The organism is Bradyrhizobium sp. HKCCYLS20291 (genome assembly GCF_051167715.1).
Lineage (GTDB): Bacteria > Pseudomonadota > Alphaproteobacteria > Rhizobiales > Xanthobacteraceae > Bradyrhizobium.
Window position 1 is genome coordinate 57050 of record NZ_JBNPTO010000020.1, and the last position, 54817, is coordinate 111866.

Sequence of the window (54817 nt, forward strand, 5' to 3'; positions counted from 1 at the left end):
GGTCCTGTGGCCGGCGCCGACCAAGTTTGACGACGGCGCGGGCGGCCACTCACTCGGCTATCACGATGCCGTCGTGCTGCCGCTGCGCATCGTCGCCAAGAGCGCCGACAAGCCGATGACGTTGCGCGCCGAGATCAGCTACGCGGTGTGCGAGAAGATCTGCATTCCGGTCGACGCCAAGGCCGAGCTCGCCTTCACCAGCGTCGCGAGCACCGAGGATTCGGCGCTGTCGGCCGCGCTCGACACCGTGCCGAAACCCGCCAATGTCGGCGATCCGAATGCCTTGACGATCCGTGACGTCAAGCGCGACGGCAAGAAGGACGTCATCGTCGACGTGGCAGCGCCGGGCACACGCGGGATCAACCTCTATGTCGAGGGGCCGACGCCGGACTGGGCGCTGCCGATTCCGACCCTGCGCGACAGCGGTATTCCGGGCATCATGCGCTTCGCTTTCGAGCTCGATGGCGTTCCGCCGGGCGTGAAGCCCGACGGCGCGGCGCTCAAATTCACGCTCGTCGCGCCCGACAAGGCCTACGAATTCAACGTGAACCTGCCCTGACGCTCCCGTCCCGCCCCAGCCGGTCCGATCCAACCCATTCTTAACGGTGGGTTGATAGGACAGAGGCATCGCCGCGCTCCACGCGGCCGTGGAGCTTGACCCGAGCCGTGGCTCTCATCGACGCCCGCAACGCACCCGCACCCACAGGCCTCGCAGCGCGGCTGATGACGCGTCTGCGCGCACTCGCCGGCAGCGGCGAGGCGTCGCTGACGCAGCGGCTGGCGGCGCTGATCTTCGTCATCCGCGTGCTCAGCGCCGGCCTCGCCTATTTCTCCCAGATCGTGCTCGCGCGCTGGATGGGCGGCTCGGATTACGGCGTCTACGTTTATGTGTGGACCTGGGTGCTGCTGCTCGGCAGCATGCTCGATTTCGGCATCGCCTCGTCGGCGCAGAAGATCATTCCGGATTATCGCACGGCGGGCCAGCACGCGCTGCTGCGCGGCTTCCTGTCCGGCGGCCGCTGGCTGACGCTTACGACCTCCACGCTCGCCGCTCTGCTGCTCGCCGGCCTGATCGCGCTGCTGTCAGCGTGGATCGATCCGAGCGAGCGGATGCCGCTCTACATCGGCTGTCTCACGCTGCCGGCCTTCGTGGTCGCCAACACCCAGGACGGCATCGCCCGCTCGCACGACTGGATGGCGCTGGGGCTGATGCCGCAATTCATCATCCGCCAGGGCCTGATCATCGGCTTCACCGCGGGCGCCTTCGTGCTCGGCCTGCAGCTCGGCGCCACCGCGGCGATGGCCGCCAGCGCCGCCGCCGTCTGGGTCGCGATGCTCGGCCAGATGCTGGTGCTCAACCGCCGGCTCGGCCGCCACGTCCCGGCCGGGCCGAAGCAGTACGATGTCAGCGGCTGGCTCGCGGTGTCGCTGCCGATCCTCTTGGTCGAGAGCTTCTATCTGCTGCTGTCCTACACCGACGTGCTGGTGCTGCAGCAGTTCCGTTCGTCCGAGGAGGTCGGCATCTACTTCGCGGTGGTGAAGACGCTCGCGCTGGTCTCGTTCATCCACTACGCGATGTCGGCGACCACAGCGCATCGCTTCGCCGAATATCACGCGCTCGGCGACAAGGCGCGGCTATCGGCCTATGTCGCGCACGCGATCAAATGGACGTTCTGGCCATCGCTCGCCGCGACCCTGGTGCTGCTCGCGCTCGGCAAGCCGCTGCTGTGGCTGTTCGGCGCGCAGTTCACCGCCGGCTACGACATCATGTTCGTCGCCGCGATCGGCCTCGTGGTGCGCGCGGCGATCGGGCCGGTCGAGCGGCTCCTGAACATGCTGGGTCAGCAGCGCGCCTGTGCCATGGCCTATGCGGCGGCGTTCGTCATGAACCTCGTATTGTGCATCCTGCTGGTGCCGCATTTCGGCGGCCATGGCGCCGCAGCCGCGACCTCGCTCTCGCTCGCCTTCGAGACGGTATTGTTGTTCCGCATCGTCAAGCAGCGGCTGGGATTGCACGTTCTTGCCTTCGGCAAGGCATCCTGAGGAACCGGTCTCGACGCATCTGTTGCGTCATCTTGTCAGCCGCTTGACGGAACTGAGAGCGCAGCTCTCAGCGCGCAGCGATCACGCAAGTGTTGGGTGCAACGCCTTGATATTGGCGCGATCCTCCCAGCACATGGTTTCCGACCGCGCGTTGGGGGAGATCGAGATGCCGAGACTGGGGCTCGCAGTGGTGCTCGCAGCACCGTTGTTGTTGGCCGGCTGCATGGAGGCGACGTTGTCGCCGACCACGGATGCCGCGCTGACCCCGCGCGACCGTCAGTTGCTGTCGCGTGCGCCCTATGCCGAGGCGCAGATCCCCGAGCAGTTCCAGCGCCACATCGTCGAGTACACGCGGCAGGAACAGCCGGGCACGATCGTCGTCGATACCGACGCGCGCTTCCTCTACTACGTGCTCCCGGATCGCAAGGCCGTTCGCTACGGCGTCGCCGTCGGCGAGGAGGCGCAGGCCTTTCACGGCATTGCGACGGTCGGCAAGATGGCGGAGTGGCCGGACTGGGTTCCGACCGCGGAGATCCAGGCCCGCCTCGGACCGTATCCGAAGCGCGTTGCCGGCGGCCCGGCCAATCCGCTCGGCGCCCGCGCGATCTATCTGTACGACGGCAACCGCGACTCGCTGTATCGCATTCACGGCACCAACCAGCCGGAATATATCGGCCAGGCGATCTCGTCCGGCTGCATCCGCATGACCAACCAGGATGTCGCCGACCTCTATGGCCGCGTCCAGCTCGGATCGACCGTGGTCGTGCTGCCGCCGGGCCAGAGCGTCGCAGCGACCAACACCAGCATCTTCGCCCGGCGCAGCTGAGCGCCGCGACGTTCTGCACGCCCGCCGCAACGTGCCCCGCTCAGGGCGCGGCGGCGACGCTCAGAAATTCAGGCGGCACCAGATCGGTCAGCCAGACGCCGTTGTCAGCAAGGTAAAATCGCAGGCCCGCGCGATGCATCGCGGCGGCATCGACGCGCAGGACGATGGGCTTGCCGTGGCGCTGCCCGACACTGACGGCTGTCGTCTCGTCCGAAGACAGATGCACCTGCTGGCGTGACTGCGGCTTCAGGCCCTCGGCCATGATGGCCGCGACGAACCGGGTCGCCGTGCCGTGAAACAGCACGGCAGGCGGTTCGCACGGGGTCAGGCCAAGCTCCACCCCTACGGAATGTCCCTGCGCCGCCCGGATGCGCGTTCCATCCTCCGAGATGGTGAAGCGCTTCTTGTCGCTGGTCGCAACGACATGCTCCAGATCGGCGCGGTTGAACGCCGTTCCCGCCGCGGCCGCGCGGGCGATGAGGGCATCGATGGCAGTCCAGCCCTGGGCGTCGAGCGTGAGGCCGATCTTGTCAGGCTGGTGCCGCAGCACCAGGCTCAAGAACTTGCTCAGTCGAACCGCGTCCGGCGCCATCGTCCGCTCCTAGCCATAGCGCAGCTTCAGGCCGAGGATTGCGGCCACCAGCGCCAGCGTGATGACGTTGGCGAGAACCAGCGGCAGGTCGCCGATCAGCGCGCCGTACAGCAGCCACATCGCATTGCCGGTGGTCAGCAGCACGAACATGCCAATCGAGATGTCGCCGGTCGAGCGCGACCGCCAGGCCTTGATGACCTGCGGCAGGAACGAGCACGTGGTGCAGATGGCGGCGGCGAGGCCGATGAGGGTGGTCAGCAAGATGAGGTCCGTGGACGTACGTTCGAAAGAAGCCCGCTTGTAGAACGATGCGCGCCGAAGCGAAACCCGCATCGGCGCAGAGCTCATTGACGTTTGGCGCACGCCCTCGCCTCACCCGGCGGTCATTCCCCGCGCAGGCGGGGAATCCAGTACGCCGCGGCGTCGCGGTCGATCACGGGTGCCGGCGGGTACTGGATGCCCGCCTGCGCGGGCATGACAACGGAGGCTCCCTCCTCCGTCATCGCGAGCGTAGCGAAGCGATCCAGGGGCCACACAGACAGTCTGCCGTCAGAGCCCCTGGATTGCTTCGGCGCAAGGGCGCCTTGCAATGACGCTGTGGCAGGCTTGTTCGCCTCACCACAACTGTCATCGCCCGGCTTGATATTTAGCCCGGAGACATAGCGGCACCTGTTCGGACCAATCCAGCCCATTGTGATGTGTATGTCTCCGAACACCTGTAAGGCATCTGTCCGGGCCATACATCGAGCCGGGCGATGACCACGGAAGGATCAAGCAGCCGTCCAGCCGCCGTCGATCGACAGATTGGTGCCGGTGATCTGCGCCGCCTCGTCGCTGCACAGGAATAGCGCCAGCGCCGCGACCTGGTCGACCGTCACGAACTCCTTGGTCGGCTGGGCCGCCAGCAGCACGTCGTTGATGACCTGCTCCTTGGTCAGGTTGCGCGCCTTCATCGTGTCCGGGATCTGCTTCTCGACCAGCGGCGTCCAAACGTAGCCCGGAGAAATGCAGTTGCAGGTGATCTTGAAGGTGGCGAGCTCCAGCGCGACGGTCTTGGTGAGGCCGGCGATGCCGTGCTTGGCCGACACATAGGCCGACTTGAACGGCGAGGCGACCAGCGAATGCGCGGACGCCGTATTGATGATGCGGCCCCAGCCGCGCTTCTTCATGCCGGGCACCGCGGCATGGATGCCGTAGAACGCCGAGGAGAGGTTGATCGCGATGATCTGCTCCCACTTCTCCGGCGGAAATTCCTCGACCGGCGAGACGAACTGGATGCCGGCATTGTTGACGAGGATGTCGACGCTGCCGAACGTGCTCTCGCCGAGCGCGATCATGCCGGCGATCTCGGCCGGCTTGCTCATGTCGGCCGGCGAATGCACCGCCTTGACCTTGAACTCGCTCTCGATGCCGGCGCGCTCCTTCTCGATATCGGCCGGCGCGCCGAAGCCGTTGAGCACGATGTTGGCGCCGGCGCTGGCGAAGCCGCGCGCAATGGCAAGCCCGATGCCGCTGGTCGAGCCGGTCACCACGGCGGTCTTGCCCTTCAGATTCGTCGTCATTGCTTCACTCCTTCTTGGCGGCAGCCAAGCTGCCGTCCTGCGTGAGATCGTAGGTGACCATGGTCTCGCCGGACTGCGGCCGCTCGAGCCAATCCTTGTGGCGCATCGACTGATGCACGTCGCGCACGCCCGCCTCCCAATGCTCGACCATCGCGACATGGGAGAAGTCGTAGTCCTTCGACGAGCTCTCGTAGCTCTTGCTGCGATAGATCAGATGCACCACCGTGACCGTGTTCTCCTGCGCCGCCTTGCACAGAATCTCGAGCGACGGATCGTTGCGCAGCTCGTCCGGCAGCCTGGCATAAAGCTCGCGCAGCGCCTTGCGGGTGTTGTGGATCATCCGGTTCTTGTCGGTGTTCATCCGCGTCCGGCTGGAATAGCGGATGTCCTTCTCGCGCTCGGCCGCCTCCAGCAAGGTGCGCGGCAGCTCGCCGCGGGCGGAGAACAGATCGACCTGGAAGATCAGGAGATCACGATCTGTCTCGGTGTCGAGCACGTAGTCGAGCGGCGTGTTGGAGGCGATGCCGCCATCCCAGTAATACTCGCCGTCGATCTCGACCGGTGGAAAGCCCGGCGGCAGCGCGCCCGAGGCCATGATATGCTCGGGCGTGAGGCGCTTGCCCTGTTTGTTGAATTCGACATTGTCGAAATAGGTGAAGTTGCCGGTGGTGACGCCGACGGCGCCAACCGACAGCCGCGTCTTGAGATCGTTGATGCGGTCGAAATCGACCAGCCGCTCCAGGGTGCGCTTGAGCGGCGCGGTGTCGTAATAGCTCACCGATTGCGCCGTGCCGGCCGGCCACAGCGGCGCCGGCGGAAACCGCGGCGTGAAGAAGCCGGGCACGCCGAAGGCGGCGATCAGTCCGGCGCTGACTTCGTTGAACGCCGAGCGATGATGGTCGCCGTTGAGCAGCGGCTTCCACGGCACCGGCGACGACACCATCTCCCAGAATTCCTTCAGACGGTCGATGCGCTTGTCCCGATCATTGCCGGCGATGATCGCGGCATTGATGGCGCCGATCGAAATACCGGCAATCCATTCCGGCTCGAAATCGAAGTGGCACAGCGCCTGATAGGCACCGGCCTGGTAGGAGCCGAGCGCACCGCCGCCCTGCAGGACCAGGACTCGTTGCGAACAGGTGGGGGTTGCAGGCTGCGGGGGAAATGAATGGTGTGTCATTGCGCCGGTCATTAGCAAAACAAGCGCCAACGTGGCGTCACTTCGCGGTGACGTCAATCCACCCCAAAGCATAGGGGTCCCGGCTCGGACGCACTTGGGCGCGGACTGCGCAAGCCCGCGGCAGAGCTGACTGTCAGGACGGCTTCTTGCTGTCCGGCGTCGCCAGGATCATGGTCCAGAACACCTTGTACTTGGTGTTCGGAGCATAGCTCGCCGCGATGCCTATTTTTGTGACACCGTTCTTGAGCATGTTGGCGCGATGCGGCGGCGAGTCGCGCCAGCCGGAGAAGGCCTCCGCCAGCGTGTGGTAGCCCGCAGACACGTTCTCGACTGCGACGGTCGCGTCATAGCCCGCACCATTCAGCCGCTTGGCCAGCGGCGCGCGGACGTCGTGATCGAGCTTGTTCTTGTCGGCCATCGCCTGCGACTGCGACTCCGCCAGCCGCATCAACTCCGGATCGACCTCGACCATCCCGAGCCCGTTGTTCTGGCGGTATTGCGAAATCATCGTCGCCGCAGCGGCAGCATCGAGCCTGGCGCCCGCAACCGCCATGTCGGCATACATGGTCGGCGCCTGCACCACCGGCGTCTCGGCCGCGCAGCCGGCGAGCAGGAGTGCCAAGGAGAACGCGAGTGCCCGATGCTTCAATGAACCAGTCCCTATGCGGATACGAGAAGCGGGTTGTTGCACATCAACCGTGGCTGAAAGGTGAATCGACGGTAAGTTCCATCGGCGCAATTTGAGCCGTTTCGGCCTTGTAACGGTTCGTCAACCATGGCAGCCGCGCGGTCAAGTCTGTTGGTGCCAAGGACGGTATTGGTGCCAAGGACGGTGCCACACCTTCGGTATCGTCCCGGCCTCCGCGCCGGGACCCATACGCCGCGGCTGTCGTGTTGAATGCGATGCCGCTCCGGCGTGCCTCCAACAGGCTGCACGGAGTATGGATCCCGGCGCGGAGGCCGGGACGACACCACCTTTTTGGCTCGCTGTCAGGGACTAATTATCCGTGATCAAAGCGTGAGCCCGCCCGCTCAGCCCGCAAAGATCCGATAGTGCCGCGGCTTCAGGCCGATGCGGTCGCCGATGCGGAGGTCGCGGTCGCGGGGGGCGTCGATCTCGATCGTCGAGCCTTCGGTCAGCGCGATCTCGGCGCGCTGCACCGGGCCAAAGCTGCGGACGTGAGTCACGGCGCCGTGCAGCGTGCCGCTGTCCGCGGGACCGATCAGCATGTCGTGACGGCGCACGAACAGGGTCGAAGCGCCAGCGGCCACGCCTTCCGCCGCAAGGTCCAGCGGGCGGCCGTTGAGATGCACGGCACCGCCGGTGATCTCCACCGGCAGCATGATCGACTCGCCGATGAAGCCGTGCACGAAGGCGGTCGCCGGACTGTCATAGACGTCGCTGGGCGAGCCGACCTGCTCGATGCGGCCCTTGTCCATGACGACGACGCGGTGCGCGACCTCGAGCGCCTCCTCCTGATCATGCGTGACGAAGATCGAGGTGACGTTGATCGAATGATGCAAGGTGCGCAGCCATTGCCGCAGCTCCTTGCGCACCTTGGCGTCGAGCGCGCCGAACGGCTCGTCGAGCAGCAGGATGCGCGGCTCGATGGCCAGCGCACGCGCCAGCGCGATCCGCTGGCGCTGGCCGCCGGAGAGCTGGCTCGGATAGCGGTCGGCGAGCCAGTCGAGCTGCACGAGGTCGAGCAGCTCCTTCACGCGCGCCCGGATCTGCGCCTCGCTCTTGCGGATGCTGCGCGGCTGCACGCGCAGGCCGAAGGCAACGTTCTCGAACACGCTCATGTGCCGGAACAGCGCGTAGTGCTGGAACACGAAGCCGACATGACGCTCGCGCGCGCCGCGGTCGAGCGCGTTCTCGCCGTCGAACAGGATCTCGCCGGCGTCGGGCCATTCCAGCCCGGCGATGATCCGCAGCAGCGTCGTCTTGCCGGAGCCGGAGGGTCCAAGCAGCGCCAGCAGCTCGCCATTGGCGACCTTGAGGTCGACGCCGTCGAGCGCCTTGAAGGAGCCGAAGGTCTTGACGACGCCTCTTGCTTCAATGGTCATGAGGCAGGTCCCCGTCGATGTTGCGTTCGAGAATGGTCTTGGCGATCAGCGTGATCAGCGCCAGCATCGCGAGCAGCGAGGCGATCGCGAACGAGGCCACCATCTGGTACTCGTTGTAGAGAATCTCGACCAGCAGCGGCATCGTGTTGGTCTCGCCGCGGATGTGGCCCGAGACCACCGAGACCGCGCCGAACTCGCCCATCGCACGCGCGTTGCAGAGCAGGACGCCGTACAGCACGCCCCATTTGATATTGGGAAGCGTGACGCGGAAGAAGGTCTGCAGGCCCGAGGCGCCGAGCGAGATCGCCGCCTCCTCCTCCTGCGTGCCCTGCTCCTGCATCAGCGGGATCAGCGCCCGTGCGACGAACGGGAAGGTCACGAAGATGGTGGCGAGCGCAATGCCCGGGAAGGCGAACAGGATCTGCAGATCGTGCTCTTGCAGCCAGGGCCCGAAGAAGCCCTGGGCGCCGAACAGCAGCACGAAGACGAGGCCCGAGATGACGGGGCTCACCGAGAACGGCAGATCGATCAGCGTGATCAGGACGGTCTTGCCGGGGAAGTCAAACTTCGTGATCGCCCAGGCGGCGACGAGGCCGAACACCAAATTGCTGCCGACCGAGACCGCCGCGACGCCGAGCGTGAGACGGATGGCGGACCACGCCTCGGGGTCGGCCAGGGCAGACAGATAGGCCATCACGCCCTTGCTGAACGCCTCGACGAACACGACGACGAGCGGCAACACGACGAAGATCGACAGGAAGGCGACCGCCAGCGTGATGATGGCGATGCGGACGACCGTCGGCTCGGCGCGCGGATCACGCCGGGCGGCACTTTCGGCCAGGCTGCGCGCCGAGGCGTCGGGCGTCCGTTGCAGGGTCATCTCGATGCTCATGTCGCGGCCTCAGGTGGACGCCTGGGACTGAGCCCAGCGCTGCAGGCGATTCACCGCGAAGATGATCACGAATGCCACCACAAGCATCACCACTGCAATGGCCGTGGCGTCGGCATAGCGGAACTCGGACAGGCGGATGACGATCAGGAGGGGGGCAATCTCGGACACGTTCGGGAGATTGCCGGCGATGAAGATCACCGAGCCGTACTCGCCGACGGCCCGGGCGAAGGCCAGCGCGAAGCCGGTCAGCAGCGCCGGGGTCAGGCTCGGGAGGATGACTTTGGTGACGATGTGCCAACGGCTGGCACCGAGGCTGGCCGCCGCCTCCTCGATCTCCGGATCGAGGTCGATCAGCACCGGCTGCACGGTCCGGACCACGAACGGGATGCCGATGAAGATCATCGCGATGAAAATGCCGAGCGGCGTGAACGCCACCTTGATCCCCATCGCCGCCAGCGGCGCGCCGAGCCAGCCCTTCTGCGCAAACAGCGCGGTCAGCGCCACGCCGGCCACCGCCGTCGGCAGCGCGAACGGCACGTCGACGATGGCATCGAACAGCCGGCGGCCCGGAAAGCGGTAGCGCACCAGCGCCCAGACCACGATGGTGCCCATCACCAGGTTGACGAGCGCCGCCGCAAACGACAGCCCGAACGAGATCTTCAGCGCGCTCAGGGTGCGCCGGCTCGTGACGATGTCCCAGAACTGCGCCAGGCTCAGGTCGGTCGAGCGGACGAACAGTCCAGCCAGGGGAATGAGCACGATCAGGGACAGCCAGGTCAGCGTCAGTCCCATGGTGAGACCGAAGCCCGGCAAGGTGCTGCGTCGGGGTGCAAGTACGCTCAAGAAGCCACCTGGCTCATTCCGATGTCCCTATCCGTGCCGGATCATCAGTTCTTGTAGATCTGATCGAAGATGCCGCCCTCGCCGAAGTGATCCTTCTGCGCCTTGGTCCAGCCGCCGAACACATCGTCGATCGTGAACAGATCGACCTTGGCGAACGCGTCGGCGTAGGTCTTGGCCACGTCGGGATCGCGCGGACGATAGAAGTTGCGTGCGGCGATTTCCTGGCCTTCCTTCGTATACCAGTACTTCAGATAGGCTTCGGCAGCCGCCTGCGTGCCCTTCTTGGCCACGACCTTGTCGACGACGGCAACTGGCGGTTCGGCCAGGATCGACAGCGACGGTGAGATGATCTCGAACTTTTCCTTACCGAATTCTTTCAACGCCAGGTAGGCCTCGTTCTCCCAGGCCAGCAGCACGTCGCCGACACCGCGCTCGACGAAGGTGACGGTGGCGCCGCGGGCGCCGGTATCGAGCACGGGAACGTGCTTATAGAGGTCGGCGACGAACTGCTTGGCCTTGTCGGCCGAGCCGGTCTTCTTCAGCGCATAGCCCCAGGCGGCCAGGTAGTTCCAGCGCGCGCCGCCGGACGTCTTCGGATTCGGGGTGATGACGTCGACGCCCGACTTGAGCAGATCGTCCCAGTCCTTGATGCCCTTGGGGTTGCCCTTGCGCACCAGGAACACGATCGTCGAGGTGTAGGGCGAGGCGTTCTGCGGCAAACGCTTCTGCCACTCCTTGTCGAGCAGGCCCCTGCCCGCGATGGCGTCGATGTCATAGGCCAGCGCCAGGGTCACGACGTCGGCCTGCAGGCCGTCCATCACGCTGCGCGCCTGCGCACCCGAGCCGCCATGCGACTGCTTGATCTCGACCGACTTGCCGGTCTCCTTCTGATAGTTCGCAGCAAACGCCTTGTTGAACTCGACATAAAGCTCGCGCGTCGGATCGTAGGACACGTTGAGCAGGTTCACGTCGGCAGCATAGGCTGCTCCCGCCCAGGCCAGACCAGCGACAACAGCCAGAACACGCCGCATCATCCAAGCTCTCCATTTCCTAGGGCCTGCGATGTTGCAGGCGCGTCCTGCAGATCGCCGGATGTGCACGTCGGAGTCAACGAAACCGGATTTTCTTGTTTGCGGCCCGGCATAGGCATTTTGCTACAAGGCATTCGGCATCGAGAGAGCTGTTCTTTGCCGCGACACAATGTCGTCATCGCGGCTCGAAGCAGCCAGCGGCGACGGTCCCAACTACACCGCCGAGGTCGCCACCGTGTGGATGCCGCATTCCGTCTTGTCACGACCGCGCCAGCGTCCGGCGCGCTCGCCTTCGCCCGTGTCCGAGCGGCTGGTGCAGGGCATGCAGCCGATCGAGCGGAAGCCGGAGGCGACCAGCGGGTGCTGCGGCAAATTGGCCGAGCGGTAGATCGCCGCAATGTCCTCGCGGGTGACGTTGGCGAACGGGTTGAACTTCACCCGCGCGCCATCCTGCTCGACGACGGGGATGGCCGCGCGCAGTCCGCCCTGGAAGCGCTTGCGGCCGTTGACCCAGGCCGCGAACGGCGACAGCGCGCGCGCCAGCGGCTCGACTTTCCGGATACGGCAGCAGGCGTCGGGATCGGAGAACCAGAGCTCGTTGTCGGCATCCTCGCGGGCCAGCGCTGACGCATCCGGCTTCATCGAGCGCACATCCTGCAGGCCGAGGATCTCGATCAGCTGGTCGCGATACGCCAGCGTCTCTGCAAACATGTGCCCGGTGTCGAGGAAGATCACCGGGATCGCCGGATCGACATCCGCCGTCACCTTCAACAGCGCCGCGGATTCCGTGCCGAACGAGGACACCACGGCGAGCCGCTCGCGGCCAATCGCCTGCAGCGCAGCGGCGATGACCTCCTGCGGCGTCGCGTTGCGCAACGCGGCGTCGAGCGCCGCGACCGGCGCCCCCGCAACCTCGCTCGATGCAGCCAAGGTGCTCACAGCCCGGCACTCTCCGAATGGCGCAGCTGCAGCCGCTGATGCAGCGCCGAGATGCGGCCGTCGCCGGCCGGCTGGTAGAACACCGAATAGCGCTTCACCGTCTCGCCGAAGGCTTCGGCATCGGCCTGCTTCTTGACGTCGAACGTATCGAAGCCGGCGCGCAGCATGAACACGAACTGGTCGCGCAGCACCTGCCCGGTGGCGCGCAGCTCGCCGCGGTAGCCGTAGCGCTCGCGCAGCAGGCGGGCCTGGGTGTAGGCGCGGCCGTCGCGGAAGCTCGGGAACACCAGCGCGACCAGCGCGATCCGGTCGAGATAGGGCACGAGATCGTCGACGTCGCGATTGTTCGGCCAGATCACGCCAAGCTTGCCGTTCGCGCGCCCGAGCAGCGCCTGCGGATCGGCAAGAAAGCGCGTCTCGGAGACGAGGATCGCGCCCTGCGCCGGCAGCTCGGCATCGTCGGTGACGCGGACGAACTCGTCCGCGATGATGTGTCCGCCCTTAACGAGTGGCATAAACCCGCTCCCTGAATGGTTCGACCCCGAGCCGCTTCACCGTGTCGACGAACAGCTCCGTGGGGCTCGCGCGTAGCGCAAGATAGGCTTCGACGATGTCCTCGACGACATCGGCAACTTCGGCATAGGGCACCGCGGGGCCGATCAGGGTGCCGAGCGCGGCGCCCTCGTCGGCGCGGCCGCCGATCGTGATCTGGTAGAATTCCTCGTTGTTCTTCTCGACGCCGAGGATCCCGATGTGGCCGACATGGTGATGGCCGCAGGCATTGATGCAGCCGGAGATGTTGATGTGCAGCCGGCCGATCAGGTTCGCCGTGTCGTGGTTGGCGAAGCGGCGCGTGATCTCCTGCGCGATCGGGATCGAGCGCGCATTGGCCAGCGAGCAATAGTCGAGGCCCGGGCAGGCGATGATGTCGGAGACGAGATTGACGTTGGGGACGGCAAGACCGACGTCCTCGAGCGCCTTCCACACCGCCGGCAGGTCGCGCTTGCGGACATGCGGCAGCGCCAGGTTCTGCTCATGGCCGACGCGGATTTCGCCAAACGAGTACTTGTCGGCGATGGCGGCGAGCGCATCCATCTGGTCGGCGGTCGCGTCGCCCGGCGGCTTGCCGATCGGCTTCAGCGACACCACGACGATCGCATAGCCCTGCGTCTTGTGGGCAAACACCGAGTTCTTGCGCCAGGCCTCGAACTTCGGATCGGCCGCGGCCTGCTTGAGCTCGTCCGGCATGTGCGGCAGCGTCTCGTACGCCGGATAGAAGAAGCGCGAACGGATGTCCTCGATGATCCCGTCGTCGATCTTAAGCACGCCGTCGCGGATCTGCTGCCACTCCTCCTCGACCTCAGCAGCGAACTTCTCGATGCCGAGCTCGTGGACCAGGATCTTGATGCGCGCCTTGTAGATGTTGTCGCGGCGGCCGTACTGGTTGTAGACGCGCAGGATCGCCTCGACATAGCTGAGGATGTCGTGGCCGTGGACGAACGGCTTGATGGTCTTGGCGATGAAGGGCGAGCGGCCCAGGCCGCCACCGACCAGCACCTCGAAGCCGGTCTCACCTTCCGCGTTCTTCAGCAGACGCAGGCCGATGTCGTGGATCTTGATCGCGGCGCGGTCATGCTCGGACGCCGTGATCGCGATCTTGAACTTGCGCGGCAGGAACGAGAATTCCGGATGCAGGGTGGTGAACTGGCGCAGCAGCTCGGCCCAGATGCGGGGATCCTCGACCTCGCCCGGCGCGACGCCGGCCCACTGGTCGGAGGTGACGTTGCGCATGTTGTTGCCGGAGGTCTGCATCGACTGGATGCCGACCTCGGCCAGATCGGCCATCGCATCCGGCAGCTCGGCGAGCTTGATCCAGTTGAACTGGATGTTCTGCCGGGTCGTGAAGTGACCATAGCCGCGGTCATAACGGCGCGCGACATGCGCGAGCCGGCGCAGCTGCTCGGAGGACAGCGTGCCGTAGGGAATCGCGATGCGGTACATGTAGGCGTGGAGCTGCAGATAGACGCCGTTCTGCAGCCGCAGCATCTTGAACTCGTCCTCGGTGAGCTCGCCCGAGAGGCGGCGCTTCACCTGGTCGCGGAACTCGGCGACGCGCTCGTTGACCAGCGTGCGGTCGATTTCATCGTAAGCGTACATGAGAGGGCCTTCAGGCTTGAGCCGGGAGCGCGATGGTGGCGCCCGTCAGCCGGATGTGTTCGCGCATGTTGCCGGGTTTGACCGCGCCGTCGGCGGCGACCTCGACCGGTGCGATATAGGGTCCGATGGCGCCGAGATCATCGGCCACCGCTTCCGTCAGCAGCGCGCGCGCCTCGTCGGCGGTGCGCACGATCGCGGCATCCGTCAGCGCGTCCGACCAGCTGTTGGCCTTGGTGCGGTAGATCACCGCGCCATCCCAGGTCCGGTTCGCGGTGATGATCGAGGGACCGGTGATCTTGATCTTCTGTTGCAGCGGGGAGGTCATTCAGACGGGTTCCAGGAGTTGAGCAATCACGCCACTGAGATTCTGCTGACGCCATGGCGCCGAATGCGCCACGACGTCACCGATGATGAGGATGGCCGGGCCGCCATCGATTTTCGCAACGAGGTCAGGCAGCTGATCGAGCGTGCCGACCGCCGCCTGCGCATCCGGCCGCGTCACGCGCGCAAACACGCCGACCGGCGTCTGCGGCGAGCGGCCGGCGGCAAGCAGGCCGGTCCGAACGGCGGGCGCTGCGGTCATGCCCATGTAGACGACAACGGTCATCTTGGTGTCGGTCAGAACAGACCAATCGACCGCCTCGGCGTCGCGCTCCTTGTGCGCGGTGAGGAAGGTGATGCGCAGTGCCTTGCTGCGGAAGGTCAGCGGCACCTCGAACTGCGCGGCGGCGCCGATGCCCGCGGTGATGCCGGGCACGATGGTGTAGGCCACGCCGGCCTTGCGCAGCGCGTCGACCTCTTCGCCGCCACGGCCGAACACGAAGGCGTCGCCGCCCTTGAGCCTGACAGCGCGCTTGCCTTCGCGCGCGGCGTCGATCAGCAGCTTGTTGACCGCATCCTGGCCGATGCCGGGCTTGCCGACGCGACGGCCGACCGGCACGCGCGAGGCATCGCGGCGGATGCGGTCGAGAATTTCCGGGGTCACCAGCTCGTCGTAGTACACGACGTCGGCGTCCTGCAGCGCGCGCAGGGCCTTGATGGTGAGAAGATCGGGATCGCCAGGGCCCGCACCGACAAGCGTGACGTGGCCCTCGCCGCGTCCGGCCTGATCCGCGCCCGCGAACGCGGTGGGATCGGCAATGCCGTGCAGCGCCGCCTCGGCCTCCTGCTTGCGGCCGGCGAGCACCAGCGCGCCGATCGGGCCGTCGACAATGCGCTCCCAGAAGCGGCGGCGCAGCGGCATCTCCGCGATACGTGGATTGATGATCTTGCGGAAATCGCCGATGAAGCCCGCGAGCTCGCCGATCCGCGCCGGCAGCAGCGCCTCGATGCGCTCGCGCACACGCCGCGCGACAACCGGCGACGAACCGCCGGTGCCGATCGCCACCACGACGTCGCCGCGATCGACGATCGCCGGAAAAATGAAGCTGGAATGCGCGAGGTCGTCCATCACATTGACCGGCAGACCGACTGACCGAGCCCGCGCCGACATCGCCACGCCGATGTCGCCGGCGCCTGCGCACAGCACCGCGATGACACCCGTGAGATCGGCGCTCAGCGGATCGCCCTCCGCCCGCTCGATCTGACCGTGATCATCGCGCAGCCCGCCGAGATCGAAATCGCCATCGGTCGCGTACCAGCGGATATCAGCGCCGGCCGACAGCAGCACCCGAAGCTTGGCGCGAACGAGCTCACCCGCGCCGATCAGCAGCACGGGACCGGTCTTCAGATCGAGAAACACCGGCAGATATTGCATTGCGTCCGTCGACTTCGATTCTTCGGGGTTGACTGGAATTATTTTCTATATAAGTGTCACGTCGCGGACGTAAAGAGAAAAATATTCCTTGGCTTCGCCATAGAATTTTCTCCCAAGCAGGCGATGGCTGATAGCATGCACATTCTCACAAACGACGTTTCCAGAGACCGGTTGCCCTCCTCCGAGATCGAGCAAGCATCATCCATGCCGCGCGTCCTCAATGCCGCGCCGACGATGGACCATCTCGATCAGCTGGAGGCGCAGAGCATTTACATTCTCCGCGAGGCCTTTGCACGGCTGAAGAAGCTGGCGCTGCTGTGGTCGCTGGGAAAAGACTCGAATGTGATGATCTGGCTGGCGCGCAAGGCCTTCTTCGGCCGCGTGCCGTTCCCGGCGATGCATGTCGATACCGCCAAGAAGTTTCCCGAGATGTACGCCTTCCGCGACACCTACGCGAAGGAATGGGGTCTCGATCTCCGCATCGAGCCGTGCCCGCCGATCGATGCCGTCGATCCGACCTTGCCGCCCGCCGCGCGCTCGGCTGCGCGCAAGACCGAGGGCCTGAAGATGGCGCTCGCCAAGCACGGCTTCGACGGCCTGATTGCCGGCATCCGCCGCGACGAGGAGGCGACGCGCGCCAAGGAGCGCGTGTTCTCGCCGCGCGGCGCCGAGGGCAACTGGGACGTCCGCGACCAGCCGCCGGAATTCTGGGATCACTTCAACGCCTCGCCGCCGCAGGGCGCGCATTTGCGCATCCACCCGATCCTGCATTGGACCGAGGCCGACATCTGGGCCTACACGGCGCGCGAGAACATTCCGATCATCCCGCTGTATCTGTCCAGGAACGGCAAGCGCTATCGCTCGCTGGGTGACCAGGACATCACCAACCCCGTGGCGTCCAACGCCTCCAACATCCCCGAGATTCTCGCCGAGCTCGAAAGCACCAAGGTGCCGGAGCGCGCGGGACGCGCGCTCGACCACGAGACCGAGGACGCCTTCGAGCGTCTCCGCGTCGCCGGCTATCTCTGAGCGGAGCCTGAGGTCATGAACATGAGAGTCCCGGCCGCCGCCCCCGCCACGCCGAACGGCACCACCCGCCCGCAGGTCCGCATCGTCATCGTCGGCCATGTCGACCACGGCAAGTCGACGCTGGTCGGCCGCCTGCTGCATGAGACCGGCAGCCTGCCCGAGGGCAAGCTCGAGATGCTGCAGGCCGTCTCGGCCCGCCGCGGCATGCCGTTCGAATGGTCGTTTCTGCTCGACGCGCTGCAGACCGAGCGCGACCAGGGCATCACCATCGACACCACCCAGATCCGCTTCCGCACCAATGCGCGCGAAGTCGTGCTGATCGATGCGCCCGGCCACGCCGAATTCCTGCGCAACATGATCACCGGCGCCTCGCAGGCCGACGGCGCAGTGCTGATCATCGACGCGCTCGAAGGCGTGCGCGACCAGACCCGCCGCCACGGCTATCTCTTGCATCTGCTCGGCGTTCGCCAAGTCGCCGTCGTCGTCAACAAGATGGACCGCGTCGATTTCGGCGAGGACCGCTTCAACGACATCAAGGCCGAGATCTCGGCGCATCTCCAAGGCCTCGGCGTCAAGCCGGTGGCCGTCATTCCGATCTCCGCGCGCGACGGCGACGGCGTGGCAGCACTCACCTCGCGCATCGGCTGGTACAACGGCCCGACCGTCGTCGAGGCGCTCGACGGCCTGGAGCCCGCCAAGCCGCTGTCGAGCCTGCCGCTGCGCCTGCCGGTGCAGGCGATCTACAAGTTCGACGACCGCCGCATCGTCGCCGGCCGCGTCGAGGCTGGTGAATTGCGCTCCGGCGACGAGATCGTGATCATGCCCTCCGGCAAGATCGCCAAGATCAAGACCGTCGAGGGCTGGCCGCAGACGCCAGTGACATCAGCGCAGGGCGCGGGACGCTCGGTCGGCATCACGCTCGACCGCGAGCTGTTCATCGAGCGCGGCGACGTCATCGCCCATGTCGGCCGCGAGCCTCAGGCGGCGCGCCGGCTGCATGCCCGCATCTTCTGGCTGCACGACCAGCCGCTCGCCAAGGGCGACAGCATCCTGGTGCGGCTCGGTACCCGCGAGGCGCGCGGCAGCGTGGTCGCGATCGAGAAGGCCGTCGATCCGGGTTCGCTGTCCAACGAGCAGAACGCGTCGATCGCGCGCAACCATGTTGGCGAGATCGAGATCGCGCTGACCCAGCCGGTCGCCGTCGATCCCTACACCGAAAACGCGCGCACCGGCCGCCTCGTCATCGAGGTGCAGGGCCGCATCGCCGGCGGTGGTCTGGTGCTGTCGATCGCAGCCGGCAAGCGTGCTCAGCCTGTCGACATCATGCCGGTCGAATCCGCGCTGCAGCCGCAGGAGCGCGCCGACCGCTATCGCCACAAGGGCGCTGTCGTGTGGATGACCGGCCTGCCCGGCGCCGGCAAGTCGACCCTGGCGCGGGCGCTGGAGCGGCGGCTGTTCAGCCGCGGCGGCGCGCCCGTGCTGCTCGACGGCGACACCGTGCGCGCCGGCCTCAACAAGGATCTGGGCTTCACGCCGGAGGATCGCGCCGAGAACATCCGCCGCCTCGCCGAGGTCGCAACGCATCTCGCCCGCAACGGCCATATTGCGATCGTGGCGGCCGTGTCACCCGCGCGCGAGGATCGTGCCGCCGCGCGGCGCGTCGCCGGCGATCTGTTCCGCGAGATCTACGTCGCCACCGCCGCCGAGATCTGCGAGAGCCGCGACCCCAAGGGCCACTACGCCAAGGCCCGCGCGGGAAACCTGCAGAACTTCACCGGCATCGGCACCGACTACGAGCCGCCGCTCGATGCGGAGCTGATCATCGACACCGCCACCCGCGGCATCGCCGACGCCACCGACGAGCTCGAGGCGCTGCTCTCGCGGACTGGCGTGCTGTTCGACGACATCGCCGATCTCGGCGCGAATATTTGATCTAGAACAGCGCTCGCCAGAAGTGGCGATTGCTTCTGGGGTGAGCTCTCGCGGACTCCACCGCTGTCATGCTCCGCGAAGGCGGAGCATCCAGTATTCCGCGGCAGAGGACTTTGAACCGAGATGTCACGGCGTACTGGATCGTCCGCCTTCGCGGACGATGACAGCGGAAGTCTACGTCTCCAGGTCAATGTGACCACGACCTGGAAACGCTCGCGCAGGACTTGGCTACTACGTCGGCGTCAGAGCGCGCCGACATACGCCGTGAGATCGTCGAGCTCGTCCTCGGTCGGCAGCCGCGATTCCAGCTTCTTGGCGTAGACTTCCCACATGATCTTGACCGCCTCGCGCAGCGAGCCCGTGCGGCCGTCGTGGAAATACGGCGCGGTGGACGAGACCGCGTGCAGGCTCGGCACCTTGAACTTGCCGCCGGTGCCGATGTCGTCCTTGCTCTTCTTGTCGAAGGTCGGCAGCTGGTGGCAGGTGCCGCAGCCGCCGTCATTGACATAGAGGTCGTAGCCGCGCTTGACGGCCGCGCTCGCATCGGCCCTCGGCGTGCCGTCTTCCTTGACCTGCCAGTTGGCCGGATAGTTCAGTGTGCGCACATAGGCGATCAGCGCCGCGAGCGTCTCCTTCGACGGCTCCGGCCCCTTCATGCGGTTGACGATGATGCCGCGAATGCTGTCCTCCAGCGTCGCCGCCTGGCCGGCCCAGCCGAACACCGAGCGCTCGGCGACGCCCCACAAGGTCGGCGTGTTGCGGCCGTTGGGATCGCCATCGGCAACGACGTCGAGACCGACATAGGTCTTGTTGTTGGTATGCCCGGTCGAGAAGTGGCAGGTGGCGCAGGACGCCTTGCCGCCCGCCGAAAGGTTGACGTCGTTGAACAGGTCCAGCCCCTTTGCGGCGAGGTCCGCTTCGGAAAGCTGCGCCGGTGCAGCGAGCGCCGCTCCGACCGTTACGGGCTGCGTCACTGCCACCGGCTGCGCCACCGTCAAAGGCTGCGTTACTGTCAAAGGCTGCGCCATCGGCGGCTCAGCCGCAACCACGGCGGGCGTGGTCTTCCGCTTGCGCGGCGCTACGGCCGCATGCCTGATCCTCACCCTGTGCGCGGAGGTCCTGATCCCGTGTGCGGAGGGCCTGTGCACGGAGCGTTTGTGCGTTACGGCGGCGACATGCACCGGCTTTGGCTTCAATGCCGCCGCGAGCCGCTGTAGCAGCGACGGCTGTTTTTCGGCCGCTTGGACATAGGGTGCTGCCGCGTGATCCGCCGCAAGTGCAGGCAGCGCGAGCAAGCTCAGGCACAGCACGACTGACTTGAGCCCCGTAAACGACATCGCCCGCCTCTTCGACATCTTATAGCTGCAAATCGTTATCGGTAGCCTTTACGTCCGAAGTGGGACTGTGCAGGGGCAATGAGTCGGCGCCGATGCGTCATATGCTGCCCATTCGGCCACGGCACCGCATAAGTGCCTTTCAGCAGGGGCGCGGCTAACACGCGCGTGCACACACACCCTTGCACAACCTGGCCCCGGCTGTGACAATCAGGACGGGATTGCTGGGGGGTGATGCCGATGGCTGCGAGACCGTGTCGAGTCTTGTTGATGACCGCGATGATACTGATCATCGGGACAGCAGCATCTGGTGCCCAATCATCAAAGACGCCTCCGGCGCCGATCGCCGAATTCGGCGCGCTGCCGGACGCCATGATCTTCTACGTCGCGCATGGTCCGCCGGAGTCCTGCGGTCCCGGCTGCGCCGACTGGATCGCCGCCGAGGGTGCGATCAAGTTCGATACGTTCAAGCGCCTGATCGCCATTCTCGATCGCCAGTCCGGCCGCAAGCTGCCGGTCGTGATCAATGCCAGCGGTGAAGCCAGCCTCAACGTCGCCGTGAGCATGGGCCGCATCCTGCGCGACCGCGGCCTGGATGCAAGCGCTGGACGCACACTGGTCGACGCCTGCCGCAACAAGCCGCAGGCCGACTGCCTGGCCCTGAAGCGCAGCGGCGGCGCGCTCGACGCCAGGCTCGATGCCACGCGGATGCCCTGCGACAATGCCTGCGTGCTGATGCTGGCCGGCGGCGTGCACCGCAGCCTGCCGCCGGATGCGTCTGTCGAACTGGTCGGCATGGAAATCCGCAACCGGCTCGCGCCGAACGTCTCCGCCGAACATCGCGCCGGACTGACCACGTACTACGGCGGCCAGGCCCGCCAGTACCTGCGTGAGATGGGCGTCGACCCCGCGATCCTCGACATCGTCGACCGCAACTGGGCCGACCACAAACGCCCCACCGACGTGCCGCCGTCCGCGTGGCTGAAGTTCGGGCTGGTGACGTCGGGGGCACTATGACAGTCGAGTGATCTGTCGCCACAGCAGCCGCGTGGTCCGGTGCATCCGAAGTCCGTGTATTCGTGCTATCATGCCCCGCTTGCTCAACTCGCATGCGGAGCGGCTCGATGTGGAAAGCGCTTTGGCGGACATGGACGATCGACAAGCCTGCCCTCCTGGGTGACTGGTTGTGGGACGTTCTTGTCGTCCAGTTCGCCACCTTGCTGGATCGGCTGACGTGGCGACGGGCCATCGCCTTCCTGCCGGTCATCATTCTAGGTCTGGCGTACTATCACAGCATCCCGATCCCGCCCGAACTGATGCTCGTCGGCGATATCCTGGCCTATATCGATGTCTTCTCGGTCGTGCTGCTGGTCGGACTCCTCAGCCGCGTCTCGACGATTGTGTTCGTCGTCAAGCAGGCCACAGCACGACTCGGGCGCGCGACGAACGGCCTCATCGCCGTGGCGAGACGCTTGGATGCTCGACATCGGCGCGCACGCGGCGCGAGCATCCGGAAGCGGGCAATCGAGGCATCCAACAAGGACAGCGACGGTCCAGCCATCGTGACCGGCTTGGCTTGGGCGTAGCTCCGTTGCCGAAGACGAAGCAAAGCTGCATTGCCGCTCGCGCGTGGCAGCGAGTCGAAACGGGCACCAGATGACACCGCCGATCTCAGACCCGCTCCATCAACGCGTTCTGCATTTCGTCGCAGCGCAGACCGGAGCGCACGTCGAACTCTCCGAACAGACCGACATCGCCCGCGACCTCGGCGTCGACGGCGTCGAGGCAGAGGAATTCATGATCGCATTTCAGCGCGCCTTCGAGGTCGACCTGTCCGGCTTCGCATTCGACCGACATTTCGGCCCGGAGGGCTTATCGTTGACCGGGCTCATCCTGACCGTTCTTCGTTTGCGCCCTTCGCCGCAGCCCTTGACGGTCGGAACGCTCGTCGACGCCGCGAGGCAGAAGCGCTGGCCGAACGGGACGACGGCTCCGTATCGCGACATCACGTAGGGTGGGCAAAGCGACGCCGAAGGCGGCGCCTGCCCACCGTTTCTTGCCGATTCTTGCCGAGCAAGCCTGCGGTGGGCACGCCGTTCCCGCGCGCTGCGCGGGCTCGGCTTTGCCCACCCTACGCTCTCCCATTGTCGATCATCTCTCTGGCGCGCTGTGCCGCGCGTTGGAGCTTGATGCGCTCCTTGCCTTGACCGATCTGGTTTCGATAGTCCGCGAAGCTCTGAATCGTTACCTCCGTCAGAACCATCGGCCGTCCCCCACGGAGCACATCGAAGCTTACGACGGTGTGGTCGTCGACGAGGATCGTGTAGACGTCTTCGCACTGCTCGGGGATCGAACTCAACACTTGATAGATCGATCCGCTCGGGCAGACGTTGTCGATCTGGCCCAAGAGCTCCGTACGATACGCATCTTCCGGCAGCAGAAGATCAACTTGATATCGGTCAGTCAGACGAGCCATCGATGTTCGCTCCGAATGCGATGTCAGGCGAGCAGCCTCTCATCGCGAGAGCCCATGGTAGGCACGCCGCTCGTTCGCGATTTGCCTCCATTTGGCTCACCCTGAGCACTGCCAGGTCTGTAGAACGACCGTGCTCAACCCAGGATCTTCAACCCATGCTTTTGCACGACGGTGAGCAACTTCAGCGCCATGCCGCTCGGCCGCTTGGCACCGCTCTCCCATTTCTCGACAGTGCTTTCGCTCGTATTGAGGTATCGGGCGAACACGGGCTGGCTGACCTTGTTGGCTTCGCGGATCTTCTTGATCTGAGAAGGCTTCATCTCGTCGGTGACGACCAAGTGCCGGGCATCGAAGTCTCTCATGGTCGCCTTGTCGAGCGCGCCAACCTTGTGCAGCATCGCTGCGGAGGAATGCAGCGCTTCCGAGAGATCGGATCTGAACCTATTTTTCTTCTTCACGGCAGATCTCCACCAAGTCCCCGTCTACTAGAAGCTCAGCGAGCTGTGCGTCATCCAAGGCGGCGTAGCTCTTGGCGAGCGTTCGGAAATCATCCAGCTCATCGTCCGCTATGTTCGCTCTGTCCTTCTTGGCAAAAAGGTACGCGTAGATCCAGCTGCGACCACTCTTTGCCAGGATGATGCTTCGGTACATGTTCTTGTTCAGACGCTTTTTGAAGACGCCTCCTCCGAGGTCGTCAGCCTGTCCTATCTTGACCTCCTGGATGGCCTCACAAAGCTCGGCATCCCTGATGCGCGCCTTGCGGGCTGCTTTCGAGAACCATGCCGTCTTGAAAACGCCCATCGTCCACCAACTCTAATGTAGCACCCAGTGCTACAAATTTCAATGCACAGCACAAATGCGAAAAAACAGAATTTTTGAACCGTATCAACCCGATTTGCCCTGTCCAGTCCCTGCTGAAAAAATTTTCCTCTTTCATTTTTTCCGAAATCATGCTTTTCTCTGCGCATCCCGTCCCACACGAGGGACAGTTCGCGACCGTCACGGACGTCGGGTGCGGGATGCGGTGGGCGTTTCGGGCTGCGGCGTGTTCAGTCATGTCGACGGACAGTCCCGGGGCGCACGGCCAAGCCGTGGGGTCCTGGCATCCCGACGCTGATGCCACGTCTGCGACAGTGCCAACGCGCTGCGTGGGCAACGGTGACCAGAAAGCCCGGCGCACCGGGGAGACCACGGAGCAACCGTAAAGCCATCGCGCAGGGGAGGCCGGATGTCCGGCTCGTACCTGTGGTGACTGCCGCCTGCATTTTTTTCTGCAGGCGGGCCATGGGTGCAGCCAGCACCCGGCCTTCCCTGCGCCTCTCGTGACCGAGGGGCGACAAAAGAACAAAGCTCGGACGCGAACAGGCGCCGCGAGATTATTTCCGCATGAGTGATGGCTCGATGAATTGGGCGCTGCATCCCCTCCCACTGCCGTCATCGCCCGGCTCGCCTTCTCCATGGAAGCTCCGGCGCCCCCTAAGCGTTCAACGTCGATGGAGCGGACAATCCTCCCGCGTGTTCGAGAAGGACGCTGGCCAAAGCAGCTCCGTGTACGTTGCAGGTCGCTCGAGCCAAGCTGCGCGCTGTCACCCTCCCCTGGAGGGGGAGGGTCGGCGCGCGTCGCGCCAGCGATGCGCGGCGGGGTGGGGTGGAGCCACGGGCGACGGCGCATGTGGAGAGATCACCCCACCCCGCCGCGCATCTCGCTTCGCTCGGTGCCCGGCGACCCTCCCCCTCCAGGGGAGGGTGGCACCGGGGCGAGACGAGGGGGCGCGATCAGGCTTTCCCGTCTTTTTCGGGCCGCATCCCCGGGTCCCAGTACCCTGCCCCCGACCAACTGCGATACCCCTCCCCCCTTCCTTGGCTCCCGCTTTGGCGCTAAATGCACTGCACAAGCTGCCCCGGAGGCGGCTATTTCAGCCTGCCCGGATCCCGCGCAACGTCGCCCTTTTTCGAGAGAAACGTCTCATCATGACCCGTATCGACGCCCATGGACTGAAGATCGCCCCCGTCCTGTTCGACTTCATCGCCAAGGAGGCCGCGCCGAAGACCGGGATCGATCCGGACGCGTTCTGGGCCGGCGTCGCCGCGATCCTGCATGACCTTGCGCCGAAGAACCGCGCGCTGCTCGCGGTCCGCGACACGCTGCAGGACAAGATCGACGCCTGGCACCTCGCCAACAAGGGCAAGGCGTTCGACCTCGGCGCCTACACGGCGTTCCTGAAGGAGATCGGCTATCTGCTGCCCGAGCCGGCCACCCACAAGGTCGAGACCGCCAATGTCGACGAGGAGATCGGCAAGATCTGCGGCCCGCAGCTGGTGGTGCCGCTGACCAACGCCCGCTATGCGCTGAACGCTGCGAACGCGCGCTGGGGCTCGCTGTACGACGCTTTTTACGGCACCGACGCCATCCCGCATGATCCGAGCGAGGGCGGTAAAGGCTACAACAAGGCCCGAGGCGACAAGGTGATCGCCAAGGCCAAGGCCTTCCTCGATGCCGCCGCGCCGCTCGCCACCGGCAGCCACACCGACGTCACCGCCTACAGCGTCATCGCGGGCCAGCTCTCCGCCAAGCTGAAGAGCGGCAACGCCACGGCCCTGAAGAACGCCGACCAGTTCGCCGGCTATCAGGGCTCAGCCGAGGCGCCGACGGTGATCCTGCTCGCCAACAACGGCCTGCACATCGAGGTCGTGATCGACCGCAGCCATGTCATCGGCAAGGACGATCCGGCCGGCGTGTCCGACATGGTCCTGGAGGCCGCGGTCTCGACCATTCTCGACATGGAGGACTCGGTCGCCGCCGTCGACGCCGAGGACAAGGTGCTGGTCTACCGCAACACGCTCGGCCTGATGAACGGCACGCTGTCGGCGGATTTCGAGAAGGGCGGCAAGACGCTGACCCGCGCCCTGAACACCGACCGCAGCTACACGACGCCGTCCGGCGGCACCCTGACCCTGCACGGCCGCAGCCTGCTGCTGATCCGCAATTGCGGGCATCACATGTTCACCGACGCCGTGCTCGGCGCCGATGGCGAGGAGGTGCCGGAAGGCATTCTCGACGCCGCCGTGACCGGCCTGCTGGCGATTCACGATCTCAAGGGCGGCTCAAAGACCAAGAACAGCCGCACTGGCTCGATCTACATCGTCAAGCCGAAGATGCACGGCCCCGACGAGGTCGCGCTGACGGTCGAGCTGTTCGCCCGCGTCGAGAAGCTGCTCGGCCTGCCGGAGAACAGCATGAAGGTCGGCATCATGGACGAGGAGCGCCGCACCACGGTCAACCTCAAGGCCTGCATCCAGGCCGCCTCGAAGCGCATCGTCTTCATCAACACCGGCTTCCTCGACCGCACCGGCGACGAGATCCACACCTCGATGGAAGCGGGTCCGATGATCCGCAAGAACGAGATGAAGGCGCAGCCCTGGATCAAGTCCTATGAGGACTGGAACGTCGACAACGGCCTGACCTGCGGCCTGCCCGGCCATGCCCAGATCGGCAAGGGCATGTGGGCGGCGCCGGACAAGATGGCGGACATGCTGGCGCAGAAGATCGGCCACCCCTCGGCCGGCGCGACCACCGCGTGGGTGCCATCGCCGACCGCGGCGACCCTGCACGCCCTGCACTATCACCAGGTCAACGTGCACGCCCGCCAGGATGAGCTCACCAAGGGCGGCCCGCGCGCCAAGCTCGGCGACATCCTCACCATCCCGGTGTCGAACTCGAACTGGGCGCCGGACGACGTCCGCCAGGAGATCGACAACAACTGCCAGGGCATCCTCGGCTATGTCGTGCGCTGGATCGACCAGGGCGTCGGCTGCTCCAAGGTGCCGGATATCCATGACGTCGGCCTGATGGAAGATCGCGCGACCTTGCGCATCTCCAGCCAGCATCTCGCCAACTGGCTGCACCACGGCGTGGTCAGCAAGGACCAGGTGATGGACTCGCTGAAGCGCATGGCGGTCGTGGTCGACAAGCAGAATGCCGGCGATGCGCTGTATCAGCCGATGGCGCCGTCGTTCGACGGCGTCGCCTTCAAGGCGGCCTGCGACCTCGTGTTCGAAGGTCGCACTCAGCCGAACGGCTACACCGAATACATCCTGACCGCGCGGCGGCGCGAGGCGAAAGCCCAGGCCTGACGAAGCAAAGCCCCGGCCATCCGCCGGGGCTTTTTTTGATCTAAGAGAGGTACGATGATCCGCAACTAGATCACCGCGATGTAGCGCAACAGCGAGATCACGCCGAGCACGATGACGATGACCCGGCAGATCTGCTTGGCCCGGCCATCGAGCGGCAGCAGGTTGATCAAATACAGAATGAGGATGACGACGAGGAAGGTGACGAGAGCACTGATGAGCATGGTGAGCCCCTGACTAGGAATGAGGATGCGCTGGCGCTGGGCAGCTAACCCACCAAGCCGCGGCTGGTTCCCTGGCCGGAACTGAGCTGTTTGGACGTTTCCTCCGTGGTTTCACGGAGCAGGTCCTAATCCAAGTTTTACCCGTTTGCGGTCCAATACACGGGAATCGGAGACCATCATGCTGAACCGCCTCACCATTTCTTCACTGCTGATGACGGTGATCGTCACGGCCGCATTGGCGGTTGTCGTGCTGTTCTCGCTCAATGCCCTGAGCTCCTGGAACAGCCTGCAGTCCGCCAAGCGCCTGGCCCAGGTTGCCGACGTTTCCGGCGTGATGTTCAAGGGCATGAACAGCATGCGCAGCGATCGCTCGACCACGATCCGCGTGCTGAATGCCGATCAGGCGATGGATGGAGATACCGAGAAGTTTTTGCGCTCCGCGCGCGACATCTACGTCCCCGCGCTGAATCGCAGCCTGGAGCTGCTGCAAGGCATCGACTTTACCCAGAAGCCGACGCTGGTGGCCGACCTCGACCGGCTCAACAAGCTGATCACCGCCGAGCATGCTGAATTCTGGACCGAGATCGTCAAGCCGAAGGCGGCGCGCCGGGCTGGCCTGGCCAAGGAATATGGTGAGACGTTCGACGCGCTGCTGGCGCTGCTCGACAAGATTGCGTCCGGCGTGGCGGCGAGCGTCAATCACCAGAGCGCCACCATCGATCAGTTGCTCGTCATCAAGCAGATGGCCTGGCTGATGCGCAACACCGCCGGCGAGGCCTCTCTCATCATCAGCAACGGGTTGACGTCCGGCAAGGTGTCGCCGGAAGCGGTGCTGGCCTACAACAAGCTGGTCGGCGGAATCGACACCGCCTGGAAGGCCGTGCAGCTCGCGACCTCCGGCATGGAGCTGCCGTCAGCCCTGACGGCCGCCATGGCCAACGCGGAGAAGGCCTATTCACGGCGGAATACGCCGGGTTGCGCGAACGCCTGCTGGCCGCCCTGCAGAAGGGCGAGAAGCCCGAGATGACGCCGTATCAGTGGAGCCCGTTCTCGGTCAGCAAGATGACCAGCGCGGTCGCGCTGGCCGAGGCGGCGCTCGACGCGGCAAAGGAGCATTCGGCCGCGCAGCAGACCGCTGCGACGGAAGCGCTGATCCTGCAGCTGACGCTGCTGCTCGCCGCGGTCGTCCTGAGCGGCGCAGCGATGGCCGCGGTCAGCGGGCGTGTCATCCGTCCGCTGCACCGGATGCGTGATGCCATGCTGGCCGTCGCCGGTGGCGACCTCAACGTCGACAGCGGCTACGCTCAGCGCCATGACGAGATCGGGGCGCTGGCCAATGCGCTCGAGACATTCAAGCAGCAGGCCAAGGACAAGCTCGCGATCGAGGCGCAGGAGCGCGAGCGCAATGCCGCGACGGCGGCGCGTCAGCGTGCGATCGAGAGCCATGTCGCCGAGTTCGAAGGCCTGGTGCGTCAGTCGCTGGATCAGCTCGGCCGGGCCTCGACCGACATGCAGGCGACATCGACCGGCCTGACCAACGTGTCGCGCCAGACCAATGCCCGCGCGGAGGAGGCCTCGAAGGCGTCGAGCGACGCCTCGATGAGCGTACAGACCGTTGCATCCGCGGCCGAGGAGCTGAACGCCTCGATCGCCGACATCTCCAAGCAGGCCTCGCATGCGGCGGGCATCGCCAGCCGCGCCGTCGAGCAGGCTCGCATGACCGACGGCACCGTGCAGGGTCTGTCGCAATCGGCCAACCGCATCGGCGAGGTGGTGGGGCTGATCAACAGCATCGCCTCGCAGACCAATCTGCTCGCGCTCAACGCCACGATCGAGGCGGCGCGCGCGGGCGAGGCCGGCAAGGGGTTTGCCGTGGTGGCCTCGGAGGTCAAGTCGCTCGCGACCCAGACCGCGAAGGCGACCGACGAGATCTCCGAGCAGATCTCCGACATCCAGCGCGTCGCCAACGACGCGATCGATGCGATCCAGCGCATCGGCGGCATCATCGGCGAGGTCAACGAGGTCGCGACCGCGATCGCCGCCGCCGTGCAGCAGCAGGGCGCGGCGACGCAGGAGATTTCACGCAGCACGCAGTTCGCGGCCGACGGCACCAGGAACGTGTCCGACAACATCACCGGCGTGAAGTCCGATGCCGATGCCGCCGCTGCGGCGGCCGACAACGTGCGCAATGCTTCGGAGACGCTGGAGAGCCAGAGCAGGAGCCTCGGCCATCAGGTCACGGACTTCCTCGGCAAGATCCGCGCGGCCTGACGACCGCACCGGATCACTCCGACGCCATCACCGGCGCGCGCTCGTACTTCGCGCGCAGCGCGGCGGGCGCCGGCGAGAAGTTGAGCTCGGCGCGCTTGCCGCTGCCGGTGCGGTTGGCCACCTTCAGGCCATCGTCACTGGCGACGATGTCGCCCTTGCGCAGGGTCGGATCGTTGTCGATCGACACCTTGGCGAGACCGAAATGGTCCTTGCCGTTGCAGGTGCAGCCGTCGACGATTTCGGTCCGGTACTTGAACGCATTGGGCAGCGCCGAATACGGCTTGCCGTTGTCGGTCTCGGCGCTGTCGATCGAGCTGCCATAGACGATTTCGGTCTTGGACGCCGGGCAGAAGCTGTTGCAGGCCCCCTCCTTGCTCTGATCGCCGGTGGCGCCGAGCGGGAAGTAGCGGCCGTCGCAGGTCCGAACGCACCAGGCGACGTTGCTGCTGCCGCCGCGGTAGCTGACATCGCCGCGCGGCGCCGGGCGTGGCGGCGGCGGTGCCTCGTCGGCGAAGGGCATGCGGACGTAGGGCTGCGGCGCCGGACGGGCGTTGAAGCCGCCGAACAGCTGCGAGAAGAAGTCCTGCGCGCTGGCGGCGCTCGGCCCGCCCAGAGCGCCTGCGGCGGTGATGGTCGCGGCGGCGATGGCTGCGAGGGCCCGTCGGCTGGTCATGATCTCACTCTCCAATCAGTAGACGGCCGCAACCGGCAGCGACATCGCCTGCCGCCCCGAGGGCAGCGACGTCACGCGGGGGGCGGAGGCACGCGCCTGCACGGATGCGGCCTTCGGCAGCACGACGACCTTCGTGCCCACTTGGACGCGGCTGAACAGATCGGAGACGTCCTCATTGGTGAGGCGGATGCAGCCCGAGGACACGAACTTTCCGATCGTCGTCGGATCGTTGGTGCCGTGAATGCGATATTCGCTGGAGCCGAGATACATCGCCCGCGCGCCGAGCGGATTGCCCGGGCCGCCGGCCATGAAGCGCGGCAGATAGGGCTGGCGCGCGATCATCTGCGCCGGCGGATGCCAGTCCGGCCACTCCGCCTTGCGGGTGACCGTCTGCACGCCCGCCCAGGTGAAGCCCTCGCGGCCGACGCCGACGCCGTAACGAAGCGCGCGCCCGCCGCCAAGCACGTAGTAAAGGTAGGTGTTGCCGGTATCGATGATGATCGTCCCCGGCGCCTCACGCGTGTCGAGCGTCACGATCGTGCGACGCAGCCGATCCGGCAGCAGGCTGTCCTCGTCCGACTCCGTCCCAGGGGCCACCGTGTCGTTCGGCGGAAATGCCTGCTGCTCGACCGGCGCGTAGCCGAGGCTCTGCGCCTGCGCCACGGTGACGCCGGCAAGGAGAAACGCAGCCGCGCCCGCGATCAATGTTGCGCCTCGCCACGAAGACGAGCGATGGCCGGAAATGAGACGTGTCATGACTTGCCCCCTGTCGGAAGGCATCGCGGTGCGATGCGTGATTGCTTCCTCAAACGCCAAACGGCTCGCCGCAGTTCCGGCCCGGATGTGATCGCGCTGCGTCAGTCAAGCGCGACGGCTCTCACGTTCTCGCGACGGAACCCGAAGCCGGCCTACGTTGTTGTGGGCGTGAGCGCCATGAGCGCGAGTTGCGCGAAGAACTCCCTCGGGGGAAATCATGGTGCGTGTCCTTCCCACCGAGCGGCTCCTCGCGAGCGGAAAAGACGCCGCCGCCGTGCAAGACAGCCCGCACGAGCTGCCTCCAGTCATCAGGCGGGCGGAGGTCGTTGCGATCGCGCTCGTCATCCTCGCGGCCATCTGCATCGCGGGTGTACTCTACGTCGCGAGGGGCTTCTTTCTTCCCATTGTGATGGCATTCGTCGTCGGCACGATGCTGTCGCCGGCAGCCAATTTCCTCGAGCGTTATCGCGTGCCGCGCGGCGTCGGCGCCGTGCTGATCGTGATCGCGGTCGCGGCGGGCCTCGCCTTCATCATCGGCCTGATCTCGGCGCCGGTGCTCGACTGGACCAACCGGCTGCCCGAGCTGGCGACGCAGCTCAAGGCCAAGCTGCACGTGTTCGACCGGCCACTGGCCTTGTGGCACGAGATGCAGACGGCGATCGGCGGCGGGAGCGCGCAAGCCTCTTCCAGCCTGGAGCTGCCGAAGTTCGACTGGGTGCAGCCGACGCTCGAATTCCTGACGCCGACATTCACCGAGTTCCTGCTGTTTTTCGCGACGCTGGTCCTTTTCATTGCGAGCTGGCGCGATCTGCGGCGTGCGCTGATCATGACTTTCGGCGATCACGAAGCCCGGTTAAGGACGCTGCGGATCCTCAACGAGCTCGAGCTGCACCTCGGCAACTACCTGCTGACCGTCACGCTCATCAATACCGGCGTGGGCATCGCAACCGGCCTTGCCTGCGCGCTCACCGGGATGCCGAATCCGGCTGGGCTCGGCGCGCTCGCCGCGACACTGAACTTCGTCCCGATCATCGGGCCGATCGCCATGTTCGTCGTTCTTGTCGTGGTCGGCGCCATCGCGTTTCCGACGCTCAGCGGTGGCATGGTCGCGCCTTTGATCTTCGCCGTCATCACCTTCATGGAAGGCCATTTCGTCACGCCGACGATCATCGGCCGACGGCTCGCGCTCAATGCCCTGGCCGTCTTCATCGCGCTGGCGTTCTGGACTTGGCTGTGGGGACCGATGGGCGCCTTCCTCGCATCGCCCCTTCTGATCGTGGGCCTGATCGTGAAGGAGCATCTGCTGCCGGACAATTCGCCGCAATTGCCAGCAGGCTAATTCGGTTTCATCGAAGGAACTTCGGCCCCGACGCCGCGTTTGTCGAGCAGACGCACATTGTCTCGTTCCGGGAGGCGCCGATGCCACCCCATGATGGTGAGACCGCCCTCAAGGATCTTGCTGACAAAGCCAACTATGAACGCTTGCAGAAGGATGTTCACGCCGTGAAAAACGATATAGCAGCTCTCACCGATCAGATCACCGACGTGCTCAACTCCTTCGCCGGTCAAGCCGGCAAGCAGGCCCGCAGCGGCTATCGTCAGGCGCGCGAGAACATGGACCAGACCTTCGACGACATGTCGGAGCGCGGTAGCGCGATGTTCGGCGCAGCACAGGACGCGGCGAACTCGCTCGAGGAGCGGCTCGAGGATGTGATCTCGCAGCGTCCTCTCGCAACGGTCGGTCTCGCGCTCGGTCTCGGTTTCCTGATCGGCGCGGCGTGGCGGCGCTGAGCTGACGCAACCGATCGCGAAGCGTTTAGGTGAATGACCATCGGCGCCGCTCTCGGCGCCGATGGCTTATCGGATCGCCATTGGAAGACATTTGGGGAGAACACGATGTTTCAGCGAATGACAGCCGACATTAGGGACTCGGTTGGACACACCGTCCGACTCACCTCCCTGGCGCTTGCCGCGGCCGTCGGATTGTTCATCACTATATGCTTTCTCTGCGCAGCAGCCTTCGTGGCCGTGCTGCAGCGTTATGGCCTGATCGCGGCTTGCCTGACCGGCGCGGCGATCTTCTTCAGCGTGACGCTGATTGCTGCGATCAGTTACATGGTCCGCAAGCGTTCGCTGGGGAAGCCAAGAGCTCCCGAGGCCCGTCCGGCCGAGGCTGCACGTTCAGCTGCACAGTCGCTCCTCGCCGATCCGATGCTACTGGCCAGCGGTCTGCAAGTGGTGCGCATGATCGGGATGAAACGCCTGATACCCATCTTGGCCGTGGGGGGCTTGGCGCTAGGGCTGCTTGCACGCAGCCAGATGACAGAAGAGGCTGAACCCGCTGAGTGAGCGGGAGCGTCGGACAGCGGCTCATCATTTGAATTGGAGACAAGGACGCCGCGGTCGATCTCGTCATCGTCCGCGCCGTCGGGGCACAACCATCAGGTCACGCAACGGCCGGGCTGCAATCGTTTTGCGATCTCGGTCAAAACCGACACGGATGGCTCGCAAGCGATCGGCCGCTTGGCCTCCCGGCGTTCAGTTTCAGTCGTGATGATCTGCGATCCCTGCGGCGGCGCGCCCTGCCCGTCGCGAACAGACGTGCTGGCGAGCGGCAAGCGCAGCAGGAATGAGGTGTCGGCAAACGCTGCGAGCTTGATCGACACCGTGCGGGTGGGTGCCGCGTCGGCCACCGGAGCGGCCCGGTCTGTCTTCGTCGCGCGATTGACGCTGCTCGCGGCCGAGTTCAGAGCGACTTGGCTCGAGCTCTGGACAGAAAGGTCCGAAACGAGATCGTGGCCCGAGGCGAGCTGCATCGCACCGGCCAGCATGGCCGACGCTGCGAGCGTGCCCAAAATGACGAGTTTTCCGGTTTGCGACATGTTCTGCTCCCTCGCCGCGCGGGCGACCGGCATTTCAACGTAAGTCGCGGGAACAGGGTTCGCGGACGGGCAAATCACTTAACCGTGTGTGAACGTGAGCAGCCCTGCGGAAAAAACTTCGATGAGCAGGGAACGACTCCGGGCGCTGCGCGTCGTCAAGGCAGCCGGTTATTCCCCCTGCCCCATTGACCGGCGACGCGGGGCACCGCCGTGGTGATGCCGGCGGTGCCCCGCATCTTTTTTGCCTCGCGCCGAATGCGGCGGTTCCAGCCGGTTCCCTTCACACTGTATGGTGATGGACGCGTCGAAATCGACGCCGGCAGGATGGGCGCGACAGCGGGGTGGGTCCGTGAACCGGTTACAGGCAGTGGTTTGGGCCGTGGCGCTCGCTTGCCTTATCCCTGGGCCGGTTGCGGCCGACAGCATGAAGGACGCCTGGCTCAAGGGCCTAGCCGTTCAGTTGAAAGCGGAGCAACGTTATCCGCCTCAGGCGGGCAGACAAGGAGGGGCAGCGAAGGTCCTGCTCCACATCGACCGTTCGGGCCGTCTTATCTCTGCGGCCCTTCTCGAAAGCACCGGCGACCCGGCGCTCGACAAGGAGGCGCTGGCGATGGTCGAACGCGCTCAGCCCTTCGCGCCGCCTCCCGGGGAGGTGAGCGATGACAACCTCACCATGCGAGTCCAGATCGTCTTCGCACCAAAGCCGGTCCCGGGGACAATGCAAGACGTCGGACCTGAGGGCCGTGAACTGCGGGCAAAGCTGAACAGCATTTGCCGTGGCTGCTGATGGCACGTTTGTCACACATAGCCCGGCAATGAAAAACGGCGCGCTCCGTAGAGCGCGCCGCAAACAAAACAAAGCTCGAGCAAGTATCAGGCGGCCGGCTTAGGCATCCGGTTTCGCGAGTTGCGCTGGAAGAACAGCGCCTGGCTGGCCACCGCCGAGACCATGGCAGGCTGGAACGGCTTGGAGATCAGGAACGCTGGCTCGGGCCGCTCGCCGGTGAGGAAACGCTCCGGATAGGCGGTGATGAAGACGACGGGGACTTCGAACGTCCTTAGCAGCTCATTGACCGCGTCGAGACCCGAGGAGCCATCCGCGAGTTGGATGTCCGCCAGGATCAGGCCGGGCTTCTTGTTCTTGGCCAATGCGACCGCGTCCGCGTGGGTCCGCGCCACGCCGATGACGTTGTGACCGAGATTCTTGACCAGGCTCTCGAGATCCATGGCGATGAAGGTCTCATCCTCGATGATGAGCACGTCGGTTGCGATCTCAGCCGCCAGTTCGCGGCCGGCCGCATCCGCCAGCCGGCGCGTCTCCGCGACGTCGATATCGAGGACGAAGGCGACCTCCTCCTCCGGGAAGCCCTCCAGGGACAGGAGCAAGAACGCCTGACGCGGTAATGGAGTGATGTTGGAGAGGCGCCGCTCCGGCGGCATTGGCAGCGTAGCGACCTCCGCATCGTCGTTCAGGGCGACCGAGTTCCAGATCTGTGTGAACAGCCGAAACAGCGCAGCCCGCGGTCCGTAACGTTCGTCCAACAGCGCCGGATCCTGGATCAGAGCCTCCAGCATCGCGCCGACATAAGCGTCTCCGGAGCCCTGGCTACCGGTGAGGGCACGGGCATACCGGCGCAATAGCGGCAAATGTTCAGCAACTAGCTGTGATCGGCTCATCCCCACTCCATTCGCTCATCTGGGCTTCCCGCCCGGGTTCCATGATGGGCTGTCTACGCACGAAACAAAGAAAAGTTCCCAAAGCGCGTGGAACTTTTATCGGTCGATTGCATTAGTTCCCGACAGACCCCCTCGGTGGCGAGGATAATTCTTGAAGCTTCAGGGACTTAACTCTCGGGGAAACGTGGAAAAGGTCATGAAAGATGTAAAGTCTCAAGCCAGCAAGAATGCGGCACCGCGCAAGCCCGGCGGATTGAACGCGGAAATCCAATCCCGAATTGGTCATCAACTTCGCGCGATGTACGACGATGTCGTTCGTCAGGGGGTGCCTGATCGGTTCACGGATTTGATCCGTAAGCTTGATGTTCCGGCAGCACAGTCCCACGTGGAGAACGGCGGGGGATCCAACGACCAGAACGACGGGAGGGAGTGAATGCCTCTCACTGATTCCTTGCGGGACGATATCCTTGCGGCCGTCCCAAGCCTCCGCGCATTTGCGATTTCGTTAAGTGGCAACAGCGATCGCGCCGATGATCTGGTGCAGGAGACGTTGCTTCGGGCGTTGGCCAATATCGATTCATTTCAACCGGGCTCCAACCTGCCCGCGTGGTTGTTTACGATTTTGCGCAATCTGTTCCGCTCCGACTATCGCAAACGCCGGCGCGAGGTGGAAGATGCCGAAGGCAACTACGCCAAGACGCTGAAGACGCATCCGTCGCAGGGCGCTCATCTGGAATTCGAGGAATTCCGGGCGGCGCTCGAAAAGCTGCCGCAGGATCAGCGCGAAGCGCTCATTCTGGTGGGAGCTTCGGGGTTCTCCTATGAGGACGCTGCGGCGATCTGCGGCTGCGCGGTGGGCACCATCAAGAGCCGCGTCAACCGCGCGCGCTCGAAGCTGGCGGCGCTGCTCTATGTCGAAGGTGCCGAGGATTTCGGCCCGGATGAAACTGTCCGCGCCGTGATCGGTGGCAGCGGCGGCTGACCTGCAGCGTAGCGGCTGGCGAATACAAGCGGCGGCTCTCGAAAGAGGGCCGCCGTTTGCTTGTTGTCGGCCGCGGCGCTTCAGCGAGACGGATGCACAGGAGCCGAGAACTGCTCCGTGCGATCACGCTCGGTGATGTCGACGACCGTGTCCATCGGAGCGGTCAGCTCGTAGACATAGCTCGCTTCGGTGAAGAAGCGCTTGGACGTGCCCCCGAGGGCCTCCGGCGCGACGCGATCGAGCAGGATCAGGCCGAAATCGCTGTCGGGCCTGCGGGTGGCTTCACTGGTGTTGAACTCCTCCCAGCGGAACTGAAACACGGCGTTCGGCTCCTCGCCGGTGACGTCCCATTTCGCCGTGATGTGCGGATGCTTCCCCACCAGCGACAGGCCCTCGTCGGAGTGCGAGGCGAGCTCGAAAAACAACAGCGACAGGCTTTGCGCCGCCCGCGCGCTGACCGTGATGTCCGGACCGCTGACGGCGATCCGCTCTGCGTGAGGAATGGCGCGGGCTTCGAACAGGCCGCGCAGTTGAACACCCTGCCATTGGCTCTCGCTCAGCAGCGTGACCACGTTCGACATCGCGTGAATCCGACCGATCAGAAGCTCACGCGCCACGTCGATGTCGCTGCCATGCCGCAGCGTCCGGGTGACGATCGACTGGATCACGGCCAGGATGTTCTTGACCCGGTGATTCAGCTCGTCGATCACGGCCGTCAGCCGACGCTCGAAGCCGATCCGCACCTGGATTTCGCGGCTCAGCCGCAGATTGTTGTAGACGACGTAGCCGAACAGCCCGCAAATGATTCCGGTCAATGCAAGTCCGATGACGCCGACGATGGCTGCAGTCTGCTGCGCCCGCCGCAACGTGTTGCTCTTGGCATAGTATACCAGCGACCAATCGTGATTGCCGAAAGCGACGGTGCGGGTCGAAGACGGTGCAGGGTCGTCCGGCCCACGCGTGCGCTCCGACACCGCGCCCTGATCGTTGGCGACCAGTTCTTCGGACGCGTTGCGGGGATCCTTCAGCGCGACGGAGAACAGGGAGAGATCGTCGTTGGTGAGCAGCAGCGGTCCGATCTCGTAGGAAAACGTGACGAAGCCGGCCGGTGCCGTCGCTCCCTGAGGCACCACGGGAGCAGCCAGCACGATTCCGATCGGTCCGTCGGCACGCAACAGAGGCGTTGGATCGGATGCGACAGGCTTGCCCTCCGACATGGCCCGCCCCAGCATTGGGCCGATGATCGGCTGGCTGTCCAGGGCCACGCCGGGCAGCCGGGAGGTCTCCGCGTTGCGTGGCTCGAGATCCATCAGGACGTCGATCGGGTGCGTGAGGGTACCAGGATCCAGCGGGGCGTCGTCATAGTTGCGGATGACAGGATTCGGAAACCCCGCCTGGCGCAGCTCGGCTTGCGCGGTCGGGAGTTCTTCTGGCCTCAGCCGTGCGACCCAGGAGGCAATGACGAAATCGGCCTTGAAGGCATAGATCGACGAGCGCAGCGGCTCCAGCATGTTGGCTTTGATGACGGACGGCGCCCTGAACAATCCGGAAGCCACCCGGGCCAGAAGCTCGCGCTCCGTCAGCCGGTCCTGGACCAGACTGGCGTGAACGTCGATGGCGCGCGCCAGGGCGATCCGATCGATAGCCAGTTCCTGTTCGTGAACGCGATAGGCGGCCAAGCCGGAGAGCGCCGTTCCAACCAGCGCGATCACACCAATGATGACACCCAGCCGGAGCACTCGTTTACTCTGAGATCAAGGGTTGGCGAAAGGCAGCACGAGACATCCAATAACCGGGCCTGTTACTCAATCAATGAGCACCTCGATGCGAGCAAAATCAATCGGGCGGGACGTCTCCGGCGATCCGACCGTCGCGCATGTTTTCGACAGGCAGACCCCGGCACGAGCCAACCGCCGGGCCGTCAAGTTGTTCCGATGCGGTACGGCTTTTTTGAGTTCGGCTCAGAGCAGCGCAGCTGTCAACGCTGTAGCCCAAGGTCCGGATCAGTGAGAGGTATCGGGCGCCTCGCCAAGGTTCATGCGGGCGGCTTGAGCCCGCCCTTGGCCTCGATGAAGGCGATGATCCGGTCCACCCCCTGGCTCTTCTTCATGTTCGTCATGACGAAGGGGCGTTCGCCGCGCATGCGCTTGGCATCGGTCTCCATCTTCTCGAGGGAGGCGCCGACATGCGGCGCGAGATCGATCTTGTTGATCACCAGCAGGTCGGAACGGGTGATGCCGGGACCGCCCTTCGACGGAATCTTGTCGCCGGCCGCGACGTCGATGACGTAGATGGTGATGTCAGCCAGCTCCGGCGAGAAGGTCGCGGCAAGGTTGTCGCCGCCGGATTCGATCAGCACCAGGTCGAGGCCGGGAAATTTCGCCCGCATGTCGGCCACGGCCGCGAGATTCATCGACGCGTCCTCGCGGATCGCCGTATGCGGACAACCACCGGTCTCGACGCCGGCGATGCGGTCCGGCGTCAACGAGCCGGAGCGGACCAGATATTCCGCATCCCATTTCGTATAGATGTCGTTGGTGATCGCGGCGATGTCGTAACGCCCGCGCATCGACTTGCAGAGCAGGTCCATCAGCGCGGTCTTGCCCGAGCCGACCGGACCACCGACGCCCACGCGAAGCGGACCATGAGACGAAGCCATAGCATTTGTCCTTCTGTCGTCCCGCGTCAGCCGGGACCAGTAACTCACATTTCAAATTACCGCGCCGCGTGGTCACCCGCACCTTCGACTCAATAGACACCTCCGCTCATCGCGAGGAGCGCGCGTCTCACGAGCGGAACAACCTCGTGTACTGGGTTTCGTGGCGGAAACTGGCGAGGTCGGCCCGGAACGTCGCGCTGCCGATGTCGTCGAGCGAGGCGGACGACGCCCGGATGGCCGTTGCCGTGACCACCGGCTCGAGCGCCGCCAGCACACGCTGGCTATCGGTCTGCCCCAGCGGGATCAAACGGCTGCCCGCCGAAATCCAATTGGAGGTCACGGCATGAAGGAAGGCGTGCAGCAGCAGTCGCAAGGGGACCGCGTGCACAGCACCGACCAGTCCGACGGCGACGGGATAGACGATCGTCTCGCATCGCGAGACCGCCTCGTCGAGGCCCGCGCAGTACCAGGCGGAACGTGCAATCTCGATGAAGGCGCGTCCTTGCGCGCTCGTTTCCAGTTGGCGCTCGCGCGACGGCACGAAGGCGGCGGCAAGCTCAGCCACCTCGCGGAGACCCTCGGCATCGTCGAGCTCGACCGCCCGATGCGCATGCGCGAGAAACACCGCGTCACAAAAGCCCGAGCCGTCGGTGAGCATCGTCGAGAGCCAGCCGCGCAGCGAGGCGGCATCGCCGATGTCGCCGGCCTCGACCGCCCATTCGATGCCGCTGGAATAGGAGAAACCGCCGACCGGGAAGGCCGGGGACAGCCACGTCATCAACCGGTAGAGCGCCGCGCTGTCCGTGTCGATCATGGCGACCGGGGAGCTCGGCCGCTCACTTGTGGTCATGAGCATGGGAATGACCATGGTGATGATGGTCGTGGCCGCAATGCTCATCATGCTCATGATGGTCATCATGCGCGTGGCCGTGATCATGGCCATGATGCGCATGCGCGTGGCCGGCATGATCGTGATCATGGCCATGGTGATCATGGCCGTGGTGATCATTCTGATGATGATCATGGCCGTGATGGTCGTGGTCATCATGGCCGTGGGCATGGCTGGGCTCGGCGTAAGCGCCGCCCTCGGGATCGAACGGCGCCTCGATCTCGATGACACGGGCGCCGAGGCCCTTGACCATCGCCTCGATCACGTGATCACGCCGGATGCGCAGGCTCTTGGCCATGATCTGGGTCGGCAGATGCCGGTTGCCGAGATGCCAGGCGAGCCGCACCAGGTGGTGCGGGTCGCTGGCGCGGATCTCGAGCAGCGGCTCTGCTGCCGCGACAACCTCGATCAGCCGGCCATCTTCCAGCACCAGCGCATCGCCACCGCGCAGCGCGGTGGCGTGCTCGAGGTCGAGCAGGAACTCGAGCCCGCGCGTGCCCGTCATCGCCAGCCGCCGCCGGTGCCGATCATCGAAATCGAGCAGAACGGAATCGGCAGCCGCCTGTGTCCAACGATGCTGCCCGAGCACACGCGTGGCGCGGATCATGCTGAAATCCTCATTCTGTTATTCCGCTCAGCGGACATCGACCTTCTCGGGCGTGATGATCTCGATCTTGGGCGGCGCGGCCATGCATTTCACCGCGACGCGACCGAACGTCTTCATGTGCTCGGTGGCGCGATGCGGCACCAGCGCCTCGGCGTTCTCCCACTGCTCGACAAAGACCATCCTGCTCGGATCGGTGACGCTCTCGTGCAAATCATAGGCGATATTGCCGGGTTCCTGGCGCGTGCCCGCAATGCAGGCCGTCGCGGCGGCAATGAATTCGGCACGCGTTTCGGGCTTGATGGTCAAGGTGGCAACGACATAGATCACGAAGCAGTCCTCCCGGTACGTTTCTGGTTCTGGGTACCGGGAAGAAGCTTAGAACATGAAATAGCGCTGCGCCATGGGCAGCACCTCGGCCGGCTCGCAGGTCAGGAGTTCGCCGTCCGCCCGTACCTCGTAGGTCTCGGGATCGACCTCGATGTTCGGCGTCGCGTCGTTGTGGATCATGCTCTTCTTCGAGATCCTGCCGCGGGTGTTCTGCACCGCATAGAGCTTCTTGGAGAGGCCGAGCTTGCGACCGAGCCCGCCGGTCACGGCGGCTTTCGAGGTGAAGATCACCGAGGACGCCGTCAGCGACTTGCCGAAGGCGCCGAACATCGGCTGGTAATGCACCGGCTGCGGCGTCGGGATCGAGGCGTTGGGATCGCCCATCGGCGCCGCCACGATGGTGCCGCCCTTGATGACGCAGTCCGGCTTGACGCCGAAGAACGCCGGCGACCACAGCACTAGGTCGGCGAGCTTGCCCTTCTCGACTGAGCCGATCAGCTTCGACACGCCATGTGCGATCGCCGGGTTGATCGTGTATTTGGCGATGTAGCGTTTGACGCGGAAATTGTCGTTGTCCTTGCCCTTGTCCTGCGGCAAGGCGCCGCGTTGCTTCTTCATCTTGTCGGCGGTCTGCCACGTCCGGATGATGACCTCGCCGAGCCGGCCCATCGCCTGCGAGTCCGACGACATCATCGAGAGCGCGCCGAGATCGTGCAGGATGTCCTCGGCCGCGATGGTCTCCTTGCGGATGCGGCTCTCGGCAAAGGCGAGATCTTCGGCGATCGACGGATCGAGATGATGGCAGACCATCAGCATGTCGAGATGCTCGTCGATGGTGTTGCGCGTGAACGGTCGCGTCGGATTGGTCGAGGACGGCAGCACGTTCTTCAATCCCGCGACCTTGATGATGTCAGGCGCGTGGCCGCCGCCGGCGCCTTCGGTGTGGAAGGCGTGGATGGTGCGGCCCTTGAAGGCCTTGATGGTGTCCTCGACGAAGCCGGACTCGTTCAGCGTGTCCGAGTGCAGCATCACCTGCACGTCGTAGTCATCAGCGACCGAGAGGCAGTTGTCGATCGCGGCCGGCGTCGTGCCCCAGTCCTCATGCAGCTTCAGCGCGCAGGCGCCGGCCTTGATCATCTCGACCAGCGCTGCCGGCCGCGAGGCGTTGCCCTTGCCTGAAATGCCGAGATTGACCGGGAAGGCGTCGAACGACTGCATCATCCGGCCGATGTGCCAAGGGCCGGGCGTGCAGGTGGTGGCGAAGGTGCCGTGCGACGGGCCAGTACCGCCGCCGAGCAGCGAGGTGACGCCAGACATCAGCGCGTGCTCGATCTGCTGCGGGCAGATGAAATGGATGTGGCTGTCGAAGCCGCCGGCTGTGAGGATCTTGCCCTCGCCCGCGATCACGTCGGTGCCAGGGCCGATGACGATGGTCACGCCGGGCTGAATGTCGGGATTGCCCGCCTTGCCGATCGCCGCGATCATGCCCTCCTTGATCGCGACGTCGGCCTTCACGACACCCCAGTGGTCAACGATCAGCGCGTTGGTGATGACGGTGTCGGCGGCGCCCTGCTTGTTGGTCGCCTGCGACTGACCCATGCCGTCCCGAATGACCTTGCCGCCGCCGAACTTCACCTCCTCGCCGTAGGTGGTGAAATCCTTCTCCACCTCGATGATGAGATCGGTGTCGGCGAGCCTCACCTTGTCGCCGGTGGTCGGGCCGAACATGTCGGCATAGACGGAACGCTTGATCTTGACGGACATGTCGTGCTCCAGCCTCTAGCTCTCAACTATTCCCAGCGCGCGGATCATTTCGGGCGCGCGCAGATCGATTGAAACTTGGCGACGTTCTCGAGACCGATCTTGAACTCTTCGCGGATGGTGGTCTTGCCGATCTTGAACGTCAGTCGTCCGCTGCGCTTGAAGGCTTCGAAAGCGGGCGCATCGGCGTCCAAATCGAAGCTGTACTCCCAGACCGATCCAGCCTCGCTGTAGGACACGCTCAGCAGCGTCTGCCCGAAGCGGCTTGCCGGGACCATCTCGACCTGCGGATAGGCGTTCGAGCGCAGAAGATCCGCAACCGCATTGCGAAGTTCCTGACTGGCATCGCCCGTGACAGCCATGGTCCCGGACTTGGCCTTGCAGCGGAAAGACGGCGATCCGACATCGTCGGTCGCCTCATCGCTCCGACTGGGCGCCAGCAGAGCGCCCTCGTCCTGCTCGAACACGCGCCAGCGCCGGTCGTCCGCGGCCGAGGCAGGAAACCACGCGACAGCCGATGCCGCGCACAGGCCATAGACGGCGGCCGAGGACATCCGCGCCAAGCCGCTCACAGCGTCCCCCGCGCATTGGCCACTGTCTCATCGAACAGCGCATCGAGCCGTGCGTTCACGCCGCGGCAGCCGGCGACGACCTGCTCGGCCCAGCCGACATACTCCATCAACTCGAGCTGCTGCTCGAGGTCCGGCTCGAAGACGATGCGGGCGCGGATGTTGCTGATCTTGTCGGCGATCTTGATCTGCTTGGCGTCATCGGATTTGCCAGGAGCCGCGATGATCTGGACGGCACGCCGCTCGCTCTTCGGCAGGGTCATGTCGTCAGTGACCTCCTCGACCATGCCGGCGACGCGTCGTCCAAAGCGCTCCGACAATTCGTCGACCGCCGTATCGGTGTCCTCGATGACGTCGTGCAGCCAGCCGGCCGCGACCAGCTCTGCATCCTCGCCGTTGCAGCCGAGCGACAGGATGTTCGCGACCTCGGCGAGATGGTTGATATACGGCTCCTCGTCGCGTCCCTTGCGCTTCTGGCCGGCGTGACGGCGCGCCGCCAGCTCGGCCGCTTCGGAAACGAGGCGCAATCCGGTCAGCATCGCTCTACAGCTTGCCCATGACGTCGCCGCGGAAGCCGTACACGGTGCGCTTGCCGGCGAGCGCCACGAGCTGCACCTCGCGGGTCTGGCCGGGCTCGAAGCGCACCGCGGTGCCGGCGGCGATGTCGAGCCGCATGCCCCGCGCTTTCTTGCGATCGAACTTCAGCGCCGGATTGGTCTCGAAGAAATGGTAGTGCGAGCCGACCTGGATCGGCCGGTCGCCGGTGTTGGCGACCGAAATGGTCATCGTCTTGCGGCCGGCATTGAGCTCGATCTCGCCGTCCTGGATGAAGAGTTCGCCGGGGATCATGTGTTACCTCGCATGTTTCCACTCCGTCATGGCCGGGCTTGTCCCGGCCACCCACGTCCCACCTTTCGGATCAGAGGGCGTGGATGCCGGGTCAAGCCCGGGCATGACGGCCAAAATGTTTGTGCTCACCTCACCGGATCGGCTCGTGCACCGTGACGAGCTTGGTGCCGTCCGGAAACGTCGCTTCGACCTGGATGTCGTGGATCATCTCGGGGATGCCCGGCATCACCTGGTCGCGGGTCAGGACCTGGGCGCCGGACTGCATCAGCTCGGCCACGGTGCGGCCGTCGCGCGCGCCTTCCAGGATGAAGTCGGAGATGATCGCGACCGCCTCGGGATGGTTGAGCTTGACGCCGCGCTCGAGCCTGCGGCGGGCCACGATGGCGGCCATCGAGATCAGGAGCTTGTCCTTTTCGCGGGGAGACAGGTTCATGCGGACTCTCTGGTGATCGTCTTCTGGATAATAGTTGCTTCGTAAACGTCTAATTCAGCCACAGCCGCGGCAGCGGCACCGGCGAGGCAGAGCCGAGCACCGCCATCATGTCGGCGCGCAGGCTCGCGGCATCTTGGGCACAGAAGCGCGCCATTGCAAATCCATTCCAGGCGGATAGTCCGGCCTCGCCCCGGAAGGCCGGCAGACTCTCCCTGATGCGCTCGATCAGCGCGGCCTCTGCCGGTACGATCAGCGCCGTCCCAATCGCCGCCCCGCCGTTGGCGATGGCCGGCCGAACGAGCTTGTCACCGATGTCGCCGTCGAGACGGACGGTCTCGGCAAACACGAGCTTGCCGCCACGGCGCAGCCGCCAGCGATCGACGAACTCGCCCTCGCGCATGCGCTCGCCCATGGCCGTGCGGCCGAACACGACAATCTCGCACAGCAGCAGCGAGGCCGTGTCGGCGAGCTCGATGTCGATGCGGCGATGGATGCGGGCGCGGTCGAACAGGATGGTCTCCTGCGGCAGCCAGGAGATGTGCGCGCCGGGCGCAGCTGTCAGTGCGATGTCGAGTTCGGCGGGCCTGCCGGGAGCACGATAGACCTTCTCGGCCGCTGCGCTCGACAGCGTGATCCGCGTGCCCTCGCCGGCTGCAACCTCGACGGCGAAGCGGTCGCCGCCGGCGATGCCGCCGGCCGTGTTGACGAACATCGCCGAGAGACCGTCGTCCTCGGGCGAGGGAAAGCGGACGCGCAGCGAGCCTGACTCATGGAGGTGATGGCGCCGCGTCACACCGTCCTGCAGCCGCACGTCGAAGCGCACCGCACCGCGGGCGCGGTTGGCCTCGAAGATGTCAGCAGTTGCACTGACGGGATCGGCCGGCATCGATCCCCTCCCCCTGGGATCAGACGCGGGTGAGGCCGCGTCGACGAAACTGGATGACGATCACAGCGCCATCTGGCGGCTGATCTCGGCCTGATCGAGATTGGCGCGGGTGCAGGTAAACTTCACCGCACCACGATCCATGACCGCGAAGTTGTCGCCGAGTTCGCAGGCAAAGTCGAGATACTGCTCGACCAGCACGATGGCGATGTTGCCGAGATTGCGCAGATAGGAGATGGCGCGGCCGATGTCCTTGATGATCGAGGGCTGGATGCCCTCGGTCGGCTCGTCCAGCAATAGCACCTTGGGACGCATCACCATGGCGCGACCGATCGCGAGCTGCTGCTGCTGGCCGCCTGAGAGGTCACCGCCGCGTCGGCCGAGCATCGATTCCAGCACCGGAAACAGCGAGAACACGTCGTCCGGAATGCTGCGGTCGGCGCGCTTGAGCGGGCCGAAGCCGGTCTTGAGGTTCTCCTCGACGGTCAGCAGCGGAAAGATCTCGCGGCCCTGCGGCACGAAGCCGATGCCCTTGCGCGCCCGCTCATAGGGCTTGAGATGGGTGATGTCGGCGCCATCGAAGGTGATGGTGCCGGAGGCCAGCGGATATTGCCCGACCAGCGCCCGCAGCAGCGAGGTCTTGCCGACGCCGTTGCGGCCGAGCACGCAGGTGACCTTGCCGGGCTCCGCCGCGATCGAGACGCCGCGCAGCGCCTGGGCGGCGCCGTAATAGAGGTTGATGTCCTTGACGTCCAACATCGCCTTAGCGCCCCAGATACACTTCGATCACGCGGTCGTTCGACGACACCTGATCGATGGTGCCCTCGGCCAGCACCGTGCCTTCGTGCAAGCAGGTGACCTTGACGCCGAGTTCGCGCACGAAGGTCATGTCGTGCTCGACGACCATGACGGTGTGATCCTTGTTGATTTGCTTCAAGAGCTCGGCGGTCTGATGCGTTTCCACATCGGTCATGCCTGCGACCGGCTCGTCGACCAGCAGCAGCTTCGGATCCTGCGCCAGCAGCATGCCGATCTCCAGCCACTGCTTCTGGCCGTGCGACAGGCTGCCCGCAAGCTTGCGGCGGACGTCCTTGAGGCGCACGGTCTCGAGCACGCGGTCGATCTGCTCGGCCTCGCCCCTGGAGCCGCGCCAGAACAGCGTACCCTTGACACTGTGGTCGACGTTGAGCGCGAGCAGCAGATTGTCCTCGACCGACTGGCTCTCGAACACTGTCGGCTTCTGGAACTTGCGACCGATGCCGAGCTCGGCGATGCGGGTCTCGTCCAGGCGCGTGAGGTTGGTCTTGCCGTCGAACAGCACGGTGCCCTCGTCCGGCTTGGTCTTGCCGGTGATGATGTCCATCATCGTGGTCTTGCCGGCGCCGTTCGGGCCGATGATGGCGCGCATCTCGCCGGGCTCCAGCGTCAGCGAGAGATTGTTGATGGCGTGGAAGCCGTCGAACGAGACGTGCACGCCGTCGAGATAGAGCAGCGCGGAGGTCGATCTTGTATCCATCACGTTCATGACGCTCACTCCGCCATCTTGGGTTCGGTAACACCGTCCTTGCGGGCGGCGCTCGATGACTTGGCGCTGAACTGCTCCCACCACGAATTAAAGGTGCCGACAATGCCCTTCGGCAGCAGCAGGGTGACGAGCACGAACAGCGCGCCGAGCATGAACAGCCAGTACGGCGCGAGGATGCCTGACGTGAAGAACGTCTTGGCGTAGTTTACGACGACGGCGCCGAGCGCCGCGCCGACCAGCGTGCCGCGGCCGCCGACGGCGACCCAGATCACCGCCTCGATCGAGTTGCCGGGGGCGAACTCGCTCGGGTTGATGATGCCGACCTGCGGGACGTAGAGCGCGCCGGCGACGCCGGCCATGCAGGCCGACAGCGTGAACACGAACAGCTTGTAGGACTCGACGCGATAGCCGAGGAAGCGCGTCCGCGATTCGGCGTCGCGGATCGCGATCAGCACCTTGCCGAGCTTCGACGACACGACGGCACGGCAGATCAGGAACGCAAGGATCAGCGCAAGGCAACTGAGCGCGAACAACGCAGCGCGGGTGCCTTCCGCCTGGACATTGAAGCCGAGAATGTCCTTGAAGTCGGTCAAGCCGTTGTTGCCGCCGAAGCCGAAATCGTTGCGGAAGAAGGCGAGCAGCAGCGCGTAGGTCATCGCCTGGGTGATGATCGACAGGTAGACGCCGGTCACGCGTGAGCGGAAGGCGAGCCAGCCGAAGCAGAACGCGAGCAATCCGGGCACCAGCAGCACCATAAGGACTGCGAACCAGAACATGTCGAAGCCGTGCCAGTACCAGGGCAGCTTGGAGTAGTTCAGGAACACCATGAAATCCGGTAGGATCGGATTGCCGTAGACGCCGCGGGTGCCGATCTGGCGCATCAGGTACATGCCCATCGCGTAGCCGCCGAGCGCGAAGAACGCGCCGTGGCCGAGCGAGAGGATGCCGCAATAGCCCCAGATCAGGTCGATCGACAACGCCAGGATCGCGTAGCAGACATACTTGCCCCACAGCGCGACCAGATAGGTCGGCACCTGCAGCGCAGAGCCCGCCGGCAGCAGCAGGTTGGACAGTGGGATCAGGATGCCGCAGGCCGCGACCACGAGCACGAAGATGGTCGCGGCGCGGTCCAGCGACCTCGTCAGGAGATGCGGCATCATGCTTCCACCGCCCGGCCCTTGAGCGCGAACAGGCCGCGCGGGCGCTTCTGAATGAACAGGATGATCAGCACCAGGATCGCGATCTTGCCGAGCACGGCACCGGCGACCGGCTCGAGAAACTTGTTGGCGATGCCGAGCGTGAAGGCGCCGACCAGGGTGCCCCAGAGATTGCCGACGCCACCGAACACCACCACCATGAAGGAGTCGATGATATAGCTCTGGCCGAGATTCGGGCTGACGTTATCGATCTGCGACAGCGCCACGCCGGCGATGCCCGCGATGCCGGAGCCGAGTCCGAAGGTGAGCGCATCGACGCGCGAGGTGGCGATACCCATCGATGCGGCCATGCGCCGGTTCTGCGTCACCGCGCGCATTTCGAGGCCGAGCGCGGTGTAGCGCAGCATCGCCAGCAGAATCGCGAACACCGCCATCGTGAAGCAGAGGATCCAGAGCCGATTATACGTGATGGTGATCTGCCCGAGCTCGAACGCGCCGCTCATCCAGGAGGGATTGCCGACTTCACGGTTGGTCGGTCCGAACGCGGTACGAACGACCTGCTGCAGGATCAGGGACAGGCCCCATGTGGCGAGCAGCGTCTCGAGCGGCCGGCCGTAGAGGAAGCGGATGATGGTGCGCTCGATCAGCACGCCGATCGCGCCGGCCACCAGGAAGGCGAGCGGAACGGCGATCAGCAAGGAATAGTCGAACAGCGCCGGATAGCTGGTGCGGATGACCTCCTGGACCACGAAGGTGGTGTAGGCGCCGAGCATTACCATCTCGCCATGAGCCATGTTGATGACACCCATGACGCCAAAGGTGATGGCCAGCCCGATGGCAGCCAGCAGCAGCACCGAGCCGAGCGACAGTCCATACCAGGCGTTCTGCACGCCGGACCAGATCGCGAGCGAGCCCTGGATCGACGAGATCGCGCTCGCCGCCGCCTTGGCGACGTTGGCGGGCTGATCGCCGCCGCTGACCTCGGTGAGCAGGGCCAGCGCCTCCTGGTCGCCGCGCGATTTCACCGTCGCGACGGCTTCGAGCTTGTCGACCTCGCTGGCGTCGGACTTGAACAGCAGGATGGCGGCACGCGCCTCGCTGAGCGCCTGCTTGACGGCACGATTGGTCTCCTTGGCGAGCGCCGATTCCACCGTCGGCAGCGTCGCCTCGTCATGCGACTTGAAGACGGATTTCGCCGCGGTCAGGCGGGTGTTGGTGTCCGGCGACAGCAGCGTCAAGCCGCCGAGCGCGGCATCCACGGTGCGGCGCAGCCGGTTGTTGAGGCTGACTGCGGCTGCGTTGTCCGGCAGCTTGTCGACCTCGGCGCCGGTGGCGGCGTCGATGATCTTGCCGTCGGCCTGCTTGACATAGACCTTCTTGGTCTCGGTATCGAACATCAGCCGCTCATCCTGCAGCGCGCTGATGATCGCGTAGGCGAGCGGGTTGCCGGAGACGGCGATCTCGCCCACCGCCTCGTCGGTGTCGGAGAAATCATCGTTGGCGAACTTGGCGACGGACTCTTCGAAGCTGGCGGCGAAAGCCGGAGCGGTCGCGACGGTCAAGGCAATCGATAGAACAAGGCCGCGCAAAAGCGCGAGAAAAATCGCAGGCACTGGATAACCCCGGCAGGAGTTCAGGAGGTCAAGAGAAGGCGGCAAGACTGCCGCCTTCTCAGGTCGTAACGACGTCGCAAGGCTCAGATCAGGTGCCCGAGCCCAGGCACTTGTTGGTCTTGGTGTTGAAGTTACCGCACTTCTTGCCGACCCAGTCGCCGATCAGGTCCTTGGAGCCCTCGAGCTCCTTCGACCAGGCGTCGCCCGGGACGAGATCCTTGGTCTTGTAGACGACGCTGAACTGGCCATCGCCCTTGATCTCGCCGATGAACACCGGCTTGGTGATGTGGTGGTTCGGCAGCATCTTCGACACGCCACCGGTCAGGTTCGGCGCCTCGATGCCCGGAAGTGCGTCGATGACCTTGTCCGGATCGGTCGACTTCACCTTCTCGACCGCCTTCACCCACATGTTGAAGCCGATCACGTGGGCTTCCATCGGGTCGTTGGTGGTGCGCTTCGGATTCTTGGTGTAGGCCTGCCACTCCTTGATGAACTTCTCGTTCGCCGGGGTCTTGATCGACTCGAAGTAGTTCCAGGCGGCGAGATGGCCGATCAACGGCTTGGTGTCGATGCCGGCGAGCTCTTCCTCACCCACCGAGAACGCGACGACCGGAATGTCCTTCGCCTTGATGCCCTGGTTGCCGAGCTCCTTGTAGAACGGAACGTTGGCGTCGCCGTTGATGGTCGAGACCACGGCGGTCTTCTTGCCGGCCGAGCCGAACTTCTTGATGTCGGCGACAATCGTCTGCCAGTCGGAGTGACCGAACGGCGTGTAGTTGATCATGATGTCGTCCTGAGCCACGCCCTTCGACTTCAGGTAGGCTTCCAGGATCTTGTTGGTGGTGCGCGGATAGACGTAGTCGGTGCCGGCCAGCACCCAGCGCTTCACCTTCTCTTCCTTCATCAGGTAGTCGACCGCCGGGATCGCCTGCTGGTTCGGCGCCGCTCCGGTGTAGAACACGTTGCGCTCGCTCTCCTCGCCCTCGTACTGGACCGGGTAGAACAGGATGCTGTTGAGCTCCTTGAACACCGGCAGCACCGACTTGCGCGACACCGAGGTCCAGCAGCCGAACACCACCGAGACCTTGTTCTTGGTGATCAGCTCGCGGGCCTTCTCGGCGAACAGCGGCCAGTTCGAGGCGGGGTCGACGACGACGGCCTCGAGCTTCTTGCCGAGCACGCCGCCCTTCTTGTTCTGCTCGTCGATGAGGAACAGGATCGTATCCTTCAGCGTGGTTTCGCTGATGGCCATGGTGCCGGACAGAGAATGCAGAACGCCGATCTTGATGGTGTCGTCGGCGGCCATCGCCGGGCCAAAGCCGGCTGCGCCGAGTGCCAGGCCGGCAGCAGCAGCCAGCCAGCGACGGCGGCTGAACGGCGCCGTTAATTCCTGAGTGAGTCGAGTAAGCATGCGATAATGTCTCCCTGACGCAGACAAGCTTTGCAGCCAAGGCGGCCGTCGGTCTGCGGCGGAAGAATCGCAAGAAGCATGCCATGCCGAGCACTTCTGTTAAGTCTTTGTTTTAAATATAAAACTCGTCACAATCGCGACGGAAGGTCGCAACGACCTGCCTAAAGCTCGCGCAAGCCCGCTGATTAATCAGCCGGCAAGAAGCGTATAAAATATGCACTTTGTTTCGACTGGCTAAATTTAGAGCAGCAGAGTACCAGCCCATTCGCCAATCCGTTGCGCAACGGCCTTGAAAGTGTCGTCCACCTGTTCCATATACCTGATAGATCGAGGCGAATCGGCCGGATCTCTGCAAGCCGCGTGTTCTTTGGCTCGACTCGAGCTTCTGGCTTTGCATCCTCACCAATCCAATCTAGGCGCTCCAAACACGCGGGTGTCTCTTTGATCACCCACCCGCGTTCGGCTGCCTGCCGACCCGGGCCTTATCCTCTTATGGAAAGCCCAGTCTTTGACATCCTTCCAGGATTTTAACCTCGCCGACGCGCTGACGCGCGCGCTGAAGGAAGAGAACTACACCACCCCCACCCCGATTCAGGCCCAGACCATTCCGCTCGCGCTCGAAGGCCGCGACGTGGTCGGGATCGCGCAGACGGGAACCGGCAAGACCGCCTCGTTCGCGCTCCCGATCCTGCATCGCCTGATGCAGAACCGGATCAAGCCGCAGCCGAAGACGGCGCGCGTGCTCGTGCTGAGCCCGACGCGTGAGCTGTCGGGCCAGATCCTCGACAGCTTCAACACCTATGGCCGCCACATCCGGCTGAGCTCGGCGCTCGCGATCGGCGGCGTCCCGATGGGACGCCAGGTCCGCGCCGTCATGCCAGGCCTCGAGGTGCTGGTGGCGACGCCAGGCCGCCTGCTCGACCTGGTCCAGGGCAACGCCCTGAAGCTGAGCCATGTCGAATTTCTCGTGCTCGACGAAGCCGATCGCATGCTCGATATGGGCTTCATCAACGACATCCGGAAGATCGTCGCCAAGCTGCCGATCAAGCGGCAGACGCTGTTCTTCTCGGCAACCATGCCGAAGGACATCGCCGAGCTCGCGGACGCGATGCTGCGCGATCCGGCGCGGGTGGCGGTGACCCCGGTGTCGTCGACCGTCGAGCGCATTGCCCAGCGCGTCATCCAGGTCGATCATTCGGCCAAGCCGAGCCTGCTGGCTCAGCTGCTCAAGGGCGAGCCGGTCAACCGCGCGCTGGTGTTCACGCGCACCAAGCACGGCGCCGACAAGGTCGTGAAGAGCCTGGAAAAGGCCGGCATCCCGGCCCAGGCGATCCACGGCAACAAGTCGCAGAACCACCGCGAGCGCACGCTGGCGGCGTTCCGCTCCGGCGAGATCCGCACGCTGGTGGCAACCGACATCGCGGCGCGCGGTATCGACGTCGACGGCGTCAGCCATGTCGTCAATTTCGACCTGCCGAACGTGCCCGAGACCTATGTCCACCGCATCGGCCGCACCGCGCGCGCCGGCGCCGAAGGCGTCGCGATCTCGCTGGTGGCCGGGGCGGACGAGATGTCCTACCTGCGTGACATCGAGCGGCTGATCAAGATCTCGCTGCCGCGCGACGACCGCCGCACGCCGGGTCACCGCGAAGCAGCCCCGGCGGCCAAGCCGCAGCAGCATCGTGGCGGCCGTCCTGGCATGCAGAATGCGCGGCCCAACGACGGGGGCAACGCCGCAAAAGGCCCTCGCGGACGTCGCCGTTCCAATGCTAAGGTGGCGTCTCTGCCAGGCAATCGTCAGGAGCCCCAACGTCCGTCGCAAGGCGGCGGCAAGGCCGGGTCGATTCAGGGCGTTGCATTCCTGCATCGCGAGGGCAGACCCAAAAACCACGCTCAAAACCGCAACCACCGGCCAAACTAGACGTCTATCGATCTGGAGAAAGACATGGCTAAGGAAGAGCTGATCCAGTTCGAAGGGCTGGTCACCGAAATCCTTCCCGACGCGCGCTACCGCGTGCAGCTCGACGCTGGGCACGAAATCGTCGCCTATACCGCCGGCAAGATGAAAAAGAATCGCATCAAGACGCTCGCGGGAGACCGCGTGACCGTCGAAATGTCGCCCTACGATCTGGAAAAAGGCCGCCTGATCTTCCGCCATAAGGACGAGCGGCCCAGCAGCCCGGGCGGCCCCCCGCGGGGCGGGGCGCAACGGGGCGGGCAGTTTCGCCGCCGCTGAGCTGCCGTCGCCGGGCGGAACATTGTTCCGCCCATTTGGGCATGATCATATCTTGCGCAATCAGCGCGTCGGCCCCCTGGCCGGCGCGGTAAAAAATCATGCGCGCCCACGCACCTCAGGATTGTTTTGCGCGCCCATTTCCAATAATATATGCGGCAATCGATTTTCGGCCGGACGAGATTAGCTATTACCGGTACAGCCGGTTCAGACGCTGACGACCCTTCCAAAAATTCGATCTAACCAGCCCAGAATCCTGGGTTACGACATTTGATATCTGAGAAGGGAACTACCCCCGTGAGCATGGGAACCGTGAAGTGGTTTAACGCGACCAAGGGCTATGGCTTCATCCAGCCGGACGACGGTGGCAACGACGTGTTCGTGCACATCAGCGCCGTCGAGCGCGCTGGTCTCGGCACGCTGCGCGAAGGCCAGAAGATCTCCTACGAGATCGTGGCTGACCGCCGTTCGGGCAAGTCCTCGGCCGACAATCTCCGCGCGGCCAGCTGAGCTGCGTGAGACGATCGCCAGATCGTCCCGACCAAAACGAAAGGCCGCCTCGGGCGGCCTTTTTCATGTCTGCTGTTTCGGCTACCGCCCTCCCAAGCAGACCCAGGGCTATCGCATCTGACGATGGGAGTGGTGCGCGCTTCTTCCCCCACGTCGTCATGGCCGGGCCTGTCCGGCCATCCACGTCGTTCAACACGCGGGGACCACGTGGATGCCGGGGCATGACGGAGTAACTAACTGTCAGGATCGTTCGTCGCGACAGCCCCGCATCTCCATATGCGATGGCCCCGCCATCGGACGATGGCGGGATCGTTCGACGATATGAGGCTCAACAACTCGTCTTGGGAGAGTAGTACACGCAGGTCGACTGCCGCGGACGCGTATAGGCGACGTCGCCGAGATTGATGCCGGTCTTGGCCATGACGTAGCCGATCGTCGGCACGTACTGATAGGTCACCTCGCTGAAGATCAGATAGGTGCCACTGACCAGCAGGTCCGCCGGCACGCCCACCGTCGTTCCAACCGCTCGCACCGCCGACCCTTTGCTCCACACCACGGTCGCCTGCTTCGATGTCGGATCGACGTAGAGCTCGGTGATCGTCGCGTTCACCGGCGATGTCGCGTACGGATACATGATGCCGGTCGAGGCCGCGAAAAAGTTCGACATGTCGCTGTCGCCAACCGTGGTCGATTGCGACGTCAGGTCGGAGAGCGTTCGCGCCATCAGGGTGACCTTGCGGTCGACGGCGATAGCCGAGCAGAACTCCACCGTGCCGAAGAACATCACCAGCATGAGCGGCACGATGAACGCGAATTCGGTGGCGGCCACGCCGCTTTTGTCGGCGCGAAACGCGCCGAAGCGACAGAGCAGACGATCCTTCAGATTCCGACCTTGCATGACAGTTCCTGCCGGGTTCATGAGTAGGGCTCGTTCTTGAAGGCGGCCGTGCCGACCAGCAGCCGCTTGCTGCCGGACAGGTTCGCGATGTTGTAGCCGAGCTGGGTCACGAAGATCGGCCATTGATAGAACAGCCGGACGACGACGATATCGCCCGCGGCCCCGGGGCTGTAGGTCATGTTGTTGATGAAGTTGCCGGAATTGTCGATCTGGCTGCTGATCGAGACGTCGGCGAATT

The 54817-nt window shown here is 64.9% G+C and carries 61 protein-coding genes (2 of these 61 cut by a window edge); 20 read left to right on the forward strand and 41 right to left on the reverse strand.

Features of this window, described 5'->3' with window-relative positions; translation table 11 throughout:
* From ACQR07_RS31300 to ACQR07_RS31310, 3 genes are all read left to right on the forward strand, one after another.
* Positions 1–559: the 3' portion of a protein-disulfide reductase DsbD domain-containing protein gene (locus ACQR07_RS31300; RefSeq protein WP_434905922.1), read on the forward strand. The gene continues 278 nt to the left of window position 1, outside the view; only the last 559 of its 837 coding nucleotides appear in the window; its start codon lies beyond the left edge, outside the window; it ends in the stop codon at positions 557–559.
* 107 nt (positions 560–666) lie between these two features.
* On the forward strand, positions 667–2043 hold the full coding sequence (locus tag ACQR07_RS31305) for a lipopolysaccharide biosynthesis protein (protein WP_434905923.1): 1377 nt from the start codon (positions 667–669) through the stop codon (positions 2041–2043).
* 166 nt (positions 2044–2209) lie between these two features.
* Positions 2210–2869: a L,D-transpeptidase gene (locus ACQR07_RS31310; RefSeq protein ID WP_434865662.1), complete on the forward strand. Its 660-nt coding sequence runs from the start codon at positions 2210–2212 to the stop codon at positions 2867–2869.
* A 40-nt stretch (positions 2870–2909) separates the two neighbouring features.
* On the opposite strand, the gene ACQR07_RS31315 is transcribed toward ACQR07_RS31310, so the two are convergent.
* The 14 genes from ACQR07_RS31315 to cysG form a co-directional block, all read right to left on the reverse strand.
* Entirely contained in the window at positions 2910–3461 is a 552-nt protein-coding gene (locus tag ACQR07_RS31315; protein WP_434905924.1) for an RNA 2'-phosphotransferase, read from the reverse strand.
* A 9-nt stretch (positions 3462–3470) separates the two neighbouring features.
* Positions 3471–3722, reverse strand: coding sequence for a SemiSWEET transporter (locus ACQR07_RS31320; RefSeq protein ID WP_434905925.1), 252 nt, complete (start codon positions 3720–3722; stop codon positions 3471–3473).
* Between the two features lie 509 nt (positions 3723–4231).
* A complete protein-coding gene (locus tag ACQR07_RS31325; RefSeq protein WP_434865659.1) occupies positions 4232–5023 on the reverse strand; it encodes a 3-hydroxybutyrate dehydrogenase in 792 nt (263 codons plus the stop codon).
* 4 nt (positions 5024–5027) lie between these two features.
* Entirely contained in the window at positions 5028–6203 is a 1176-nt protein-coding gene (locus ACQR07_RS31330) for a DUF3734 domain-containing protein (RefSeq protein ID WP_434905926.1), read from the reverse strand.
* A gap of 133 nt (positions 6204–6336) precedes the next feature.
* On the reverse strand, positions 6337–6852 hold the full coding sequence (locus tag ACQR07_RS31335; RefSeq protein ID WP_434905927.1) for a CAP domain-containing protein: 516 nt from the start codon (positions 6850–6852) through the stop codon (positions 6337–6339).
* A gap of 383 nt (positions 6853–7235) precedes the next feature.
* Positions 7236–8270, reverse strand: a complete 1035-nt coding sequence (locus ACQR07_RS31340) for a sulfate/molybdate ABC transporter ATP-binding protein (RefSeq protein WP_434905928.1) — start codon at positions 8268–8270, stop codon at positions 7236–7238.
* Positions 8260–9162, reverse strand: a complete 903-nt coding sequence (cysW, locus tag ACQR07_RS31345) for a sulfate ABC transporter permease subunit CysW (RefSeq protein ID WP_434905929.1) — start codon at positions 9160–9162, stop codon at positions 8260–8262. Before cysW ends, ACQR07_RS31340 begins: the two co-directional genes overlap by 11 nt.
* 9 nt (positions 9163–9171) lie before the next feature.
* On the reverse strand, positions 9172–10005 hold the full coding sequence (gene cysT, locus ACQR07_RS31350) for a sulfate ABC transporter permease subunit CysT (protein WP_434865654.1): 834 nt from the start codon (positions 10003–10005) through the stop codon (positions 9172–9174).
* Between the two features lie 44 nt (positions 10006–10049).
* Positions 10050–11039 carry a sulfate ABC transporter substrate-binding protein gene (locus tag ACQR07_RS31355; protein WP_434905930.1) on the reverse strand — a complete coding sequence of 330 codons (990 nt, stop codon included), beginning with the start codon at positions 11037–11039 and terminating at the stop codon, positions 10050–10052.
* Positions 11040–11249: 210 nt separating this feature from the next.
* Complete coding sequence (locus tag ACQR07_RS31360) at positions 11250–11975, reverse strand: phosphoadenylyl-sulfate reductase (RefSeq protein ID WP_434905931.1); 726 nt, start codon at positions 11973–11975, stop codon at positions 11250–11252.
* Entirely contained in the window at positions 11972–12490 is a 519-nt protein-coding gene (locus tag ACQR07_RS31365; RefSeq protein WP_434905932.1) for a DUF934 domain-containing protein, read from the reverse strand. The genes ACQR07_RS31360 and ACQR07_RS31365 overlap by 4 nt, the downstream gene beginning before the upstream one ends.
* The gene (locus tag ACQR07_RS31370; RefSeq protein ID WP_434905933.1) at positions 12477–14132 is read right to left on the reverse strand and encodes a nitrite/sulfite reductase; all 1656 of its coding nucleotides are present in this window, start codon (positions 14130–14132) and stop codon (positions 12477–12479) included. Before ACQR07_RS31370 ends, ACQR07_RS31365 begins: the two co-directional genes overlap by 14 nt.
* 10 nt (positions 14133–14142) lie before the next feature.
* On the reverse strand, positions 14143–14457 hold the full coding sequence (locus ACQR07_RS31375; protein WP_434905934.1) for a DUF2849 domain-containing protein: 315 nt from the start codon (positions 14455–14457) through the stop codon (positions 14143–14145).
* Positions 14458–15888, reverse strand: a complete 1431-nt coding sequence (gene cysG / locus ACQR07_RS31380; protein WP_434905935.1) for a siroheme synthase CysG — start codon at positions 15886–15888, stop codon at positions 14458–14460.
* A 234-nt stretch (positions 15889–16122) separates the two neighbouring features.
* Between cysG and cysD the strand changes: the two genes are divergently transcribed.
* Both cysD and cysC read left to right on the forward strand, forming a co-directional pair.
* On the forward strand, positions 16123–16917 hold the full coding sequence (gene cysD, locus ACQR07_RS31385) for a sulfate adenylyltransferase subunit CysD (RefSeq protein WP_434905981.1): 795 nt from the start codon (positions 16123–16125) through the stop codon (positions 16915–16917).
* A gap of 15 nt (positions 16918–16932) precedes the next feature.
* Positions 16933–18849 (forward strand): adenylyl-sulfate kinase, encoded by a 1917-nt coding sequence (gene cysC / locus ACQR07_RS31390; RefSeq protein WP_434905936.1) that lies wholly within the window; start codon positions 16933–16935, stop codon positions 18847–18849.
* Between the two features lie 242 nt (positions 18850–19091).
* On the opposite strand, the gene ACQR07_RS31395 is transcribed toward cysC, so the two are convergent.
* Positions 19092–19877, reverse strand: a complete 786-nt coding sequence (locus ACQR07_RS31395; RefSeq protein ID WP_434905937.1) for a cytochrome-c peroxidase — start codon at positions 19875–19877, stop codon at positions 19092–19094.
* A gap of 585 nt (positions 19878–20462) precedes the next feature.
* Here ACQR07_RS31395 and ACQR07_RS31400 point away from each other — a divergent pair.
* The 3 genes from ACQR07_RS31400 (at position 20463) to ACQR07_RS31410 (ending at position 22196) form a co-directional block, all read left to right on the forward strand.
* Positions 20463–21200 carry a hypothetical protein gene (locus ACQR07_RS31400; RefSeq protein ID WP_434905982.1) on the forward strand — a complete coding sequence of 246 codons (738 nt, stop codon included), beginning with the start codon at positions 20463–20465 and terminating at the stop codon, positions 21198–21200.
* A gap of 107 nt (positions 21201–21307) precedes the next feature.
* Positions 21308–21769: a hypothetical protein gene (locus tag ACQR07_RS31405; RefSeq protein ID WP_434905938.1), complete on the forward strand. Its 462-nt coding sequence runs from the start codon at positions 21308–21310 to the stop codon at positions 21767–21769.
* Positions 21770–21839: 70 nt separating this feature from the next.
* Entirely contained in the window at positions 21840–22196 is a 357-nt protein-coding gene (locus ACQR07_RS31410) for a DUF1493 family protein (RefSeq protein ID WP_434905939.1), read from the forward strand.
* A 118-nt stretch (positions 22197–22314) separates the two neighbouring features.
* Here the strand turns inward: ACQR07_RS31410 and ACQR07_RS31415 are convergent, their stop codons facing one another.
* From ACQR07_RS31415 to ACQR07_RS31425, 3 genes are all read right to left on the reverse strand, one after another.
* Positions 22315–22659, reverse strand: a complete 345-nt coding sequence (locus ACQR07_RS31415; RefSeq protein WP_434905940.1) for a hypothetical protein — start codon at positions 22657–22659, stop codon at positions 22315–22317.
* 134 nt (positions 22660–22793) lie between these two features.
* The gene (locus ACQR07_RS31420; RefSeq protein ID WP_434905941.1) at positions 22794–23117 is read right to left on the reverse strand and encodes a helix-turn-helix domain-containing protein; all 324 of its coding nucleotides are present in this window, start codon (positions 23115–23117) and stop codon (positions 22794–22796) included.
* Positions 23101–23460 carry a type II toxin-antitoxin system RelE/ParE family toxin gene (locus ACQR07_RS31425; protein ID WP_434905942.1) on the reverse strand — a complete coding sequence of 120 codons (360 nt, stop codon included), beginning with the start codon at positions 23458–23460 and terminating at the stop codon, positions 23101–23103. The genes ACQR07_RS31420 and ACQR07_RS31425 overlap by 17 nt, the downstream gene beginning before the upstream one ends.
* Positions 23461–24630: 1170 nt before the next feature.
* Here ACQR07_RS31425 and ACQR07_RS31430 point away from each other — a divergent pair.
* Positions 24631–26793 (forward strand): malate synthase G, encoded by a 2163-nt coding sequence (locus tag ACQR07_RS31430; RefSeq protein WP_434905943.1) that lies wholly within the window; start codon positions 24631–24633, stop codon positions 26791–26793.
* Between the two features lie 65 nt (positions 26794–26858).
* Here the strand turns inward: ACQR07_RS31430 and ACQR07_RS31435 are convergent, their stop codons facing one another.
* On the reverse strand, positions 26859–27014 hold the full coding sequence (locus ACQR07_RS31435) for a Thivi_2564 family membrane protein (protein ID WP_172110058.1): 156 nt from the start codon (positions 27012–27014) through the stop codon (positions 26859–26861).
* 178 nt (positions 27015–27192) lie between these two features.
* On the opposite strand from ACQR07_RS31435, the gene ACQR07_RS31440 reads away from it, so the two are divergent.
* Both ACQR07_RS31440 and ACQR07_RS31445 read left to right on the forward strand, forming a co-directional pair.
* A complete protein-coding gene (locus ACQR07_RS31440; protein ID WP_434905944.1) occupies positions 27193–28041 on the forward strand; it encodes a hypothetical protein in 849 nt (282 codons plus the stop codon).
* Between the two features lie 230 nt (positions 28042–28271).
* Complete coding sequence (locus ACQR07_RS31445; protein WP_434905983.1) at positions 28272–29285, forward strand: methyl-accepting chemotaxis protein; 1014 nt, start codon at positions 28272–28274, stop codon at positions 29283–29285.
* Positions 29286–29298: 13 nt separating this feature from the next.
* Here ACQR07_RS31445 and ACQR07_RS31450 read toward each other — a convergent pair whose 3' ends face one another.
* Together ACQR07_RS31450 and ACQR07_RS31455 are read right to left on the reverse strand one after the other, a co-directional pair.
* Positions 29299–29958: a DUF2865 domain-containing protein gene (locus ACQR07_RS31450; RefSeq protein ID WP_434905945.1), complete on the reverse strand. Its 660-nt coding sequence runs from the start codon at positions 29956–29958 to the stop codon at positions 29299–29301.
* Between the two features lie 15 nt (positions 29959–29973).
* Complete coding sequence (locus ACQR07_RS31455) at positions 29974–30714, reverse strand: L,D-transpeptidase (protein WP_434905946.1); 741 nt, start codon at positions 30712–30714, stop codon at positions 29974–29976.
* Positions 30715–30934: 220 nt separating this feature from the next.
* Between ACQR07_RS31455 and ACQR07_RS31460 the strand changes: the two genes are divergently transcribed.
* The 3 genes from ACQR07_RS31460 to ACQR07_RS31470 all read left to right on the forward strand — a co-directional run bounded on the left by ACQR07_RS31460 (position 30935) and on the right by ACQR07_RS31470 (position 33063).
* Entirely contained in the window at positions 30935–32053 is a 1119-nt protein-coding gene (locus ACQR07_RS31460) for an AI-2E family transporter (RefSeq protein ID WP_434905947.1), read from the forward strand.
* An 80-nt stretch (positions 32054–32133) separates the two neighbouring features.
* On the forward strand, positions 32134–32505 hold the full coding sequence (locus ACQR07_RS31465; protein WP_434905948.1) for a DUF883 family protein: 372 nt from the start codon (positions 32134–32136) through the stop codon (positions 32503–32505).
* Between the two features lie 105 nt (positions 32506–32610).
* Positions 32611–33063, forward strand: coding sequence for a hypothetical protein (locus tag ACQR07_RS31470; protein WP_434905984.1), 453 nt, complete (start codon positions 32611–32613; stop codon positions 33061–33063).
* 92 nt (positions 33064–33155) lie between these two features.
* Here the strand turns inward: ACQR07_RS31470 and ACQR07_RS31475 are convergent, their stop codons facing one another.
* The gene (locus tag ACQR07_RS31475) at positions 33156–33596 is read right to left on the reverse strand and encodes a hypothetical protein (protein WP_434905949.1); all 441 of its coding nucleotides are present in this window, start codon (positions 33594–33596) and stop codon (positions 33156–33158) included.
* Positions 33597–34020: 424 nt separating this feature from the next.
* Between ACQR07_RS31475 and ACQR07_RS31480 the strand changes: the two genes are divergently transcribed.
* Positions 34021–34383: an energy transducer TonB family protein gene (locus ACQR07_RS31480; protein ID WP_434905950.1), complete on the forward strand. Its 363-nt coding sequence runs from the start codon at positions 34021–34023 to the stop codon at positions 34381–34383.
* Positions 34384–34469: 86 nt separating this feature from the next.
* Here ACQR07_RS31480 and ACQR07_RS31485 read toward each other — a convergent pair whose 3' ends face one another.
* Entirely contained in the window at positions 34470–35273 is an 804-nt protein-coding gene (locus ACQR07_RS31485) for a response regulator (RefSeq protein ID WP_434905951.1), read from the reverse strand.
* 196 nt (positions 35274–35469) lie between these two features.
* Here ACQR07_RS31485 and ACQR07_RS31490 point away from each other — a divergent pair, with 196 nt between their 5' ends.
* Positions 35470–35706 carry a NepR family anti-sigma factor gene (locus tag ACQR07_RS31490; RefSeq protein ID WP_434865631.1) on the forward strand — a complete coding sequence of 79 codons (237 nt, stop codon included), beginning with the start codon at positions 35470–35472 and terminating at the stop codon, positions 35704–35706.
* Positions 35707–36255: a sigma-70 family RNA polymerase sigma factor gene (locus tag ACQR07_RS31495; RefSeq protein WP_006612137.1), complete on the forward strand. Its 549-nt coding sequence runs from the start codon at positions 35707–35709 to the stop codon at positions 36253–36255. It begins immediately after the preceding gene.
* A gap of 80 nt (positions 36256–36335) precedes the next feature.
* Here ACQR07_RS31495 and ACQR07_RS31500 read toward each other — a convergent pair whose 3' ends face one another.
* The 16 genes from ACQR07_RS31500 to urtA all read right to left on the reverse strand — a co-directional run bounded on the left by ACQR07_RS31500 (position 36336) and on the right by urtA (position 50938).
* The gene (locus ACQR07_RS31500) at positions 36336–37994 is read right to left on the reverse strand and encodes a CHASE domain-containing protein (protein ID WP_434905952.1); all 1659 of its coding nucleotides are present in this window, start codon (positions 37992–37994) and stop codon (positions 36336–36338) included.
* A gap of 296 nt (positions 37995–38290) precedes the next feature.
* The gene (gene ureG / locus ACQR07_RS31505; RefSeq protein WP_434905953.1) at positions 38291–38914 is read right to left on the reverse strand and encodes an urease accessory protein UreG; all 624 of its coding nucleotides are present in this window, start codon (positions 38912–38914) and stop codon (positions 38291–38293) included.
* 127 nt (positions 38915–39041) lie between these two features.
* Complete coding sequence (locus ACQR07_RS31510; RefSeq protein WP_434905985.1) at positions 39042–39764, reverse strand: urease accessory protein UreF; 723 nt, start codon at positions 39762–39764, stop codon at positions 39042–39044.
* Positions 39751–40410 carry an urease accessory protein UreE gene (locus ACQR07_RS31515; protein ID WP_434905954.1) on the reverse strand — a complete coding sequence of 220 codons (660 nt, stop codon included), beginning with the start codon at positions 40408–40410 and terminating at the stop codon, positions 39751–39753. Before ACQR07_RS31515 ends, ACQR07_RS31510 begins: the two co-directional genes overlap by 14 nt.
* Positions 40411–40437: 27 nt before the next feature.
* Positions 40438–40737 (reverse strand): putative quinol monooxygenase, encoded by a 300-nt coding sequence (locus ACQR07_RS31520; protein ID WP_434905955.1) that lies wholly within the window; start codon positions 40735–40737, stop codon positions 40438–40440.
* 48 nt (positions 40738–40785) lie between these two features.
* On the reverse strand, positions 40786–42501 hold the full coding sequence (ureC, locus tag ACQR07_RS31525) for an urease subunit alpha (RefSeq protein ID WP_434905956.1): 1716 nt from the start codon (positions 42499–42501) through the stop codon (positions 40786–40788).
* 44 nt (positions 42502–42545) lie between these two features.
* Positions 42546–43052, reverse strand: a complete 507-nt coding sequence (locus tag ACQR07_RS31530) for a hypothetical protein (RefSeq protein ID WP_434905957.1) — start codon at positions 43050–43052, stop codon at positions 42546–42548.
* A 14-nt stretch (positions 43053–43066) separates the two neighbouring features.
* Complete coding sequence (locus ACQR07_RS31535) at positions 43067–43606, reverse strand: HD domain-containing protein (protein WP_434905958.1); 540 nt, start codon at positions 43604–43606, stop codon at positions 43067–43069.
* Positions 43607–43610: 4 nt separating this feature from the next.
* Positions 43611–43916, reverse strand: coding sequence for an urease subunit beta (locus tag ACQR07_RS31540; RefSeq protein WP_434905959.1), 306 nt, complete (start codon positions 43914–43916; stop codon positions 43611–43613).
* A 130-nt stretch (positions 43917–44046) separates the two neighbouring features.
* Complete coding sequence (locus ACQR07_RS31545) at positions 44047–44349, reverse strand: urease subunit gamma (RefSeq protein ID WP_006612146.1); 303 nt, start codon at positions 44347–44349, stop codon at positions 44047–44049.
* Between the two features lie 49 nt (positions 44350–44398).
* Entirely contained in the window at positions 44399–45235 is an 837-nt protein-coding gene (locus ACQR07_RS31550; RefSeq protein ID WP_434905960.1) for an urease accessory protein UreD, read from the reverse strand.
* Between the two features lie 60 nt (positions 45236–45295).
* Positions 45296–45991 carry an urea ABC transporter ATP-binding subunit UrtE gene (gene urtE, locus ACQR07_RS31555; RefSeq protein WP_434905961.1) on the reverse strand — a complete coding sequence of 232 codons (696 nt, stop codon included), beginning with the start codon at positions 45989–45991 and terminating at the stop codon, positions 45296–45298.
* Positions 45992–45995: 4 nt separating this feature from the next.
* Entirely contained in the window at positions 45996–46757 is a 762-nt protein-coding gene (gene urtD / locus ACQR07_RS31560; RefSeq protein ID WP_434905962.1) for an urea ABC transporter ATP-binding protein UrtD, read from the reverse strand.
* A 5-nt stretch (positions 46758–46762) separates the two neighbouring features.
* Entirely contained in the window at positions 46763–47917 is a 1155-nt protein-coding gene (urtC, locus tag ACQR07_RS31565) for an urea ABC transporter permease subunit UrtC (RefSeq protein ID WP_434905963.1), read from the reverse strand.
* On the reverse strand, positions 47914–49476 hold the full coding sequence (gene urtB / locus ACQR07_RS31570) for an urea ABC transporter permease subunit UrtB (RefSeq protein WP_434905964.1): 1563 nt from the start codon (positions 49474–49476) through the stop codon (positions 47914–47916). Before urtB ends, urtC begins: the two co-directional genes overlap by 4 nt.
* A 139-nt stretch (positions 49477–49615) precedes the next feature.
* On the reverse strand, positions 49616–50938 hold the full coding sequence (urtA, locus tag ACQR07_RS31575) for an urea ABC transporter substrate-binding protein (protein WP_434865617.1): 1323 nt from the start codon (positions 50936–50938) through the stop codon (positions 49616–49618).
* Positions 50939–51446: 508 nt separating this feature from the next.
* Here urtA and ACQR07_RS31580 point away from each other — a divergent pair.
* The 3 genes from ACQR07_RS31580 to ACQR07_RS31590 all read left to right on the forward strand — a co-directional run bounded on the left by ACQR07_RS31580 (position 51447) and on the right by ACQR07_RS31590 (position 53681).
* Positions 51447–52859, forward strand: coding sequence for a DEAD/DEAH box helicase (locus ACQR07_RS31580; RefSeq protein WP_434865616.1), 1413 nt, complete (start codon positions 51447–51449; stop codon positions 52857–52859).
* A 24-nt stretch (positions 52860–52883) separates the two neighbouring features.
* Positions 52884–53174, forward strand: coding sequence for a translation initiation factor IF-1 (gene infA / locus ACQR07_RS31585; protein WP_434865615.1), 291 nt, complete (start codon positions 52884–52886; stop codon positions 53172–53174).
* A 294-nt stretch (positions 53175–53468) separates the two neighbouring features.
* On the forward strand, positions 53469–53681 hold the full coding sequence (locus ACQR07_RS31590) for a cold-shock protein (RefSeq protein ID WP_011440687.1): 213 nt from the start codon (positions 53469–53471) through the stop codon (positions 53679–53681).
* Positions 53682–54009: 328 nt separating this feature from the next.
* Here the strand turns inward: ACQR07_RS31590 and ACQR07_RS31595 are convergent, their stop codons facing one another.
* The gene (locus ACQR07_RS31595; protein WP_434905965.1) at positions 54010–54579 is read right to left on the reverse strand and encodes a TadE/TadG family type IV pilus assembly protein; all 570 of its coding nucleotides are present in this window, start codon (positions 54577–54579) and stop codon (positions 54010–54012) included.
* 17 nt (positions 54580–54596) lie between these two features.
* On the reverse strand, positions 54597–54817 hold the end of the coding sequence (locus ACQR07_RS31600) for a TadE/TadG family type IV pilus assembly protein (RefSeq protein WP_434905966.1). 325 nt of this gene lie beyond the right edge of the window; 221 of the gene's 546 nt are visible here — the last part of the coding sequence; its start codon lies off the right edge, out of view; its stop codon occupies positions 54597–54599.

Excerpts from the sequence above, each read along its gene's own strand:
- ACQR07_RS31430 (WP_434905943.1), top strand. The coding sequence starts at position 24,631 with ATGACCCGTATCGACGCCCATGGACTGAAGATCGCCCCCGTCCTGTTC.
- ACQR07_RS31325 (WP_434865659.1), bottom strand. The coding sequence starts at position 5,023 with ATGACGACGAATCTGAAGGGCAAGACCGCCGTGGTGACCGGCTCGACC.
- ACQR07_RS31310 (WP_434865662.1), top strand. The coding sequence starts at position 2,210 with ATGCCGAGACTGGGGCTCGCAGTGGTGCTCGCAGCACCGTTGTTGTTG.
- ACQR07_RS31355 (WP_434905930.1), bottom strand. The coding sequence starts at position 11,039 with ATGATGCGGCGTGTTCTGGCTGTTGTCGCTGGTCTGGCCTGGGCGGGA.
- ACQR07_RS31485 (WP_434905951.1), bottom strand. The coding sequence starts at position 35,273 with ATGAGCCGATCACAGCTAGTTGCTGAACATTTGCCGCTATTGCGCCGG.
- ACQR07_RS31365 (WP_434905932.1), bottom strand. The coding sequence starts at position 12,490 with ATGCCACTCGTTAAGGGCGGACACATCATCGCGGACGAGTTCGTCCGC.
- ACQR07_RS31480 (WP_434905950.1), top strand. The coding sequence starts at position 34,021 with ATGAAGGACGCCTGGCTCAAGGGCCTAGCCGTTCAGTTGAAAGCGGAG.
- ACQR07_RS31425 (WP_434905942.1), bottom strand. The coding sequence starts at position 23,460 with ATGGGCGTTTTCAAGACGGCATGGTTCTCGAAAGCAGCCCGCAAGGCG.
- cysW (WP_434905929.1), bottom strand. The coding sequence starts at position 9,162 with ATGAGCATCGAGATGACCCTGCAACGGACGCCCGACGCCTCGGCGCGC.
- ACQR07_RS31410 (WP_434905939.1), top strand. The coding sequence starts at position 21,840 with ATGACACCGCCGATCTCAGACCCGCTCCATCAACGCGTTCTGCATTTC.
- ACQR07_RS31550 (WP_434905960.1), bottom strand. The coding sequence starts at position 45,235 with ATGCCGGCCGATCCCGTCAGTGCAACTGCTGACATCTTCGAGGCCAAC.
- ACQR07_RS31465 (WP_434905948.1), top strand. The coding sequence starts at position 32,134 with ATGCCACCCCATGATGGTGAGACCGCCCTCAAGGATCTTGCTGACAAA.
- ACQR07_RS31435 (WP_172110058.1), bottom strand. The coding sequence starts at position 27,014 with ATGCTCATCAGTGCTCTCGTCACCTTCCTCGTCGTCATCCTCATTCTG.
- ACQR07_RS31395 (WP_434905937.1), bottom strand. The coding sequence starts at position 19,877 with ATGGCGCAGCCTTTGACAGTAACGCAGCCTTTGACGGTGGCGCAGCCG.
- cysG (WP_434905935.1), bottom strand. The coding sequence starts at position 15,888 with ATGCAATATCTGCCGGTGTTTCTCGATCTGAAGACCGGTCCCGTGCTG.
- ACQR07_RS31510 (WP_434905985.1), bottom strand. The coding sequence starts at position 39,764 with ATGACCACAAGTGAGCGGCCGAGCTCCCCGGTCGCCATGATCGACACG.
- ACQR07_RS31595 (WP_434905965.1), bottom strand. The coding sequence starts at position 54,579 with ATGCAAGGTCGGAATCTGAAGGATCGTCTGCTCTGTCGCTTCGGCGCG.
- ureG (WP_434905953.1), bottom strand. The coding sequence starts at position 38,914 with ATGGCTTCGTCTCATGGTCCGCTTCGCGTGGGCGTCGGTGGTCCGGTC.
- ACQR07_RS31315 (WP_434905924.1), bottom strand. The coding sequence starts at position 3,461 with ATGGCGCCGGACGCGGTTCGACTGAGCAAGTTCTTGAGCCTGGTGCTG.
- ACQR07_RS31495 (WP_006612137.1), top strand. The coding sequence starts at position 35,707 with ATGCCTCTCACTGATTCCTTGCGGGACGATATCCTTGCGGCCGTCCCA.
- cysC (WP_434905936.1), top strand. The coding sequence starts at position 16,933 with ATGAACATGAGAGTCCCGGCCGCCGCCCCCGCCACGCCGAACGGCACC.
- ACQR07_RS31475 (WP_434905949.1), bottom strand. The coding sequence starts at position 33,596 with ATGTCGCAAACCGGAAAACTCGTCATTTTGGGCACGCTCGCAGCGTCG.
- ACQR07_RS31445 (WP_434905983.1), top strand. The coding sequence starts at position 28,272 with ATGCTGGCCGTCGCCGGTGGCGACCTCAACGTCGACAGCGGCTACGCT.
- urtC (WP_434905963.1), bottom strand. The coding sequence starts at position 47,917 with ATGATGCCGCATCTCCTGACGAGGTCGCTGGACCGCGCCGCGACCATC.
- ureC (WP_434905956.1), bottom strand. The coding sequence starts at position 42,501 with ATGTCCGTCAAGATCAAGCGTTCCGTCTATGCCGACATGTTCGGCCCG.
- ACQR07_RS31515 (WP_434905954.1), bottom strand. The coding sequence starts at position 40,410 with ATGATCCGCGCCACGCGTGTGCTCGGGCAGCATCGTTGGACACAGGCG.
- ACQR07_RS31540 (WP_434905959.1), bottom strand. The coding sequence starts at position 43,916 with ATGATCCCCGGCGAACTCTTCATCCAGGACGGCGAGATCGAGCTCAAT.
- ACQR07_RS31450 (WP_434905945.1), bottom strand. The coding sequence starts at position 29,958 with ATGACCAGCCGACGGGCCCTCGCAGCCATCGCCGCCGCGACCATCACC.
- ACQR07_RS31340 (WP_434905928.1), bottom strand. The coding sequence starts at position 8,270 with ATGACCATTGAAGCAAGAGGCGTCGTCAAGACCTTCGGCTCCTTCAAG.
- ACQR07_RS31440 (WP_434905944.1), top strand. The coding sequence starts at position 27,193 with ATGCTGAACCGCCTCACCATTTCTTCACTGCTGATGACGGTGATCGTC.
- urtA (WP_434865617.1), bottom strand. The coding sequence starts at position 50,938 with ATGCTTACTCGACTCACTCAGGAATTAACGGCGCCGTTCAGCCGCCGT.
- ACQR07_RS31530 (WP_434905957.1), bottom strand. The coding sequence starts at position 43,052 with ATGTCCTCGGCCGCCGTCTATGGCCTGTGCGCGGCATCGGCTGTCGCG.
- ACQR07_RS31545 (WP_006612146.1), bottom strand. The coding sequence starts at position 44,349 with ATGAACCTGTCTCCCCGCGAAAAGGACAAGCTCCTGATCTCGATGGCC.
- ACQR07_RS31470 (WP_434905984.1), top strand. The coding sequence starts at position 32,611 with ATGTTTCAGCGAATGACAGCCGACATTAGGGACTCGGTTGGACACACC.
- urtE (WP_434905961.1), bottom strand. The coding sequence starts at position 45,991 with ATGTTGGACGTCAAGGACATCAACCTCTATTACGGCGCCGCCCAGGCG.
- ACQR07_RS31490 (WP_434865631.1), top strand. The coding sequence starts at position 35,470 with ATGAAAGATGTAAAGTCTCAAGCCAGCAAGAATGCGGCACCGCGCAAG.
- ACQR07_RS31370 (WP_434905933.1), bottom strand. The coding sequence starts at position 14,132 with ATGTACGCTTACGATGAAATCGACCGCACGCTGGTCAACGAGCGCGTC.
- ACQR07_RS31415 (WP_434905940.1), bottom strand. The coding sequence starts at position 22,659 with ATGGCTCGTCTGACTGACCGATATCAAGTTGATCTTCTGCTGCCGGAA.
- ACQR07_RS31375 (WP_434905934.1), bottom strand. The coding sequence starts at position 14,457 with ATGACCTCCCCGCTGCAACAGAAGATCAAGATCACCGGTCCCTCGATC.
- infA (WP_434865615.1), top strand. The coding sequence starts at position 52,884 with ATGGCTAAGGAAGAGCTGATCCAGTTCGAAGGGCTGGTCACCGAAATC.
- cysD (WP_434905981.1), top strand. The coding sequence starts at position 16,123 with ATGGACCATCTCGATCAGCTGGAGGCGCAGAGCATTTACATTCTCCGC.
- urtD (WP_434905962.1), bottom strand. The coding sequence starts at position 46,757 with ATGAACGTGATGGATACAAGATCGACCTCCGCGCTGCTCTATCTCGAC.
- ACQR07_RS31535 (WP_434905958.1), bottom strand. The coding sequence starts at position 43,606 with ATGCTGACCGGATTGCGCCTCGTTTCCGAAGCGGCCGAGCTGGCGGCG.
- ACQR07_RS31405 (WP_434905938.1), top strand. The coding sequence starts at position 21,308 with ATGTGGAAAGCGCTTTGGCGGACATGGACGATCGACAAGCCTGCCCTC.
- ACQR07_RS31330 (WP_434905926.1), bottom strand. The coding sequence starts at position 6,203 with ATGACACACCATTCATTTCCCCCGCAGCCTGCAACCCCCACCTGTTCG.
- ACQR07_RS31455 (WP_434905946.1), bottom strand. The coding sequence starts at position 30,714 with ATGACACGTCTCATTTCCGGCCATCGCTCGTCTTCGTGGCGAGGCGCA.
- ACQR07_RS31400 (WP_434905982.1), top strand. The coding sequence starts at position 20,463 with ATGATACTGATCATCGGGACAGCAGCATCTGGTGCCCAATCATCAAAG.